At 44.0% G+C, this 57,671-nt stretch carries 42 protein-coding genes and 2 tRNA genes (2 of these 44 cut by a window edge); 24 read left to right on the plus strand and 20 right to left on the minus strand.

Going from position 1 to position 57,671, the window contains the following annotated elements:
- The 4 genes from HN980_05950 to HN980_05965 all read right to left on the minus strand — a co-directional run.
- Window positions 1–753: the 5' portion of a PAS domain-containing sensor histidine kinase gene (locus HN980_05950; protein ID MBT6929015.1), read on the minus strand. 417 nt of this gene lie to the left of the window's left edge; only the first 753 of its 1,170 coding nucleotides appear in the window; its start codon is at window positions 751–753; its stop codon lies beyond the left edge, outside the window.
- A 52-nt stretch (window positions 754–805) separates the two neighbouring features.
- Window positions 806–1,183: a response regulator gene (locus tag HN980_05955; GenBank protein MBT6929016.1), complete on the minus strand. Its 378-nt coding sequence runs from the start codon at window positions 1,181–1,183 to the stop codon at window positions 806–808.
- A gap of 63 nt (window positions 1,184–1,246) precedes the next feature.
- Complete coding sequence (locus HN980_05960) at window positions 1,247–2,650, minus strand: HAMP domain-containing protein (GenBank protein MBT6929017.1); 1,404 nt, start codon at window positions 2,648–2,650, stop codon at window positions 1,247–1,249.
- Window positions 2,651–2,652: 2 nt separating this feature from the next.
- Window positions 2,653–3,642 (minus strand): ABC transporter substrate-binding protein, encoded by a 990-nt coding sequence (locus HN980_05965; GenBank protein ID MBT6929018.1) that lies wholly within the window; start codon window positions 3,640–3,642, stop codon window positions 2,653–2,655.
- A 112-nt stretch (window positions 3,643–3,754) separates the two neighbouring features.
- Between HN980_05965 and HN980_05970 the strand changes: the two genes are divergently transcribed.
- Together HN980_05970 and HN980_05975 are read left to right on the plus strand one after the other, a co-directional pair.
- Window positions 3,755–4,126: a response regulator gene (locus tag HN980_05970; protein ID MBT6929019.1), complete on the plus strand. Its 372-nt coding sequence runs from the start codon at window positions 3,755–3,757 to the stop codon at window positions 4,124–4,126.
- Between the two features lie 364 nt (window positions 4,127–4,490).
- The gene (locus HN980_05975; GenBank protein ID MBT6929020.1) at window positions 4,491–4,862 is read left to right on the plus strand and encodes a response regulator; all 372 of its coding nucleotides are present in this window, start codon (window positions 4,491–4,493) and stop codon (window positions 4,860–4,862) included.
- Between the two features lie 370 nt (window positions 4,863–5,232).
- Here HN980_05975 and HN980_05980 read toward each other — a convergent pair whose 3' ends face one another.
- Window positions 5,233–6,507, minus strand: a complete 1,275-nt coding sequence (locus HN980_05980; protein ID MBT6929021.1) for a GAF domain-containing sensor histidine kinase — start codon at window positions 6,505–6,507, stop codon at window positions 5,233–5,235.
- 147 nt (window positions 6,508–6,654) lie between these two features.
- Here HN980_05980 and HN980_05985 point away from each other — a divergent pair, with 147 nt between their 5' ends.
- The 9 genes from HN980_05985 to pelG all read left to right on the plus strand — a co-directional run bounded on the left by HN980_05985 (window position 6,655) and on the right by pelG (window position 20,626).
- Window positions 6,655–7,446, plus strand: a complete 792-nt coding sequence (locus HN980_05985) for a hypothetical protein (GenBank protein ID MBT6929022.1) — start codon at window positions 6,655–6,657, stop codon at window positions 7,444–7,446.
- 381 nt (window positions 7,447–7,827) lie between these two features.
- Window positions 7,828–9,999, plus strand: a complete 2,172-nt coding sequence (locus HN980_05990; protein MBT6929023.1) for a hypothetical protein — start codon at window positions 7,828–7,830, stop codon at window positions 9,997–9,999.
- Between the two features lie 194 nt (window positions 10,000–10,193).
- The gene (locus HN980_05995) at window positions 10,194–12,845 is read left to right on the plus strand and encodes a tetratricopeptide repeat protein (GenBank protein ID MBT6929024.1); all 2,652 of its coding nucleotides are present in this window, start codon (window positions 10,194–10,196) and stop codon (window positions 12,843–12,845) included.
- A gap of 1 nt (window position 12,846) precedes the next feature.
- Window positions 12,847–13,236, plus strand: coding sequence for a response regulator (locus HN980_06000; protein MBT6929025.1), 390 nt, complete (start codon window positions 12,847–12,849; stop codon window positions 13,234–13,236).
- A complete protein-coding gene (locus HN980_06005) occupies window positions 13,236–14,657 on the plus strand; it encodes a hypothetical protein (protein ID MBT6929026.1) in 1,422 nt (473 codons plus the stop codon). Before HN980_06000 ends, HN980_06005 begins: the two co-directional genes overlap by 1 nt.
- 3 nt (window positions 14,658–14,660) lie before the next feature.
- Complete coding sequence (locus HN980_06010; GenBank protein MBT6929027.1) at window positions 14,661–15,773, plus strand: hypothetical protein; 1,113 nt, start codon at window positions 14,661–14,663, stop codon at window positions 15,771–15,773.
- Window positions 15,755–17,782, plus strand: coding sequence for a hypothetical protein (locus HN980_06015; protein ID MBT6929028.1), 2,028 nt, complete (start codon window positions 15,755–15,757; stop codon window positions 17,780–17,782). Before HN980_06010 ends, HN980_06015 begins: the two co-directional genes overlap by 19 nt.
- Window positions 17,772–19,268, plus strand: coding sequence for a GT4 family glycosyltransferase PelF (gene pelF / locus HN980_06020; protein ID MBT6929029.1), 1,497 nt, complete (start codon window positions 17,772–17,774; stop codon window positions 19,266–19,268). The genes HN980_06015 and pelF overlap by 11 nt, the downstream gene beginning before the upstream one ends.
- The gene (gene pelG / locus HN980_06025) at window positions 19,256–20,626 is read left to right on the plus strand and encodes an exopolysaccharide Pel transporter PelG (protein MBT6929030.1); all 1,371 of its coding nucleotides are present in this window, start codon (window positions 19,256–19,258) and stop codon (window positions 20,624–20,626) included. The genes pelF and pelG overlap by 13 nt, the downstream gene beginning before the upstream one ends.
- 329 nt (window positions 20,627–20,955) lie before the next feature.
- Here pelG and HN980_06030 read toward each other — a convergent pair whose 3' ends face one another.
- Both HN980_06030 and HN980_06035 read right to left on the minus strand, forming a co-directional pair.
- Entirely contained in the window at window positions 20,956–21,993 is a 1,038-nt protein-coding gene (locus HN980_06030) for a 23S rRNA (adenine(2503)-C(2))-methyltransferase RlmN (protein MBT6929031.1), read from the minus strand.
- Window positions 21,994–21,995: 2 nt separating this feature from the next.
- A tRNA-Arg gene (locus HN980_06035) sits at window positions 21,996–22,069 on the minus strand.
- Window positions 22,070–22,141: 72 nt separating this feature from the next.
- On the opposite strand from HN980_06035, the gene recO reads away from it, so the two are divergent.
- Both recO and HN980_06045 read left to right on the plus strand, forming a co-directional pair.
- Window positions 22,142–22,786, plus strand: coding sequence for a DNA repair protein RecO (gene recO, locus HN980_06040; protein MBT6929032.1), 645 nt, complete (start codon window positions 22,142–22,144; stop codon window positions 22,784–22,786).
- Window positions 22,787–23,192: 406 nt separating this feature from the next.
- Window positions 23,193–24,233 (plus strand): class I mannose-6-phosphate isomerase, encoded by a 1,041-nt coding sequence (locus HN980_06045; GenBank protein ID MBT6929033.1) that lies wholly within the window; start codon window positions 23,193–23,195, stop codon window positions 24,231–24,233.
- Window positions 24,234–24,517: 284 nt separating this feature from the next.
- Here the strand turns inward: HN980_06045 and HN980_06050 are convergent, their stop codons facing one another.
- Genes HN980_06050 through HN980_06060 form a run of 3 tightly spaced genes read right to left on the minus strand, consistent with a single transcriptional unit; the run spans window position 24,518 to window position 28,785 of the window.
- A complete protein-coding gene (locus tag HN980_06050; protein MBT6929034.1) occupies window positions 24,518–25,435 on the minus strand; it encodes a glycosidase in 918 nt (305 codons plus the stop codon).
- A complete protein-coding gene (locus tag HN980_06055; protein MBT6929035.1) occupies window positions 25,404–26,465 on the minus strand; it encodes a glycosyltransferase family 4 protein in 1,062 nt (353 codons plus the stop codon). The genes HN980_06050 and HN980_06055 overlap by 32 nt, the downstream gene beginning before the upstream one ends.
- Window position 26,466: 1 nt before the next feature.
- The gene (locus HN980_06060) at window positions 26,467–28,785 is read right to left on the minus strand and encodes a glycosyltransferase (GenBank protein MBT6929036.1); all 2,319 of its coding nucleotides are present in this window, start codon (window positions 28,783–28,785) and stop codon (window positions 26,467–26,469) included.
- A gap of 196 nt (window positions 28,786–28,981) precedes the next feature.
- Between HN980_06060 and HN980_06065 the strand changes: the two genes are divergently transcribed.
- Window positions 28,982–29,065 (plus strand) — tRNA-Leu (locus HN980_06065).
- A gap of 69 nt (window positions 29,066–29,134) precedes the next feature.
- Here HN980_06065 and HN980_06070 read toward each other — a convergent pair.
- A complete protein-coding gene (locus tag HN980_06070) occupies window positions 29,135–29,602 on the minus strand; it encodes a helix-turn-helix domain-containing protein (protein MBT6929037.1) in 468 nt (155 codons plus the stop codon).
- Between the two features lie 244 nt (window positions 29,603–29,846).
- Between HN980_06070 and HN980_06075 the strand changes: the two genes are divergently transcribed.
- Window positions 29,847–31,736, plus strand: coding sequence for a PDZ domain-containing protein (locus HN980_06075; GenBank protein MBT6929038.1), 1,890 nt, complete (start codon window positions 29,847–29,849; stop codon window positions 31,734–31,736).
- On the opposite strand, the gene HN980_06080 is transcribed toward HN980_06075, so the two are convergent.
- Together HN980_06080 and HN980_06085 are read right to left on the minus strand one after the other, a co-directional pair.
- A complete protein-coding gene (locus tag HN980_06080; protein ID MBT6929039.1) occupies window positions 31,733–32,161 on the minus strand; it encodes a hypothetical protein in 429 nt (142 codons plus the stop codon). The two genes, HN980_06075 and HN980_06080, sit on opposite strands and share 4 nt — an antisense overlap.
- Window positions 32,128–32,934, minus strand: coding sequence for a hypothetical protein (locus HN980_06085; GenBank protein ID MBT6929040.1), 807 nt, complete (start codon window positions 32,932–32,934; stop codon window positions 32,128–32,130). The genes HN980_06080 and HN980_06085 overlap by 34 nt, the downstream gene beginning before the upstream one ends.
- 237 nt (window positions 32,935–33,171) lie before the next feature.
- On the opposite strand from HN980_06085, the gene HN980_06090 reads away from it, so the two are divergent.
- Entirely contained in the window at window positions 33,172–34,674 is a 1,503-nt protein-coding gene (locus HN980_06090) for a glutamate--tRNA ligase (GenBank protein ID MBT6929041.1), read from the plus strand.
- On the opposite strand, the gene HN980_06095 is transcribed toward HN980_06090, so the two are convergent.
- Both HN980_06095 and HN980_06100 read right to left on the minus strand, forming a co-directional pair.
- Window positions 34,668–36,875: a heavy metal translocating P-type ATPase gene (locus HN980_06095; GenBank protein MBT6929042.1), complete on the minus strand. Its 2,208-nt coding sequence runs from the start codon at window positions 36,873–36,875 to the stop codon at window positions 34,668–34,670. The genes HN980_06090 and HN980_06095 overlap by 7 nt on opposite strands.
- Before the next feature lie 248 nt (window positions 36,876–37,123).
- Window positions 37,124–39,883: a pyruvate, phosphate dikinase gene (locus HN980_06100; protein ID MBT6929043.1), complete on the minus strand. Its 2,760-nt coding sequence runs from the start codon at window positions 39,881–39,883 to the stop codon at window positions 37,124–37,126.
- Between the two features lie 147 nt (window positions 39,884–40,030).
- Between HN980_06100 and HN980_06105 the strand changes: the two genes are divergently transcribed.
- Window positions 40,031–41,176 carry a sulfite reductase gene (locus tag HN980_06105; GenBank protein ID MBT6929044.1) on the plus strand — a complete coding sequence of 382 codons (1,146 nt, stop codon included), beginning with the start codon at window positions 40,031–40,033 and terminating at the stop codon, window positions 41,174–41,176.
- Between the two features lie 58 nt (window positions 41,177–41,234).
- Here HN980_06105 and HN980_06110 read toward each other — a convergent pair whose 3' ends face one another.
- The 3 genes from HN980_06110 to HN980_06120 all read right to left on the minus strand — a co-directional run bounded on the left by HN980_06110 (window position 41,235) and on the right by HN980_06120 (window position 48,118).
- Window positions 41,235–43,349, minus strand: a complete 2,115-nt coding sequence (locus HN980_06110; GenBank protein ID MBT6929045.1) for an ankyrin repeat domain-containing protein — start codon at window positions 43,347–43,349, stop codon at window positions 41,235–41,237.
- Window positions 43,350–43,487: 138 nt separating this feature from the next.
- Window positions 43,488–47,321 carry a hypothetical protein gene (locus HN980_06115; GenBank protein ID MBT6929046.1) on the minus strand — a complete coding sequence of 1,278 codons (3,834 nt, stop codon included), beginning with the start codon at window positions 47,319–47,321 and terminating at the stop codon, window positions 43,488–43,490.
- 317 nt (window positions 47,322–47,638) lie between these two features.
- Complete coding sequence (locus HN980_06120; protein MBT6929047.1) at window positions 47,639–48,118, minus strand: 2-C-methyl-D-erythritol 2,4-cyclodiphosphate synthase; 480 nt, start codon at window positions 48,116–48,118, stop codon at window positions 47,639–47,641.
- Between the two features lie 88 nt (window positions 48,119–48,206).
- Here HN980_06120 and murA point away from each other — a divergent pair, with 88 nt between their 5' ends.
- Entirely contained in the window at window positions 48,207–49,589 is a 1,383-nt protein-coding gene (gene murA, locus HN980_06125; protein MBT6929048.1) for a UDP-N-acetylglucosamine 1-carboxyvinyltransferase, read from the plus strand.
- A gap of 7 nt (window positions 49,590–49,596) precedes the next feature.
- Window positions 49,597–50,532, plus strand: coding sequence for a KamA family radical SAM protein (locus HN980_06130; protein ID MBT6929049.1), 936 nt, complete (start codon window positions 49,597–49,599; stop codon window positions 50,530–50,532).
- Here HN980_06130 and HN980_06135 read toward each other — a convergent pair.
- Window positions 50,521–51,852, minus strand: a complete 1,332-nt coding sequence (locus HN980_06135; protein MBT6929050.1) for a hypothetical protein — start codon at window positions 51,850–51,852, stop codon at window positions 50,521–50,523. The two genes, HN980_06130 and HN980_06135, sit on opposite strands and share 12 nt — an antisense overlap.
- Window positions 51,853–52,197: 345 nt before the next feature.
- A complete protein-coding gene (argS, locus tag HN980_06140; GenBank protein MBT6929051.1) occupies window positions 52,198–53,943 on the minus strand; it encodes an arginine--tRNA ligase in 1,746 nt (581 codons plus the stop codon).
- Between the two features lie 97 nt (window positions 53,944–54,040).
- Between argS and HN980_06145 the strand changes: the two genes are divergently transcribed.
- The 5 genes from HN980_06145 to HN980_06165 all read left to right on the plus strand — a co-directional run.
- Window positions 54,041–54,781, plus strand: a complete 741-nt coding sequence (locus HN980_06145) for a DUF2709 domain-containing protein (GenBank protein ID MBT6929052.1) — start codon at window positions 54,041–54,043, stop codon at window positions 54,779–54,781.
- 15 nt (window positions 54,782–54,796) lie between these two features.
- Complete coding sequence (tsaE, locus tag HN980_06150) at window positions 54,797–55,222, plus strand: tRNA (adenosine(37)-N6)-threonylcarbamoyltransferase complex ATPase subunit type 1 TsaE (protein MBT6929053.1); 426 nt, start codon at window positions 54,797–54,799, stop codon at window positions 55,220–55,222.
- A gap of 1 nt (window position 55,223) precedes the next feature.
- On the plus strand, window positions 55,224–55,862 hold the full coding sequence (locus HN980_06155) for a YihA family ribosome biogenesis GTP-binding protein (GenBank protein MBT6929054.1): 639 nt from the start codon (window positions 55,224–55,226) through the stop codon (window positions 55,860–55,862).
- A gap of 14 nt (window positions 55,863–55,876) precedes the next feature.
- Window positions 55,877–56,626, plus strand: coding sequence for a DNA polymerase III subunit epsilon (locus tag HN980_06160; GenBank protein MBT6929055.1), 750 nt, complete (start codon window positions 55,877–55,879; stop codon window positions 56,624–56,626).
- A 78-nt stretch (window positions 56,627–56,704) separates the two neighbouring features.
- A protein-coding gene (locus tag HN980_06165; GenBank protein MBT6929056.1) for a phosphoglycerate kinase crosses the window boundary here: on the plus strand, window positions 56,705–57,671 show its 5' portion. 242 nt of this gene lie beyond the right edge of the window; the window shows 967 of its 1,209 coding nt (coding positions 1–967); its start codon is at window positions 56,705–56,707; its stop codon lies off the right edge, out of view.

Consider the following 57,671-nt stretch of genomic DNA (forward strand, 5'->3'; position numbering starts at 1 on the left):
TACTATGCTCTCTACCATCGCAGCCATATCGATTTCTTCTTTTTTAAGCTCCATCGTCCCAGCTTCTATCTTGGAGACATCTAATATATCAGTAACCGTCCTTAAAAGATGATCTATCGCCTCTACCGCCGACGTCAGAATTTTTTTCTGTTCAAGATTTATCTTCCCTGCGACCCCTTCGAGGATGATATCCATAGACTCTTTAACTACGGCAAGAGGCTTTCTAAGCTCGTGAGAAACGTTTGTAACGAACTGTGACTTCAGCTGGTCAACTTTTTCTAGTTCTTTATTCTTCGCATCAAGCTCGTTGTAAAGAACCTTTATACATTCATTAGTCTTCTTAGCGCCCCATATCTGGCTTTCCAGCTCTTCGCTTACTTTTGCAAGATCCTGTTCATTTTTTTTGCCATTGCTTATATCTTTATGTGTAGCTACTACAATATCATTGTCATCATCATCTTTTAAAAGGGAAAAACCAACGAGTTCTATTAGTGTTGTCCCGTCTTTACCTCTAAGGCGATACTCCTGGCTATCGACCTCTTCACCAGAAGACAATCTTTGCATCGCTTCACGATATTTTGGAACATCTTCTTCTATAAGGAATGTATCTTCCATCGTATTGCCGACGACTTCTTCCTTGCTATATCCGTGTTTTTTTAATGCCCTTTTATTGACAAAGACTATCTTCCCTTCCATGTCAAAGACAGTAACGCATACCGGCATATTTTCTATGATATCTTCGATATTTTTCATATTATTCCTTCTTACTGTTGTTACGTGCTAATCTTGCTTTAGTGGCGTAACATCAGTTATTATTTTCGTCACCTAGCACTTTGTTGATAACCTCTAAGATGTAGGAAAACTCATATGTCTTCACACAATAATCATCGGCGCCCATTTCTTTTGCTTTTGCTGCATCTACAGCGTCTACGAAGCCCGTATAGATAATAACTTTCACTGGCATATTCTCTACTTTTTTAATCTGCCTACACACCTCGAAGCCATCAATTCCTGGGAGCATTGTGTCCACAAGAGCTAAATCAACCTTTTCTTTGCGAAGCTTCTCCAAAGCATTCTCTCCGCTGTCGGCTTCTATTGTTTCATATCCTTCTTTTCCTAGTTTAAAAGCTAATAACTTACGTATCTCTTCGTTATCATCCAAAATTAAAATTTTTCTACCCATATAATCTTCCTCTTTATTTATCACTGACATTACACACTTATCTCACTTTATTGGCGCGTAATATCAGTTATCCTTTTCCATGCCCTTAATTTTATCTTCTAGCTCTTTCATTTCCTGTTTCAATTCTCTCATCCTAACTTCTCTTCCTACTGCCATCTTATTAAACTTCTCAAAGGCTTCAGATTTTTTTTCTGCCAGCTCTTTTGCCTCTACAGCTTCTTTTTCTGCTGCTGCCGTCTTTTCTGCGGCTTCTTTTATGTCTTTGTTGGCGTAGTACATTTTCTCGTTTATTTCTGTTAGTTCTTTATTAGAGGAATTCAGCTCTTCTGTGCGCTGTGTGACTTTTTCTTCAAGCTCTTTGCTGTGTCCTAATATTTCATTGTTTGCCTGTTTCAAATTCACAGACATTGTGTTAAAGGAGTCTGCCAGCTCTCCGATCTCATCCTTTGATTTAATCTCGACTTTCACATCGAGGTTTCCTTTGCTGATTTCTACTGCTGCATCCTTTAGTTTAACTATAGGTTTTAACATTACCCTCAGAAAAAACAGTGATATTAAAATCAATACGACAATTATCGGTATCAAGATAACGACTATTTTGTTTCTCAGATCTACGGCTGGAGCAAAAGCCGTTTTCGTTGGAACATTCACTACTAACGTCCAATCGTTGCCTTCGAAATCCAGATATCCTTGTTCATGTACAAACACATAAATAGTCTCTTCTTTCCCCAACCTAGTATATTTTGCGCTACCGCTTTTTTCTCCTGCCAACGACCTTTCCACGCTTTGTAGCTCATCAGCCAAATTATCTTTTAACACCCCTTTTCTATTATAGTTCGAATACAATAGCATGCCGTCTTTATCGACGAGATCGACTTCCACTTTTCCCTCTCCGCCGCGGGTTCTCTCGATTTCTTTTGTTATTTCGTAAATTCTTATAACAGGAACTCTTGCCACAATGACGCCAAAATTTTCTCCTTTTACATCTTTAACATGAGAGGCGAAATAAAGTATTGGAGTATGTAATTCTTCTGCAATCCTTACATCGCTAGCGGCACTTATCTTTCCTTCGTAAATATCTTTCCAATATTTAGTTAACTTATGTTTTTTCCCTAAGTGCATCCCTGCTGTATCAGCAATACGTATTCTTTCTAGGTTGAAAAAAGACAGTGAAGCATATGTTTTGTGTATATTTCTAAACTCTATCAATCTCTCTGTGATTTTTTCAGGTTCTGAATTCCTTGTTTTAATATCAGAACATCCAGGGATAACTTGTATATCAGAATATCTTTCATACAGAAACATATCGATTTTGTTCATGGTGTTATGAACATCTACTTCGAGTCGGGAGATCACCTCTTTCTCTAATGTCTTAACGTTTGAGTTATAGACGAAAAGCGTTATAATGCTACCGAATACCACCATTGACACTACTAATAAAAGCGTTACTTTCGTTGAAAATCTCATCTTTACTTCTCTTTTTTTATGGACTTAACAAATTTCGGCTCCAGGATTTCGTCAAAATCAGGATAGGAAGATAACTGCCCTCTTTCAAAATAGAATTTCGTTATAATCTTTCCTGAACCATATAGTGAATCTATCTCATCTGTCTTTGTAAAAGCCTTAATATTATCATCAATATCTAGCATTTTTATGCCATCAATGCCTTCTTCCATTTCTTCTTTGCTCATCCCCATATAATCAGTCATTATCTGCACGTCTTCGTAATGACTATTTTCAAGGTATTCCAATGTTTCTAATAGTGCTTTCACTATGGCACGGATATCATCAGGTCTTTCATTGATGATTTCTGTGCTAAACGACAAGACATCTGTTATAATTCCTGGGACATCTCCTGCGATACCTAATATTTTATAGCCTTTTTTCAATGCCGCCGATTTCGTTGGCTCCCATGTATGCCCTGCGTATATTATCCCATCTTCTAAAGCTTCTAAAACTTTATGTGCTGGGATGTCTTCAAACTGCACTTCGCTTTCTTCTATCCCTGCTTTTTTTAAAGAAGCCAAAACAAACAAATGTGAGAAGCTATTAACTCCTTCTATGCCGATTTTTTTTCCTTTCAAGTCTGCCAAAGAATTAAGTTCAGGGTTTCCAATGATAACATCTCCTGTATCAGAATAATCTAACGCACAAACGACCTTCGTTTCAATGCCTTCCAAGTTATACAATATTGTATCGCTATAAACGCCGAAAATTCCATCGGTTTCGCCATTAATATAATTTTCTTGTGATTCCGAATATTCTTTAATAAATATCAACTCAACATCGACATTATTTTTTTCGAAGAACCCTTTTTCTTTTGCGATAACAGCGTGTGCATCTCCTGCCCATTCACTTATTGCTATCTTTATAGGTTTTTTCTCTACTGCGTCCTTTGATAAGCATCCTGAAATGACGAGAACGCATAATAAAGTTGCTACTCCTAATATTTTCCTCATAACGGCCTTCCTTATAAAAAAATGTCTATTATTGTTTTTATATACTCTTGTAAAAAAATCGGCAATAAGAATAACTTATTAATAACATAACAACCCATTATAGAGAGTCTCGATGCCCACAAAAAAAACAATAGTATTAGCTGACGATGAGCAGGGAGTTTTAGACGTAGTACAATTCCGTCTTACGAAAAAGGGATATAATGTCATCGTTGCTCACGATGGTGAAGAGGCGCTCGCTAGCGTTAAGAAGAGCTCTCCTGACCTTGTCATCCTCGACGTCAACATGCCACCGCCCAATGGTTTACAGGTATGTCGCCAGCTTAAAGACGACGCCAAGTACAAAAACATCCCTGTAGTATTATTGACGGCGGGAGACACCGACAGCGACAAATTCTGGGGTGCAGAGTCCGGCGCTGATGCTTATCTTACTAAGCCTTACAACGCCGAAGAGCTTTTGGCGCTCATCAAGAAGCTTACGACGTAACTGACCTTGCGCGCTACTGGATTTTTGCTAGAGATACATATATAACAGATAATTATAGCGTAAGGCGTATAGAATAGCAGAATTTCGGAATAGGATTTTCTACCACGGAGGCACGGAGGACACGGAGAAAAAAAGTTTAAAGAAAAAAATGGCTAGGGGTTTCACCCCTAGAACCCCAATGATTTTCTTATGTCTTTCGGGGGTTTGGTGGAGAATCCCCCAACCAGTTCTATTTCTCCGTGTTCTCCGTGCCTCCGTGGTAGAAATTGAGGCTCAGTATTCAGAGCTTTATTAAATAGTGAACTATAAATAATGACTGGGGTTACCGCGTAACATCAGGACGTAATTCAAAACAGGAGCTTTCATGTCTAAAAAAAAGACGATAATATTAGCCGACGATGAACAAGACCTGTTGGACATGGGCAAACTGCGCCTAACGAAAGAAGGCTACGATGTCATCGTCGCTCACGACGGTGAAGAGGCTTTTGAAAACATTAAGAAATCCACTCCCGACCTTATCATCCTAGACATCAACATGCCACCGCCTAATGGCTTTCATTTATGCCGTATGCTTAAGGACGACGCCAAGTACAAAAGAATTCCGATAATATTATTGACCTCGCGCGCTGCCGAAAGCGACGAGTTCTGGGGGATAGAGTCCGGTGCCGACGCTTATCTTACTAAGCCTTACAAAGCCGAAGATCTTATAGCTCTCGTTAAAAAGCTTTCCGAGTAATATCTATTATAGCGTATAGGAATAGCGTATAGCGTATAGCGTATAGAAAAACCTATCGGAAATGAATAGGACTTTCTACCACAGAGGCACGGAGGACACAGAGAAAGAAAACAATCTGGCTGGGTGATACTCCCCCAGACCCCCAAACCCCAAAAAGAAAATTCTCGGGGTTCTAGGGGTGAAACCCCTAGCCCGCCCCATTTCTCTCTGTGTTCTCTGTGGCTCTGTGGTGAAAAATCCTATTCCGAAATTCTTCTATCAGTTATTTATGAGCTCTATGGTAGAATCAATTGTTACCCCAAAATGGCATGTTTTGGACCACTCCGGATTTCTCTACCACGGAGCCTTTACATTGATCAATGCTCAATGATCATTGTTCAATGAAAAGCGGTATTTCGAAGGAGAATGTCGAGCCTTCGCCGACTTTACTTTCTATCGAAACTTTACCGCCGTGGGCTTCTACCATTTTTTTAACGATAGCTAATCCTAGTCCTGCTCCAGCCTCATTATTTGTCGCTTTAACTGTCGTCTTATTAAAATATCCGAAGAGTCCGCCTTGTTCATCTTCTGGTATCCCCTGTCCTTGGTCGATAACGGCTATTTGCATTTTTTCGCCGATTTTCTTTGCTTCTATTGTTATCGTTGTATTCTTCGTAGAGAATTTTATTGCGTTGGTAACTAGGTTATTTATCACTTGGCTGATGGCGTCTGTGTCGAGTTTAGCATTTTTCAGCTGGCTATCGAGTTTTAGTTCTATAGCGATATCTTTCTTCTTCGCGATAAGGTTGTTATATTCTTGAAGATTTCCTAGGTACTCTTTAATATCGACGTCTTTTTTATCGAGCGTTATCGTCCCTGCCTCTATAGCGCTGATGTCTAGGAGGTTGTTAACCATTGTAAGCATTCTTTTGCTGACTTCGAACATCTTAACGAAGATATCGCGCTGCTCTTCTGTCACATCACCGACGATGCCGTCGAGGAAACACTCGAGGTATCCTTGCACTACAGCGAGGGGATTTCTTAAATCGTGAGCTGTTATCCCCAGGAATTTATTCTTCAGGTCATTGGCTTCTAGTTCGCTCTGATACAGCATACTTTTTTCCACCACCATCGAGAACTGCTTAGCAAAGCGCATGAATATTTCAACGTGAGCATCACGATATGTTCCTGGTTTCGTACTCGAGAAGAAGAGAAAGCCCACGGGTTTGCCCAAAGCTACAAGAGGGCATGTCAAGCTCGACATTATTCCTTCTTCAATGATAAGTTGTGTCGATTCAGAGCCGGGATGTTCTTTTGTATACTCTTCAAGGTTATTAATAATTCTTGGTACTTTGCTGTCGAGGAGCTTTTCTAGCGTACTGCCTTCAAGTGGTGCTTCGTATCCTTTGTTGAGTTTGATTTCATCATAATTACTATTGGCCCACATGGCTCGTACAATTTTCATGTCGTCGACAAGAGCAAAACACATACGGTCGTATTCTATTATAGAACGCATGCTATCATAAGCATAATCAAGGACCTCTTCTACGAGCATGCCTTCGTTGATTTTATCGCTTATCTCCATAAACTTCTCAGCTTCAGAGACTTCGCTATGCTTAATATTCTTTATTGCTTTGGCATGTTGCTTAACGTCATCATTAACCATGGAATTTCTCCTGAAGTGTGCGCTATAAAATATAATTGCAGTTTTTAAAAAAAGAACTTATAAAGCAATTAAAATACATCAACGGACAACATCATGCGAAGAATTATTTTTGCCTCGGCTTTTTTATTAACACTATATGGATGTTTTATGTCTTCTTACAATCTCAATAATGTAGAGCAATGGTTTATCCTTCTAGACTACAATCCTGGGCATTATACTCTCGATGCCGAAGAAGCTTCTGTCTATGACCTTGCTATCCTCGACCCTGACGAGCATCCTCCTTTAGAGGATTTATCTAAGCTGATACTAATAGCATATGTCAGCCTTGGAGAGGCCGAGACATACCGCAGCTATTGGAAGAACGTCTATGACAAGGATTTTATCATCGAAGAGAATCCTTATTGGGAAGGGAACTATCTTGTCGACGTACGCAATACTTCGTGGCGTGCTACAATAATAGAAGGCGTTATCCCTGAGCTGCTGGAAAAAGGCTTCAAAGGTATTATGATGGACACCATCGACACTGCGTCGTTTTTAGAAAGCGAAGATCACGAAAAATTCCGTGGTTCTGCTGATGCTATGGTATCTTTCGTCAAAGAGATCCACGAGAGATATCCCGATCTATTTCTTATCAGTAATAATGGCTTCGAAGTTTTGGATGATATTGCCCCGTATATTTCTGGCATGCTTGTCGAGAGCATATATATGTCGTATAACCCTGACACCGAAGAAGACATCGCCGTCTCCGAAGAAGACCGCGAATATAAGCTATACTATCTGCAGCGTTTACAAGAAGAATATAAGCTTCCTGTCTTCGCTGTCGATTATATTTCTTCTGATGACATGCCGTTGATACGTGATACTGCCGAGCGTCTACGTCTTCTTGGCTTCAAGCCTTACATTGCTAAGAGAGGCCTCAAAGAGCTGTATAAAAATTAAGCCTTGTTTAAAATATGGGTAACAAATGATAGAATTTACGAAGGTGAATTTCCCTGAACAGTCTGGTATTCGGAGTAGGAATAGGATTTTTCACCACAGAGGCACAGAGAACACAGAGAAAGAAAACAATTTAGCTGGGGAATTCTCCCCCAGCCCCCCATTTTTGAAAGGTGGTCTGTAAATGGTAAACGGTGAACTTTTTAAAATCCTCGGGGTTCTAGGGGTGAAACCCCTAGCCCGCCTACTGTTCTCTCTGTGTCCTCTGTGTCTCTGTGGTGAAAAATCCTATTCCGAAATTCTTCTATCCGCTATTTATGGTAGAATCAACTATTACCCAAAAATGGCATGTTTTGAACCGTGCCAAAAATTAAGAGGGAAAACATGAAAACTACTGTCATCGCTTTATTATTATCTTTTTGTGCGGCCTTTACGTTATATGCCGAGAAGGTCGAGATCCCCAGGACGATCCTTGTTTTGATAAATTCTTCCAATGACCCTTTTATTACCGAAGACTATAACGTCGTACACTTCAGTGCAGAGAGCGTCTTGAACCATCTTGGCATGAATGTCCGCTACCACGACGTCTCTAAAGGTCTACCTTCTGATGATAGTCTTGACGAGATATACGGTATTCTTTCATATTTCACCGACGCCACCATGCCACGAGCAAAAGAATATTGTCTATGGGCGACAGAGCAGATCGACAATGGCAAGAAGTTCGTGGTATGGCGTAATTTCGGTGCTTTCCGCGATGCCGACAGCGACGAGGAAACTTCCAAGGACTTGGTTGCTCTATTTTTCAGGAAGCTCGGCCTTGAATACCTTGAGAATTGGAGCGACTCCCCTTTTCTCATCGACATCGTCGAGAAAGACGATACTATGATGGACTTCGAGAATTCCATCGAAGGCACCGTCGAATTATATGAGCAGTTTCTTTCTGCAGATGCCGAAAACAAAGTATATCTCAGGCTGAACCGTTCTGACCTCGACTTTGGTGACAGTGACGCTATCGTGACGACGCCATCTGGTGGTTTTATCATGGACGGGTGTGGGCTTTTCATCAACTACATCGACAAGCGCATGCGTTGGTATATCGACCCTTTTAAATTTTTCAGCGAAGCTTTTGTCATAGAGGAGATCCCTTCTTACGATACAACTACTCTCTTTGGCAAAAGGATATTATATTCTCATATCGACGGCGACGGCATGAGGAATATCTCTTTAGAAGACAAAAAGACGCCCTCTGGAAACATTATCTTCGAAGAGATCCTCAAGAAATATTCTCTGCCGATATCGGTATCGTTTATAACGGCAGAAACCAACGCCCGTTATCTCGGCAGTGCCAAAACAGAGTCACTCGCTAGGGAGATTCTTAAGTTCGACAACATCGAAGGCGGCATCCATGGATTCGCACACCCTCTCGACTGGTACAAAAAAATAGTATATTTCCCTATCAACAACTACTCGAAAAAAATCTACAACATACAAGAACTCGAGCTCGAAAACTCCGAGTCGTCTTATCTTTCGGGAGCTCGCGCTACTGTCGGGTGGAAGGAATACTTGGAAGCTGAGACCTTAGAAGCAGCGGAATACGTAAACGAAAACCTTATGCCTCCAGGAAAGCGCGTCGCTATAAACATGTGGACAGGAAACTGTAGGGCCCCTGCCGATGCTATCGCTATCGTTGATTCTATGGGCATAGCAAACATAAATGGCGGAGACACACGTTTCGACAGAGCAAACCCTTCGTATACCGGCGTTGCCGCTCTGACACGGCAAGATAAAGGTATGGTACAGTTCCAGACGAGCAACTCCAATGAGAACATATATACCAACGACTGGACGGGACCTTTTGATGGTTTCTCCTATGTCATCGAGAGCTTCATCCAGAGCGAATACCCTACTCTCGTCGCCTCCAAGCCTCGCAGAGTTCTGCCAATGAATATATACTATCATTTCTATAGCGGTGAGAGGGAAGACTCCGTACGTGCAACGAAAGAAGCATACGATTATGCTCTTTCTCAAGACGTCATACCAATTTTCGCCTCGGAATATGTTAAAGCGGCGCGCGGTTTCGTCGAAGGCAAGACTTTCATCCGCGATGACGACTCCTGGGAATTCCGCGACTATGGTCATTGCAGGACGATACGCCTTAATAGTAATACTATCTTCCCTGACATGGCACGTTCTGAGAACGTCTTAGGCTTTGTCGTATGGGAAAGCTACTGCTACATCCATCTGTCTGAGGGTGATAGTGCCGTTCTATATCTTTCTAATAGCGCTCCAAAAGTTCCATTGTTAGAAAGCTCTTCGGCGATAGTCTATAATTGTAAGATATCGAAGGGAGATATATCTTTCGAGTCCCGAACCTTCCGCGAAGAAGAGTATACTTTCGTTAATATGGGGCGTTATTCGAAATATGACGTTACCATGAAGCTTCTTGGCAGCGATGATATTTTCTATAGCAAGAAGATAAAATCTGACAAGAAAGGAAAGCTTATTGTTCGCGCTCCGAAGTCGGAGGCTTTTTCTATAAAAGTCCTCTTGAAATAAGACCACGGAACCTTTTCAATGATCAATGTAAAAAAACTCACTTTTATTGATAATTGATAACTGATAACTGATAATTGAAAAGGTTCCGTGGTAGTATATTCTTAAGGTGCTGCTTTATTTCCTCTTTCAAATATTAAAAAAATAACATACATTACGAGTAATGTATGTTATAAGCAAATGACCTAAAGGAAAACATGGGAATACCGTGGTGGAAATCAGCACTGTTTTTTATGGCGATCTTATTATTAAGTATCGCGATATTCCCTACTGGCCGTCAGCTTGGCAAGTTTTATCACTACAGCAAGAACTTCGACGATGCTGATTTATATCTTTCTAGCCGCTATGATCGTGATCCTTCCGACGAAGGAAATTCTCAGCGATATCTTTCTTCTCTTTTATTTTTCAAAGATTTCGATAAGTTTGAGGAAATCAGCGACGAGCTTTTAACCGTCATCCCCGAAAGCTTCTTGCTACACGAAGTTGTTGCTCGCTATCATGAAGAGCGCATGCGCTACCAGGAGGCCAGCTTTCATTGGGATAAGATGCTGGAGCTTATGCCTATAGACGCCAACGTCCGCGACAAACTAGTATCATATTACAGTATAAACCAGCAATATGACAAACTTATAAAGGTCTATGAGCGTGACATTAGCGTCGCAGCAAACAACCTCGACAGCTACTATTCTTTGGCGCTTTTATATTCGTTACGTCACGACATTACTAATGCTAAGCGTATATATTCTAAGATAATAGAAGACTTCCCTTATGAAAGAAAATCCAAGATACGCCTTGCTCAGCTTCATGAATATTCTGGTGACGTTGCTCTTGCTATATCGTTATATCGTAGAGTTTCTGAAGAAAACCCCGAAGACAGAAGTGCGATGGTCGCTCTTGGCAACAAGCTATTGTCGTATTCTGAAGTCGACGGTTTTATGTCTTTCTTAGAACGCTTCCAGGGAAAATATCCCGGCGATACTCTTTACTATGACGAGCAAGCGTCGCTATATCTTGGTATAAAGGACCGTATTAACGCTATTGCTTTGATAGAAAAAGAATACCTTCGTTCTCCCGATAATCTTGCGTTATTATTTTCTATGGGTGAGCTTTACTTCGAGATAAAAGACTACAGCAAAGCTCTCGACATCCTAGAAAAATACAATTCGAAGACAACAAAGGACGACTATCGTTCTTACCATCTTCTTGGCGATGTTTTTGCTGCTGTTGGTGACAAAGCATCTAGCGTCAATGCCTATGAGCATGCTTTTGAGCTTGTGGAATATAATGTTCCACAAGATTCTTTCTCCGATGATATCGTCAATGAAAAGTCCTACACAAAAAAGCTTTCTCTTTACGAAGAATACCGCAGTCGTTTCCCGGAAAAGGCTGCCCCTGAAGCAGAGGTCTCTTATGCTGTAGCCGTCCAGGAGGCTTTTCCTTTAGAAGATGTAGTATCACGCACTGTTGATATGGAGATCGCAGAAGTATGGATTCTGTGGAAGCTTGGTCGCCATGATGAAGCCATCGCCAAAAGCGATGAACTTTCAAAGCAGCACCCCAATAATACTGAGCTGACATATTTCTTGATAAACTCATATTTCGAGCGAAATATGACGGCGAAAGCCCGCAAGCTTTATGATGTCCTAGAGATGAAAGGCCCCTACGACGCCAATCTTAAAGAGTTGAAGTTCTCTCTTCTTATTCAAGAAGGTCGTTGGTCCGAGGCTTATGCTCTCTCTGAAGAGTTTCTAGTAGAAAGCCCTTTCAATGACTACAGCGAAGATCGCGTTTATATTCTTACGAAGATGAAGCGCTGGCGCGAAGCCAAAAATATCTACGAGGAAAAGATCGCCGCTCGGGATGCCGCTGGGGCTCCTCACAACGACCGCTACATTTGGGATGCTCGTTCTGCCATAGAAGAGGGCTCTGACCTTTTATGGAGCGACGTTATATACGAACACGATAGCAACACAGAACGGCACTATACCATAGAAGCAGGATGTCGTAGTTGGCTTTCAGAGTCTTTACGATTATCGGCTGTTGCCGCTAGAGAATACCACAAACGTGATGAAGAAGAAAACCCTGTTGCTTCTGCCGTCAGCGATAATGTTTCTTCTATTACATTGCGTGCGGAGAAATTTTTAAACTACAGCTTCACTGCAGAAGGTCACGTTTCCTTGCCATCTTATGGTGATGAGACCTTCCCTGAGTTTGGCGTTAAGGCTCTATATAATAGGACTCGTTTTTATGACTTGGAGTCATATATTTCCTATACCCACGACCGTCTAAGCCGCGACCTCGACAAGCTCCCTATAGAGATGCAATACAACACTCTAGAGGCCTTCGGCAAGGTGTATCCCAATAACATCCTTTCACTAGACTATCTTTTCCGCAGTGAGTGGTATCATTTACCTGGGAAATATAATACCGTCAATGGCAACTCTTCTTTAGGCTACAAAATATGGAACGAAGTAGAGCTTGGTATATTGCTTATGAATCGTCCTTCGTGGAATTTGTCTTTGATAAACCATGTATATCAATCGCATTGGGTAAAGCCTTTCGACGAGGCCGGCCAGGTCGTTGATTTGGGCGAGAAGGAAAAGGCGTGGTATGGCGGGTTGTATGGCGAGTTTTTTGTTAAGACGCTATCGCGAACGTCGTGGAGTTTATATAGAAAACACAATTCCTCCAAGGGTTTCTACTCCACGCTTTTTGCTATGTCTTCGGAGTTCTGGGTCCGCGACGATGCTGTCTTAACGATATCTTTAGACCACAAATACAAAGACGACACTGCTGACATCCGCACCGTCTCTAACGATATAACGGCGAATTTTAAGGTGTTACTATAAAATGAAAAAGAAGAAACACAAAATCCTTATCCTCGACGGCGACAAGGCCACGCTCAAGATCATAGCGAAGTATTTATCGTGGAATGGTTTTTCTGTAGATACTATGAATGATGCAGAAGAAGTATTGTCGCGTATTGAGAAGAAAAAATACTCTCTTGTCATCTGTGACGAGCTCCTTGCTCCCGACAATGGGTATGCTTTGTGTGAAAAGATAAGAGGCCATAGCAAAGAGGTCGTGTCTGCGGTAAATATCATCATCATTGCCGCCGAAGACCCCGACATTGAAAAGTATGCCACTTTAAAACGTTGCAATGCTTTCTTCTTAAACAAATATGCAAGCCCAGGAAGGTGGCTTAGCAAGATAAAACTTATCATTGGAGACGACCAATAATGCTAAAGAAAAAACCTTACATCATAGAGACTATCGTCGCCTTTATCCTATACGACATCGTCAACTACCTGCTATTCCGTGGAGACCTCGGCTTCAGGGAAGTATACTGGCATCCTTATTGGGTCGTCGTCCTTCTTATGCCTTCGCGTTATGGCTTCTCTGCAGGCGTCTTCGCCAGTATCGTCGCGATATTTCATGTGTTCTTCATAAACATCGGATATGTATCTTCTATGACGGAATTTCAGGAGCTCGTAGAAAAAGTTGGCGCTGTGCTACCTCTTGCTTTCATCACCGTCGGGATGACCTTGGGAGCGCTGAGACAGAAATACAAGAACCAGGAAGAGAAGAGAGCGGAGATTATAGAGAAACAAAAAAACGATATGCTTCGTGTGCAGGACGACCTCGACAGGGCGGTAAAGGTCCGCGACGCTTTAGAGAAAAAGATCGTAGGAGAGACTTCTACTATAATGACGATGTACGAGATCTCAAAAAAATTCGGGTCTTTGAAAGTCGAAGACATATATTCCGGATGTCTTGATATCCTCGAGAATCTTTTTCAAGTTGATGTCTCTTCTTTATATATCATAGAAGGCGGCTATTATGTCCTCAAAGCCTCACGCAACTGGGCAGAAAGCTCTGAAGTCGAAGGGAAGATAAAGCTCGACGGCAGCATCATGGATCTTGCCAGGAAAAAGAACGGCATCGTCACGGCGAAAGACATCGTCTCCGACAAAGACTCCCAGAAATACTTCTCGGAATACAGCAAGCTTTTAGCGATGTTCCCGATACGCAATGTCGAAGGAGAATTTATCGGAGCAGTAAACATCGAGAAGATGAGCTTTATACTGTTCAACGCCACGAACATAAACCTCATGGAAGTCATCGTCAACTGGATGAGTTCTTCCTTACAAGCTTTGATGACAAACGAAGCTTTACAGGGACAACTTCCTTGGGACAAGGAATACAAGGTGTGTCACCACTCGTATTTCGACAATATCCTCGAACATGAATTCCTTCGCGCCAAAGAGCACGGCTTCAAGCTTACCGTCTCTTTAATAAAGATCGAAAAATTCGGGTTTCTAAACAAAGAATCCCAGCGTCTAACATTAAACTCCCTGATAGCGCTGTTAAAGCGTCATATGGGAAACCTCGACATTATCTTCCACTATAAATTCGATGGCACCATAGCAATAATATCTCCGATGAAAGACGGCAAGACAACAACTTCCGATATCGGAAAGGTGGTAAAAGGGTGGAAAAAAGTCAGCGCTACCGGAGAAAAAGATTCTGTACATACAGAGCTAGTATTTTCTACATCAGCGCTTACAAAGAAGATGAAAGATCATTCTGCGTTGTTAAAGCCTGCTCTAGCGGGATGTAAGCTTAGTAAGCCTTCATTTGCCTCAAAAAAAAAGAAGTAAAAAATGGAAAACAACAAACGTAACATCTTACTACTTTCAATGATGATTGCAGGCCTTTCATCGGAAGCCTCCCTGCTTCCGATGTTCTGGTATGATATAAGCATCGTGGCTCTCTGCGTCGTACATATATTTGCGTGTACACTTTTATCTATAACGCTATATTTTTGGAACCTTGAAGAGCGCAGCTTCGAGCATCCTTTGGCTTTCTATGGGCTACTTTTGATGATAACATTCCCCGTCTTCGGGTTGCTGGCTTTGTCGTTGTTATTCGTCACAGCGGGATGGTTTCGCGAGAAGATGGTGATGGGCTCCTACAACGACTACAAAGAGCACATCACAAAAAAAGGCATAAACATCGACGTCTCCAAAGGGCATATCGAAGGTCTTCGCGATATAAGAAGCGAGATAAGCTTCGACTCATTCATCGACGTCATCAAAGGTGAAGATTCCAAGAAAAAATCACAGGTAGTCAACAAACTCTCCGAAGACGTCTCCAAGGAAAACATCTCTCTCCTTAAAGAGGCTTTAAACGACGCATCGCAGGACGTACGCTTCTATGCCGCTGATGCCCTGATGAAAGTCGAAGGGAATATCAACAACGAGATCGCCGTCGCAGAACATATGGCTCAGCATCGCGGTGGCTCTTATGCTGCTGGTGCTATGATAAAACTCGAAGACAAGATCGGCAACGAGATCGCCATCGCCAAGATGATGACACAGCGTCGTGGTATGATGAAAGACTTCCTACGTCTTGGCGACATATACCAAGACTATGCTTTCAGTGGTCTTCTGGAGAAAAACTCCCAGAAGCATTATTTCTCTCTAAGCTGCGAAGAGTACCAGAAGGCTTTGGATATCGAGACGGGACAGCCGAAAGTTATGTTACGATATATCCACAGCCTTCTACAGCTAGGAGAGCATAAGCATTCGCAGAAAATGCTGAAACAGCTTTCGAAGATATGGAAGACGAACAATGACATACACTTCCTCAGTGCTTCGATGGCATTCTATCTTAATAAGTTCGGCGACATAAAAAAACATCTAGAAAAGATCGTCCTCGAAGATCTCGACGACGAAAAAATAGAGACGGTGAAATTTTGGCTACAAAAGACATAGACAAAAAAGCGATAAGGGATATCTTCGACAAGATATTGCTATACCACGAAAAAGACAAACAGGAAGGTCTTTTTCTTTCGCTGTGCCTACGTCGCAATAATGAAGACATCGACAACGTATATGAAGAGCTGATATCACGAGCTACTAGCGCCAGCATACATTGGCTGATACGCTACATGTTACATATCAACACCTCATACAGCCTTGGGAAGATCTACGACCTTCTAGCAGTAACAAATTCTCTTATCCACAGGGCTGCTCTTCTGACGATAAAGGGCGTAAAAACCTCTGTACGTATAGATATACTATTGAAGATGCTAGAGTCTGACAACGGAGAAGATTTATGCTTCGCCGCAGAAAACCTTGGAGACCTTGCTGTTGTTAAGTCTGTCTCTGCTCTGCTCTTTGCTTTACGGCAAAACAGCGACGACAAGAAAGCGTGTATTGCCATAATACATGCCCTTGGTGAGATAAAAGACTCAAGCTCCTTCCGTGCCATCCAAAAGTTCAGCGTCTCTGATGACGAAGACATAAAAAAAGCGGCGTCGAAAGCCCTTATAAAATTCTCACATGTTTCAAAGAAGCATTACATCATAGAAAACATTATAAGTGCCGACGCCAAAATCCGCGAGAGCGCCTTCCTTGCTATCATCGACAGTAAAAATAAACGCTGGGAGAAATATCTCCTTAAGGCCCTTCTTAAAGAGACCAACGACAGCCTTCGTTTTAACATTTTATCGTCGATACATAATATCGAGACCTATAAACTTTTAGTCACCATCGTCGACATCGCCATCCACGATACATCATTACAGGTGCGCATGTCTGCAACTTCTGCGATAAAAAAATCATCCTCTCCACAGATACTACAGTGGCTAATAAAAATTGCTTCTAGCATTTCTTCTGAAGACATTACCGCTTTCTTTCCTATGCTGACACAATACCCTACAAGCGACAGAGTTTTCTCCGTCATAAAAAAACGGTATGGGCATTCTGACGAAGGCAGCGTGAAACTTATGGCGATAGAGCATCTCGGCCATCTAAAGAATCCCGCTGCGGAGAAATTCCTGCTTGAAATCATCCGTGATAATTCAATCTTCTCATACGCCGCTACCATAGCGCTATGTTCCATGATATCGCCTTCGGAATTTCATGTTATAAAAGATCTTTTCCTCTTAAGTCCTAGAAAGAACTCCCCTATCATCCAGGTGCTTTTATATTTCGTCCTCAACACCCCAGAAAGGATATCTCTCCCTGAGGACATCGAAGAAAGCGTAGTAGGGATGCTGTCTTCGAAACACAAAAGAATCAGGTTTTTAGCGGTACGCTGTTGTGCACGTTTCGGCAAAGAAAAATTCGCATCTCTTCTTATTGATATCGCCAAAGACGATAAAGACAAAGACATCCGTCTTTCTGCGACGCGAAGCCTTATAGCGATATTACAGAAGTCCCCCGACCAACTTTTCGGCATCCTTTCTTTATGTTTAAAAAATAAAAACAAATGCACTCTCGTCGACGACATCTTAAAAAGCGTAGAGCTTTCTTCTCAGCATTTCGCCTCTGCTATCAAGACGATATTATCCCGTGCGCGCAACGACAAGGGTCATTTCCATAAAAACACCTCTACTGCCGCTCTGCAGACGATGGCATTATTACATCGTTGTGCTTTACAGTCGAAAGCGTTATTCATCAAGACCCTTGAGAAAGAAGAGCTCAACGACAACGAGCGCTGGGCGATGATGAATGTCATCAACGACATCAATAGTGACAAATTCCTCAACTACCCGATATCTTTCCTTAACGAATATTATCGCGATGCTTCTAATCATACGAAACAAGAATATCTTTCGTTCTTCGAGAAGATCTCCGTATTAAATGCATCGACATTAGCGATGCTCTTCGACCTTCTCGAAAAGGAAAAAAATACAGCGCTTTATAATAAGATAGCATCGGTGATAACTTCCTGGCTAACATTGTCATACAAAGAGGAGCTTCGCTATGATCAGTGACATATGTCTAGTCCTTGAAGGTACCTTCCCATACGTCTCTGGCGGCGTTTCTTCGTGGGTATACGACATCATAAGGCAGATGAAAGACCTGTCTTTCTCGATATTATATATCGGCCCGCAACGTCCTGACGTCAAGAAGATGCACTATGACATGCCTGCTAATGTCGTAGAGTTCCAGGAGATATATCTCTTCGACTACAAAAGCAGGGTCATCCCGAAAAAAAAGCATATAAGCCATAAGAAGGCCAAGATAATCCGTGACTTCTTTGCTTCTGTTAAAAGCAACGACACCAGTCTTTTCGATGAATTCATCAAAGAGATCATTGAAGACAGTGATATAACGATATATGACCTAGCGCATTCTATCGAGTCGTGGGACATCATCACGGACCTATACCGCGAAGAGGCGCGAGGGCTTTCTTTCCTCGACTATTTCTGGACGTGGCGTTTTATATATCTTCCTTTTTTCTCGTTGTTGCAGCAGAACATCCCTCGTGCTCGTTTATATCATTCTGTCTCTACAGGATATGCTGGCATTATGACGGCGCTGGGGAAGCTACAGAACAAGCGTCCTTTCCTTCTCACTGAGCATGGCATCTACACTAAAGAGCGTGACATCGAGATATCTCGCGCCGACTGGATACATTCTGAGCTAACGAATTCCATAACCGTAAAAGACGAATCCGAAGAGTTCTTCAAAACGTGGTGGACGCAGTTCTTCTCTTTCTTCAGCACTCTATCATATGATAGGGCCGACAAAATTATAACGCTATACGAAGGAAACCGGCAGATACAGCTCTCTGAAGGTGCCGACATCGCCAAGACGATGATAGTCCCCAACGGCATCGACATCAATAGGTTCCAAAATGTCGTCAGGAAGAAAACTTTACAGAGCCCTTTAAAGGTAGGTCTTATCGGTCGTGTTGTCCCTATAAAAGACATCAAGACTTTCATCAGGTCTTGTAAGATCATCCATGATAATTTCGATAAAGAGGTGGAGTTCTACGTCATAGGCCCTGAAGACGAAGAACCATATTACTATAAAGAATGTATTGAGCTAGCACAGATCCAGAGGCTGGAAGACGTCTTACACTTCACGGGGAAGGTCGACGTCGAAGAATATTACGCTTCCCTTGACGTCGTGGTCCTTACCAGCATCAGCGAAGCACAGCCTTTAGTAATCTTAGAAGCTCATGCTTGTGGAATACCTTTCGTGGCTTCTAACGTCGGTGCTTGTATGGAGATGCTCTACGGAAGTTCTCCTGACGACAAGCTTTTGGGGAAAAGTGGGATTATCACAAACCTATGCGACCCTCATGATACTGCTAGCGCTATAATAAAGATCCTTTCCGACGAGAACCTTTACAACGAGATGTCTCGCGTCGCCAAAAAACGCGTCACCAACAAATATCTTATGGACGACATGGTCACCAAATACTATAAGCTATATTCACAATATTTGGAGGAAGTCACATGGCAGGCATAGGCTTTCGCTTAGAGAAGATCCTTAAAAGCGACTCTTTTTCCAGCTCGATAAAAGCACATTTTTACTCGTTACTCATCGCCGCAGGGCCATGGTTTCTTAGTATTGTCACTGTGTTATGTTTATACTATTTCCGTCCTGCCAACATCGACACTTTTGAGCACCTATATTTCAGGGTATCGCTCAACTACATCTTCGCGGCGTCTCTTATCACCACAGGGATGTTATCACTTTCGCTGAGCCGCTATATCTCCGACAAGCTCTACAAAGAAGATACCGACGCCCTAATCCCTGCCTTCAACTCTGCGGCGGTAGCGCTTTTAACGCTACAGAGTATCATTGGTGCTTCTTTTATATATTTCACCGAAGGGCCTTTAACATTAAAGTTCCTTACTGTGCTGTTATATTTTTCGATAAGCCTGATATGGCTCATCTTCATCTTCTTAACGGCGCTTCACGACTACCTTTCTATAGCGGTATGCTATCTCGTCGGTACTGTTATATCTATATTCGCCGGCATAAAGCTTGGCCTGCACTACGACTTGGCGGGATATTTCGCTGGAGTTTTAATCGGGCAGCTAACGGTCTTCGTCCTGCTGTCGGCGCGGCTTTTCATAGAATTCCCGTCGAAGCGCATCTTCGACAAAGATCTTTTCGGGTTCTTAAAAAATAATAAGATTCTCGTCTTCACCGGCATGTTCTATAACATTGCCATATGGATCGACAAGATAATATTCTGGGCGTCGCCGAAAGCTACGGCAGTGACGGGTTTCTTGCGGTCGTTCCACGAATACGAGATACCGATATTCTTCGCATATGTCACGATAATACCGCTGCTTTCACTATTCCTAGTATATGTCGAGACGAACTTTTATCTGCGATACCGGACGTTCTACGACAAAGTCCTAAACAGAGGGTCATACGCTGAGATCGGACGCGCCAAGAAAGAGGTCGGCAAGAGCGTCTACGATGGCACGAAGATGCTAGTAATAATACAGGGCGGACTTTCGATGCTTGCGATACTATATGCTTCTGATATCGCCGTGATGTTGAAGCTTCCGATAATCGTCGTTCCAATATTACGCATCTCGATAATAGGGGCTTTCCTCCATGGGATGCTTCTTACTAATATGATAATAATGTTATATTTCGACTTCAAAGTCCTAGCCTTTACAACGACGGCGCTGTTTATGGTGACGAACGGACTTTTCTCATACCTCTCGCTTTCAATCCCACTGCCATATCTAGGATACAACTACACTGCTGCGGCATTCATCACCCTGATAGTCTCGTTCTGTATGGTGTCGTATAAATTCAAGAAACTAGAATATATAACCTTCGCCCTTCAGACACTAGAATAGCTATATAATAACAGCGCAAGACCTGCCCAAAACAAGAGAAGAATATACTACCACTGAACCTTGGATAGCGTAGAATTTCGAAACTCCGAACCCCGAACCGGAATTTTTACCACGGAGCCACGGAGGGCACGGAGCAGAAGGAAAAGAAGGCGTGGAATTGGCTATGGGCATATTCAATGTTCAATGTTCAATGTTCAATGAAAACGGGGGTTCGGGGGTGTCCCCCGACAATATGGTTTTCTCTCTTTGAGGCTTTTTTTTTCTCCGTGAACTCCGTGGCTCCGTGGTAAAAATTCCTATTCCTATCCTACGAACGGCTCTGTAAACACTCAAAGAGCTGTCCTTTTATTTCCAAGCTGTCCGCATGCTGCCATGATAGCATCGCCTTTTCTCTGGCGTACTATTGTGATATATCCGTTTTTGTGGAGTCGTGAGGCGAAAGCCTCTACGGCTTTATTTTCGGGGGCTTCGAAGCTTTTTATCGTATGGTCGTTATAAGGGATGACATTGATTTTCACGTCGAGGCCCCTAAGGTATTCTGCTAGGGCATCGGCATCTTCTTTGGTATCGTTAACGCCTTTGATGAGAACGTATCCTATAAGGACTTTACGCTTGGGCGCGCTGTTGCAATATTCTTCTAATGCTCGGTATATCTCCGCCATGGAATATTTCGCTGCTACAGGCATAAGGTTCGCCCGTAAAGCGTCGTTAGCAGCGTTAAGTGAGACGGCAAGGTTCAGCGACGGTGGCGCATCTTCGATAAAACGGTATATCCCTTCGACATCTCCGCATGTTGATACGGATACATTTTTCGCTCCGAAGGCAAGGCCTCCCTGGTCGATGAGAACTTCTACTGCCTGCATGACAGCATCGTAGTTGTCGAAGGGCTCACCCATCCCCATGAAGACGATATTTTTTATGTCGTAGCCATAGACGACTTTGGCGAGGAACGCCTGTGATACTATCTCTTCCGTCGTGAGGTTTCTGATAAGACCCATACGCCCTGTCTGGCAGAAGGCGCAGTGCATCCTGCATCCCACCTGTGATGAGATACATAAAGTTTTACCAGAAGTCATAGGAACTACTACGCTCTCGATTTTTTTGTCGTCGTGGGTTTTGAAGACAATCTTTACGGTATCGCCTTCTTCGTGTTTCTCGTCGAGGGATAATGTTGTAGTGTCGGTATTTTCGACGATCTCTTTGAGAAGGTCGCCTGTCGCAGAGGTAAATGCCGGGTTTTTACCGTCGAGGGTCCCTTCGCGGAGAAATTCGCGGTATAGCAGTGAGGCGTGGCGATGTCCGCGTCCTAATAGCGACGACATCTTCTGTGCGTATTGATATTGTGTAAGGTTTAGCGGGGAGAACATATTGCACCGAAGAGGACTCGAACCTCTAACCACCTGGTTCGAAGCCAGGTACTCTATCCAATTGAGCTATCGGTGCTTAATACTTAGATAGGCATCTTACCATCATCGTCCTTTTTCAAAAAGGATAAAATCGTGTACCATATTAACCATGAACGCAGAAAAACACCGCGTCGAGGGGATAACGATACATTCCTTCGACTTCAAAGAATATGACAGGATTATCACCGTCTTCTCGTCGGAGATGGGTGTGATATCACTTATCGTCAAGGGCGCCAACAGGCGTAAAAAGGGTACTGCTTCGGCATTGGCAACGCCGCTATCGTGTGGGGAATTTATCTTTTCTGCCGGGAAAGGCGATCTCTTCACATATCATGATGGGACGATATACGACCAATTCCTTTCCCTACGCAATGATTTCGATACTCTTGATGCCGCCGGCGAGATGCTTAAGATAGTAAAAAGTTCTCTACTTCCAATGAAACCTTCGCCACTGTTATATCTTCTACTTAAGACCTTTCTCTCGGGGTTCGGCGGCTCAGAAAATCCCCGCGCTGTCCTTGTAAGCTTTATATTGAAAGTATTATGCCATGAAGGCCTTCTTTCTATAGACCCCGAAATTCCTTATATCCAATGGCTTCGCGATAACGGCAACAGTGAAATCCCTTTCTCTGAAGACGAATACGACACCATCCTATGCCTTGCTTTGTCAAGGTCGCTGCAGCAGATATCTTCTCTTCATGTGCCCAAAAACTTCGAAGATAAAGTTAAGGCGTTATTAGCTTATAATTATTAGCGTTTAGCGCTTAAGAAGTTCGGAATTCGGAATAGGATTTTACCACGGAGAGCACGGAGAACCACAGAGTTTTCACAGAGAGCGCTTTACATTGAACAATTATCAATGATCATTGAACATTGCTCCGAACTCCGAACCCTGAACTTTTATAGTTCACCATTTACCGTTCACAGTTTACCGTTTAAAAAGGCACTGCCGTGTCCTGGTAAAAGGGATAGCGTTTAGCGGATAGGAGGACGAAACGGAGGCTTTCCTTGTGTGCAGGGAAAGGAATGGACTTTTCTTTCCTTGCGCACAAGGACAGGAATGGGCATTTGTTTCCTTACGCGCAAGGAAAGAAAAAGATTGTCTTCTTACGGTATAAGATTATATAAGGAAATCCGTTATATTATAATATGGTGTGTATATGGAAAATATCTCTGAAAACTCTCCTGACCATCCTGAGTTTATTGCTATGGTCGACCATATCCTTGCTCCTCGTTGTGATAATTTCACTCCTCCTGAAAGGACGCCGTGGGGCGGCACTGAGATCGTTGAAAGCTACAAGAAGCACCTAGGCATCAAAACCGAAGATATTGTCGGTGAATCTTGGGAGCTTTCGGGGCATCCTAGCTTTCCAAATACATTCCTCTGTGACGATTTGCAGGTTTCTCTGACTGAGCTGGAAAATCTTTTCTCCGACAAGCTTTATGGCGAAGGCATAACTTCTATGCCTTTCTTGGTGAAGCTCCTAAATTCCAGAAAGAATCTTTCTGTACAGGTACACCCTAAAGACGGAGACTTTGTCGACAAGCCTTCCAAAACGGAGGCTTGGTACATCCTTGCTGCAGAAGAGGGCGCAGGGATATATTTAGGTCTTAAAGAAGGCGTCACTAAGGAAGAGTTCGAAGAATGTATGCGCAGCGGCGAAGATGTTAGCGTATTTCTTAACTTCGTCGAGGTGCATCCCGGCGACGTATATTTCATTCCTGCAGGGACACTACACGCTATAGGGTCAGGGATAACGTTGCTAGAAGTACAAGAGACTTCGGAGTCGACATTCCGCGCATACGACTGGGGGCGCCTCCAAGATGACGGCACGCCGCGGCAGTTACATTACGACGAGACTATCGTTTCAACGACATGGGACGGTCTCCGTGGTGATGATCTCGTGTCATCGCTGAAGAAAACCCCTGTCGCTATCGATGATATCGTTGAAAAGCTTATCGACGCTGAGGAGTTCAAAGTCAACAGGCTTACGATATCTTCAGGACACGAATATCTCGGCGACACATTAGCGGGAATACAAGGATTAACAGTTGTAGAGGGCACCGTAGAAGTCTTTGCGAGTAAAACATCTGAAGGCTTTTTTACCAAAGGTCAATCATTTTTGATTCCTGCTACCATAAAGACGTATTCTGTTAAAGCGGCCGTCAGCGAAGCCGTCGTCATACTGACGACAGCGTAGCAATACCAATCGCGAATAGAAACTGCACAAATTCATCCACCAAAGGAGAAGAAGCTTCTACCACGAAACCTTGGATAGCGCATAGTTACAACATAGAGCATAGAGTTTCGAAACTCCGAACTACGAACCGGAATTTTTACCACGGAGCCTTTTCATTGAACAATGATCAATGATCAATGAACAAGGTAAAAAAACTTACTTTTATTGATAATTGATAACTGATAACTGATAATTGAAAAGGTTCCGTGGTAGAAAATTCCTATTCCGAACTCCGAACTAATAGACTACAGAGCCTCTCTTGGCGACGCAAAGGCATGGTCGACGAGGTCGTCGATCTTTGCTGTGCCTGCGCACATGACGGTATCGGCACCTCCCCAGTAGAGTTTTATTGTGCCATCGTCTTCGGGGACAGCTCCGCAGGTGAATACGACGTTAGGGACATATCCGGTACGTTCCCAAGGGTCTTCGGGTTCGAGGATCCAGTTGTCGCCTATGGCGAGGACTTTTGCTGGATCGTTGAGGTCATGGACAGCGACGCCTAGGCGGTATACGCTTCCTGCCATCGTCGGGAATACGCCGTGGTATATACTTAGCCATCCTTTTTCTGTCTTTATCGGTGGTGCTCCTGGGCCTATCTTCATCTCGTCCCAATGGTATTGTTTTGGAAGCATAGCGATTTCAGAGTCGCCCCAATATATAAGGTCGTTGGAGTATGACGCCCATATTGCCCACGGGCATATATCGGTATGGTGTCTGTCGAGGCGGGCGTATCTGCCATTAATTTTCTCTGGGAAGAGAACGAAATTCCTGGCGTCGGGATGTGATATATATGATATGCGCTCGAGAGTCTTGAAGTCATCGGTTTTGGCAAGACCAATACGTACGCCATAACGCGAGTATGCGCTATATGTTATATAAAAAGATCCTTCGAGGAATGTTATCCTAGGGTCTTCGACGCCATGTTCTTCGTAGGTGCCTTCTCCTGTCATGAAAGGCTCTGGTGCTGCTGTGAAGTTGAAGCCATCGTCGCTGGTGGCGAGACCTATTATGCTTCTGCCATTGTGCAGGTGCGACCTGAAGAGCATATAGTATATGCCTTCGTGTTTTGTTACGCCGGCATTATGTACCGTCGACACCTGATAAGGTATATCATCTTTTGTTAGGATAGGGTTATTTTGGTATCTCGTTATAAGATCTGGCATGTCGGCCTCCTTGGCGTCTGAAAATTTCATGGTAGACTTTTTCATAATTTTCTACCATAACATCCAAGGAAAAATTTTGTTCTACGCGGTCGCGGCATGCTTTTCGGGAGATTGTATCGATCTTATGTATCGCTGCGACGGCGTCATCGACATCTTCGACGACGAATCCTGTGGTGCCATCGGCGACGACTTCTCGGCAAGACCCTCTGTCGAGAGCTATTACCGGAACTCCTACCGCCATAGCTTCTGCCATGACGAGCCCGAACCTTTCTGGCAAGGTGTTGAGGTGTAGCACTGCAAGAGCTTGAGCTAAAAGCTCTTCGCGCTCGCGAGGGCCTACAGGCCCGACATACTGTATCTGTTTACCATCGATATGGGGTTTCACCATTGTCGTGAAGTATTCTTCATCTTGGATGATGCCAGCGATGAGAAGCTCCATTCCGGCTTTTTTTGCTGCCTCGGCAGCTAGGTGTACGCCTTTATCGGGGTGTATGCGTCCTAGGAATACGAGCTTATCACCGGACTTTTCGTTGTATGTAAAGTCTTTTAGGTCGATGCCGTTGTATACCGTATCGACATATTCGAGGCCGGGGTCTCTGTCGGAGTCGCTGATGGAGACGAAATATGAGGTGTCACGGTATTTGTGATACGCCGGCAGAATCTTCGGCGACGAGAAGCCATGGATGGTGGTGAGCATCGGCGTATCGATAAGACGCGAATATGTCAGTGGCAGAAAATCATAATTATTATGGATGAGGTCATATTCGCTGGCGCGTTCCATAACTTCGGAGATATGAAGACATTCCGATACTTTTGGGTCTTGCTGTCGGTCTTCTTCGTAGCTTTTATCGACGGCGGATACGAGGTTCGCCTTGGTGATGGAATCCCCTGTAGCGAAAAGCGTGACGTCCCACCCGCGACGTACGAGACCTTCGGTGATATTGCTAGCGACGGTCTCCCATGCGCCATACTGTCGCGGCGGCGTGCGCCATGCACATGGCGACAAGACGGCGATACGTTTCGATGCCATACTACACCTCCACAATGTTTTCCATGGTGTTTTTATTTTTTTCTGGGATCTCTTCTGGGAAGAAGACATCGCTTGGCAAGGTATGAAGTTTCAACAACGCGAGGAACCATGCCAACGTCGATTCTGCACCTTGGTTTCTGTTGGGCCCTGTAACCTGAAGTCCATCGCAGCACCCTCCTGTTATAGGGTCGTACAGTGGAACCTGCAGGTCGTTATATCCCAAGAACCATCTGAAGCATCGTGATGCTTCCGTCACCCACTTTCTATCTTTAGTAACGCGATATGCTTCGACACATGCTTCGACGAGAGCTCCTGCATCGATAGGCTGCTGATCAAAGCGTGCGCTTTTCTTTTTGTTTCTCTCTTTCCATCCAGCATTTCCTACTATCGTTATATGTCCTTTTTCGCTGGTCTGTATATCGAGAAGCCACTGCAAAGATTTAAGCCCTGCTTTTATCATAGCGTCGTTTTCTAGTCCTTTCCCTGCTACAAGCAAAGCCTGTGGGAAGCGTGCGTTGGCATATGTTAAAATGTCTTCAAACCACGGCCAATCTTCTGAAGCATTACCTTCATAAAGGCCATACAATTTTTTCGCCAAAGTTTTTCTCATACCTTTTACGAAAGCGTCGCCACCAAAACGGCGCAGATAAACTTCTATGCCGATAAGTGCGAACATCCAGCTTCGTGGCGAAGAAAATTTCTCTACGGCAGGAAGTCCATCGACGAAGAAACATGCCGCAGGTCTTGTGATATCGTCGCTTAATGACGACGATGCCACGACACCAAGGCTCCATAATGCTCTACCGTGGGAGTCTTCACTGCCGGCCTTTTCAAGCCACTTTCTGTCGTACGAAAGGAAGTTCCTGAAACGTCCTACTTTGTCGTCGAAAGCTGCGTGGATGAAAGAGATGTAATTTCTTACTAGTGGCAGGACGTTATCATCTTTATAAATGCCATAATGGTTCGATACCGCTATCAATGCCCTTGCGTTATCATCGACACAATACCCATGGAATCTGTTAGGTATGGAATATGTGGCGTGCTGGAATATCCCTGTGTCGTCTGTCATAGCATATATATATCGAAGGTCTATCTTAGGAAGGGTCATCATGCCGTCAGTTACCTGTCCTTCAGTGTTCATTGTTCGCGGGTGCTGCCCCCTTTCCTCGAAAGCTTCCTGAAATATCTTAGCATAAGATTTCCCCACTGCAGACCATACCATGTCACGGCCTTGGTGGTATGCTTTTTTCCTTATAGAATGACGATGAACGGCATCATCGAGAAGATGGACGATATTCTCTGCGAGAGCTTTGCTGTCACCGAAAGGGAACAATATACCGCGCCCTTCAGCGAGAAGCTCTTCGGCGTGGCGGTATGGTGTCGAAACTACTGGCTTTCCGGCGCCGGCGGCATACGCCAGCGTCCCTGATGTTATCTGCTCGGCATTATGGTATGGCGTTACGTAGACATCAGCGCTTCCTATGTATTCGCATAGTTTCTCTAGGGAGACGAACTCATCGACGAAGATGACATTGTCTTCGAGGCCTAGCTCTTTTGTGAGAGCAACGAGGCTTTCGCGATATTCTTCGCCGTGGTCGCGCTTAACATGTGGATGTGTCTTCCCGAGACATATATATACGGCGCGCGGATGTTTTTTCACGACATCAGCCATTGCCTTTATGGCAACTTCGATACCTTTTCCTGAAGATAACAATCCAAAGGTAAGGATAACATCGCGTCCTTCGACGCCGAAGTTGTCTTTGTAGTAGTTGGGGTCAATAAACGAGACGTCTGGTATGCCGTGTGGTATCATAGCGAGCTTCGTATCAGGGATGTCGTATACTTCTTTGAGGATCTTCTTAGCATATTCCGTCATAACAACGACCTTACTAGACAGCTGTATTATCTCTTCTGTAACTCTACGCTGATCGTCGTTAGGATGTGACAGAACGGTATGCATATTTGTTATTATAGGCATATGGAGGTCGCGCATCATCTCGAGGAGATGTTCTCCAGCAGCGCCACCATAGATACCATATTCATGCTGGATAAGGACGACTTCGGTGTTGTTGTAGTTCATATAGTCGGCGACGCTAGCGTAGTCTTTGGCGACATCATCACGAAGCTGTAGCCTAACCATCTCGGGGTACGGATACCCTTCGACGACGTCGTCCATAGCAACGGCGTATACACGATCAGCGCCCATCTCTGCGGCCATACATTTACATGTGTCTTCAGTAAACGTCGCAATACCACACATCCGCGGCGTGTAATTTCCGATGACAGCGATCTTCCCGAGGGCAAGACTTCGATACTGCATCCTGTGCATCGCCATGCTTTTGCTTCTTGCATTTTTAGGCATCGTCATCTATCTCCTTTATTTAACCAATGTTTGTGATATATCCTCTTACCACAGCAAACAATACCACGGAGTCATCGTTATTGGCAATACATACAATCCGGCAGAATTATAACTTGTTAATATTTGTGTTTTTTTGGTAAGATATGTGTTCTTCGCGGAAGTGGCGAAATTGGTAGACGCGCTATCTTGAGGGGGTAGTGACTTAATTGTCGTGGGGGTTCGAGTCCCCCCTTTCGCAATCTATAGATAAAAAAAAAGCCGAGGTTATTAAGACCTCGGCTTTTTTATTTTCATGTATTATAAAAAATTAGCTTACTTTGCTTTTCTCTTCTACAGAACCTTTTTCAAGATAACTTTTGCGGTACTCTTCGATAGCGTCAGTATGGACAACCCATGCTGCACCACAACGATGAGCTTTCATGATGCCAGCGCGCGTAGCATAATATATCTTCTGCGCAGGGACTTCGAGCATTCTTGCAACTTGATTTATAGAATAATACCCTTTTCCGTTGTCGAAAAGAAGTTCTCCATTATAGACAGACTTCGTTCTAGAATATTTATTCTTACGATACTCTTCAAGATCAGCGAGGTCAATAGTCCAACGCGTAGTCTTCTTAGTAGCCTTAAGCTTCTTAAGCTTAATAGCAACATAGATAGCTTGGCGCGTAACATTGTTGAGCTTCGCAGCTTCGGTGATTGACAATATCTTATTTTCAACCTTTTGAGTACACCCTTCATCGGCACACATCTTTTCTACCTCATTATATTCAGGCATACTGTTCTCCTTGTTATTATATTATATAATTTTTAAAATATATTTTATGTTGTTTATTACGTTTTAGTTTATATTATATGTAAAAACAAAAAGATTATTGCATATAAACATAATTAAAACAAGTATTTTCTATATATTACTAAAAATTTTCTTCTTACTGAAAAATGTGGTTTTTCAAAAAAAATGATGAAATTAAGGGATCTGGTGAGCTATTGTTTCATTCTTCGCAATCACGGGCTATAATATGTTTCGTCGCGTTCTTTATTTTTTGTTATTTTGCTGTTCTTTAGAGGGTGGCTTCCCTGCTATTGACGGTGATATTGTATGTTCTAAGGTCTCTGATATTGCTTCTGCGCACATGAAATATGACTGTATTAACGAGGAGCTTATTTCTCGTGCTTTTTTAAATTTCATTGACGACCTTGATCCTTTGAAGTGTTATTTCATCCGTTCTGACATTGAGCGCTGGCTTTTGCCGTCGTCGGAACTGCTTCGTTCTGCTGTACTCGACTACAATAGTGGTGATTTCTCTTCTTTTGAGGAGATTTTCTCTATTATGTCCAAGGCCATAGAGCGTCGTTCGAGCTTTGCTATTGATGATATCGAGGGTATTATTCCAGAATCGCTAGGTTCTGATTTTTTTCATCGTCTTGACTGGGCTGATGATGAGGGTGCTCTTTGTGAACGCATTGCTTTTGTCCGTGATTTGGAGCTTCGTGCTGCAGAAGGTTTTGGTGACGAAGGGGGGCGGCGTGCTCTTGCACGCATTGCCAAGAGGCGACGATTTCATGAAGATGATATCCTTAACGATAATATCGTTGAGCGTATCAGGTATTTTTTCACTACTGTTTTGAAGGCTTTAGCGTCTTCTTTCGACGCTCATACGATGTATTTCACCCCTGCCGAGGCGCAGCAGCTTCTCATCGACATCCAGCAGCGCATTTTTGGAATAGGCGTACAGATTCGCGATGACCTTGATGGTTTTACTGTTACCGACATCCTCGACGAGGCGTCAGCGGCATTCCAAGACCTTGTTGTTGGCGACAGGATCGTCGCTGTAGACGGTATTTCTGTTGTCAAGATATCTATCGAAGAGCTTGCTGATCTCATCCGCGGCGAGAAGGGTTCCGAGATTATTCTTACCGTCGTCCGCGATGGTGTTGATGGAGACTTCGACGTCGCCATAACAAGAGAAGAGTTTATTATCCCTGATGCCCGCATTGAGACTTCTTTCGAGCCTTTCGGTGATGGAGGCATTGCCGTAATAAAGCTTCATAGTTTCTACCAAGACCCTTGTTTTTCTTCTGCCGGTGATATTTCTGCTGCTATAAAAGAGTTGAACCTTTCTTATAAACTATCAGGTGTTGTCCTTGATCTTCGTGGTAATGGCGGCGGACTTCTTTCACAGGCGATAGCGGTGTCAGGACTTTTCATAACGCAGGGTGTCGTTGTCTCTGTAAAAGACAGCGAAGGCATGATATCGCGTTTTCGAGACTTCTCAGGAAAGGTTTCATGGGACGGCCCTCTTATCATCGTCACTGACAGGCTTAGCGCTTCGGCGTCGGAGATAGTGGCGCAGACGCTCCAGGATTATGGTCGCGCTATAGTTATTGGCGACGACCACACCCTCGGAAAAGGAACCTTTCAAACTTTTACCGCCGACGACTCCCAAGAGGGCGTCATCTCCGCCGAAGGAGAATATAAGGTAACGCGAGGGATGTATTATACTGCCTCGGGGAGGAGCCCTCAGCTTACCGGCGTCATCCCCGACATCGTCGTCCCCGGTATTTTCGCTATGCGTCCCATCGGCGAGAAATATGCGAAGTACCCCATTAGCAACGATATTATTGTTCCTTCTTTTGATGACGACATGGAAGACCTTCCTTTTCTTCAGCGCAAACGCATATCGAAGATTTACTCGTACAACATCCAGAAAAAGCTTACCACCTACACCTATCATCTTGCTACATTGCATAATAATACCATGAAGCGCTTAGAGAACAACAACCGATATAAGATGTTCCTAAAAGACCTTTCCTCTGGCGACAGCATCTCTTCAGGCTCTGAAGATTTCCAGCTTGCCGAAGCGCTAAACATCACCAAAGATCTTGTTGTTTTATGCAATGCCGACTAGAGAAAAGCAGCAAAACTCGGAACTTTCATAAAAGCCGGCTTAGGAAATAATGAAGCAGAGCCTTTTTTTGGCTCTATTGTTATAGGACTTTTCAAACGTTTATAGTGTTGTAATTTTTCTTTGCACTTATCAAAAACGCTCTGCGCCACAACAGGACAATAACCTTTAGGTGGGTTTTCAAGAAAAGTACTGAACTGCTTGATCGCTGACTCTCTGTCATATAACGTCCATGCTTTATATATCTTGCGAGCTTCTTTAAGAGCATCTTTTTCTTTACCTTTCTCCAAATTTTCTATAGAAAACATCGCACAAAAAATCAATGCAAAAAACGTCGTCTTTGTGCTAGCCCAGGAACAATTTCCAACGCTCTGACCTTTTAATCTATGAGTTGTTATTTTCGCAAAAAGATTCTTATCAATACCCATATTACAAATATGCTCTGTAACTTCTTGTGTCTTTTTTTCCGAAGCCTCTTCGAAAGCAAATAGTTAATAATCTCTTCGAGATTACTTCTATCTATCATCGTATATACTTGTAAACCCGGATCTAGATGTAGCTTCTGATCATGATTGCTGACGACAATCTTACCACCCCGATTACATATTATAAGATAGTCTTTAAAAATCGCCGCCATAATAAGGTGATTTTTTAGATAAACAGGCAATATCACCGGTTTCGTTTTAGACAGCTCTAATATTTTTGAAGTGTCGCGTTGAATATCACGAAAAGCCTCGAAAAGCTCTAAAGTCTTTTTTACATCTTCATCTGTAAAGGAAAAGGCCTTTTTCGTCTCTTCTTCTTGGAAAAAATTTGCTGCCGAGCTGTGCAAGGAATCAAATATAATATTTCTAAACTTACTGCTAAATCCTTCCATAGATATCGTTCTATCACCGGATTTCTCTCCTCCTTCTAAAGAAAAACGATGTGACATCAGCTTAACAGAAAGTGCAAACGATGAAGAAAACGGCAGTAATCGCAAAGGGTCATACAAACCTATTATTGCGTCAGTAAAAATTTTCTTTATAATAGGTATTATTCCCAAAGCGCGCTCTTTGATAGCAGAAAATTTACGTTGGCAAAGAAGCACCGGAAAAGAAGCTGCTAGAATGACGCCCTGAATCATAACATCTATAGCCGCAAAAAACGGCGTGGCGACAGCGATAACTCTCGTCACAACGTCTTTTTTAATAAATTTCATGAAACCCTTGCTATCTGTTGCCGCTAGCGCTTCTATAGGAGATCGAACATACACTTCAATACAAAGCATATCTGCGGGTTTTATGATAAAAGGCATCTTTTTTCCTTAAATGGTTTAATATCAAGATATTATTATACCATACAATTAAATTTTTGTCAATAACTGGTTGTATATATTAGCTTTCGGCGTTATAATCTCGAGTCATAACAAAAAACACTACCATCGCAGGTTTATACTATGACAGTACGAGTACGTATCGCACCTTCGCCTACTGGCGACCCACATGTTGGAACGGCATATATGGCGTTATTCAACCTTATCTTCGCCCGTCACAATAAGGGTGACTTTATTTTGCGTATCGAAGATACCGACCAGAGCAGAAGCAGGGCAGAATATGAGGAAAACATCTATAAAGCCCTAGAATGGTGTGGTATTGAGTGGGACGAAGGTCCTGACAAGGGCGGCGACTACGGCCCGTATCGGCAGTCAGAGCGTCTGGACATATACCAAAAGCATTGCCAAAAGCTCATAGACGATGGCAAGGCCTACAAATGTTTCTGTACAGCGCAAGACCTTGCGGAGATGCGCGAAGTCGCACGAGGGCGTGGTGGCAGACAAGGATACGACCGTCGTTGCAGGAACCTCAGCGCCGAGGAGATCGCCGACAAAGAAGCTTCCGGCACACCTTATGTCGTACGTCTAAAAGTCCCTCTTACTGGCGAATGTGTCTATGAAGATGCCATAAAAGGAAGAAGCACATGCCCATGGGCTGACGTCGATGACCAAGTTCTTCTCAAATCTGACGGCTTCCCAACATACCACCTTGCCAACATCGTCGACGACCATCTTATGAAGATAACACACGTCATCAGAGGCGACGAATGGATGAGTTCTACACCGAAACACGTCCTCCTTTACGAAGTCTTTGGGTGGGAGCCTCCTGTCTTCATGCATATGCCTCTACTTCTCGGCACCGATGGCAAGAAGCTGTCGAAGCGTAAAAACCCTACCTCGATATTCTACTACCGCGATACCGGGTATCTCCCTGAAGCTTTCATGAACTTCCTCACCCTTATGGGCTATAGCATGCCCGACGACAAAGAGATATATTCTTTAGAAGATATCTTCAAAGCCTTCGACACCAAAAGAGTCGGCGTCTCTGGTGCCGTCTTCGACGTCAAGAAGCTCGACTGGCTCAACCAGCAATATATCATCAACGACATCCCCGAAGGCAGTCTATGGGACCGTATCAAAGGCTGGGGATTTTCCGACGAAGCCATGGCGAAACTTATGCCATTATGTCATACGCGGATGAAGACCTTCAGCGAGTTCATCGAGCTTTGCGGATTCTTCTTCACAACACATATCCCATATTCCGAGGAGCTGCTATGTCCCAAAAGCCTCTCTCCAGAACAATCGTGTTCCATGATGTATGAAATGATATGGCATATGGAAAAAAACGAAGACTGGGGATCTTCAGGGATAGAAGCCGCCTCGAAAGCTGCCGCAGAGCATTTCGAAGTCAACCATAAAAAGGTCATCATGCCTATCCTCTTCGCCGCCATCATGGGGAAAAAACAGGGACTCCCAATGTTCGGCTCCGTAGAAGTCCTCGGTAAAGACAGGGCTCGCGCACGACTTCTCCTCGCCATAGAATTCCTCGGTGGACTCTCTAAGAAAAAGATCGACAAACTCAAAAAGTCTTGGGACCGCGGGGAGACAATGATCAATGATCAATGATCAATGTTCAATGTTTTTAGGCTGTTGGCGTTGAAGACTACGCTGATGGAGCTTCCTGCCATAGCGATCTCGGCGATGACGGGATGCATAAGTCCTAGTATTGCCAGTGGTATCGCGGCGATATTATATCCATAGGCCCAGAAAAGGTTCTGTCGTATTTTTTTGAACGTCGCCTTAGAAAGTTTTATCGCTTGTACTACTGCCATAAGGTTTCCGCTGACAAGGGTGACGTCGGAGGACTCCATAGCGATATCAGTTCCTGTCCCTAGCGCTATCCCGACGTTAGCCTGTTTCAGTGCGGGAGCATCGTTGATGCCGTCGCCTACCATAGCGACGAGGCCGAACTCTTTTTGGAGCGTTTTGATTTCTGCGACCTTGCCATCGGGAAGAACTTCTGCAAGGACGCGTGTTATTCCGACTTTTTTTGCTATCGCTTCAGCGGTACTTTTGTTATCGCCAGTTATCATAACGGTAGCAATTCCCATCTTTGTAAGCTCTGCTATAGCATTGACGGACTCTTCTTTTGCGGTATCTGCGACGGCGATGACGCCGGCGATTTCATTATTGACTGTTATCAGCATCGCTGTCTTCGCATCTTTTTCAAGAAGGGACATCGTTTCATCGGCTTTGGTGTTTTTTATAAGTTTCCGCGAGCCTACGCTGATCTTAGTATCTTCGATAACGCCTGATACACCTTTCCCTGGGATGGCTTCGAACTGTGAAGGGTATGATAGTTTAATGCCTTTGTTTTTGGCGTCGGCGACGATAGCTGCAGCGAGAGGATGTTCCGACCCGGACTCCACACTAGCGGCAAGTCGCAGGAGTTCATGTTGATCTATTTCCGACATGGTGATGATGTCTGTGACTTCTGGAGAGCCTTTTGTAATCGTCCCTGTTTTGTCGAAGACGATGGTATGTACATCTTTCAGCGTCTGTATCGCAGCGCCAGCCCTGATAAGTATGCCGTGCTCTGCGCCCACACCAGTCCCTACCATTAGCGCTGTAGGCGTTGCAAGTCCAAGGGCGCAAGGACATGCTATCACCAAAACCGATATCGTCGAAAGCAGTGCTAGCGTTACTATGCCATGATCTATGTTTATCCATGGTATTACATTCTGCGCTCTGCTAGCTATGATATTTAATGTCGCAGGGAAAAGAACCCAGCTAAGGAATGTCAGTACTGCTATAACAAGGACTGTAGGGACGAAAATCCCGGTAACTTTATCGGCGAACTCTTGGATTGGGACTTTAGACCCTTGGCATTCCTCTACCATCTTTATTATCTGTGAAAGGAAGGTGTCTTTACCGATTTTTGTAGCTCTGACCTTCAGAAGCCCTTGCTGGTTTATTGTAGCGCCGATAACATCATCACCAATTTTCTTGCTTACTGGGATGGATTCTCCTGTCGCCATGGATTCGTCGATAGCGCTAGCGCCTTCAATGATTACGCCGTCGGTGGGGATTTTCTCTCCAGGTTTCACTATCATTATATCGTCGACCACGACGTCTTCTATTGGAATCTCTCTTTCTTCGCCTTCTACTAATACCCTTGCTGTCTTCGCTCCTAGCTCTAGGAGTTTTTTTATCGCCTCAGAAGCGCGTCCTTTTGCTTTGGCTTCGATATATCTCCCTGTTAGGTGGAAAGCCATTATCATCGCGGCGACGCCGGCATAGTTAGATATTTCTAAGAACAGAGTAGCGATTCCTGTGGCGTACGAAGCTCCTGTGCCAAGAGCGATGAGAACGTCCATATTGGTTTTGCCATGGACTATCGACTTCGCCGCAGATTTAAAGGTGTCAAGTCCTACTCCGAAAAGCACTGTCGACGACAATACCAGCACAATAATATCGTAGCCAGGAATTGTTTTTCCTAAAAACATCTCTATAAGCATCAATAGTATTACTGGCGCTGTTATGCACCACGCCCAAAACATTTTTTTGTTGGCCTGTAGCATAAGCCGTTCTTCTTCGTGATCTTCGTTTGAACCTTCGTAAAGCTTTGCTTTGTAGCCAACATCGTTGACGGCTTTAATAATGGCGTCTTCAGTAGTACGCGAAGGGTCGAAAGTTACTGTCGCTTTTTTTGTGGCGAAGTTTACAGAGGCCTCGACGACGCCATCGCAAGCTTTCAGCGCCTTTTCAATAGTCTGCGCACACGATGCACATGACATCCCTTCTAAAGTGAATATCTTCTTTTCCATAGTCTGTCCTTTTATAACTCATCTTACGCACCACTCTTGCTTTATTGGCGTGCTGCAAGGGCGATCTGCTGCGTATTTCTCCTCGCCCAGCTCTATATGAGCTTGGCTCGTCGGAATACTTGCATCTCATCCCTTTCGCTACACCACTAAAGCAAGATTAGCGCGTAAGGTGAGTTTGTAAAAAAATGCCCTATTCATCGGTATAATGAATAGGGCATAAAAATACCAAGCTCAAAATTGATCATTGATCATTGATCTTTGAGCAATACTGCGTGTGCTGCTGCGAGGCGTGCTACGGGAATACGGTATGGCGAGCATGACACGTAGTCAAGGCCAAGGGCATCGCAGAATATCACAGAAGAAGGCTCTCCGCCGTGTTCTCCGCAGATACCGCATTTGAGTCCGTCTACGGCATTGCGTCCGCGTTCTACTGCTATCTTCATAAGTTCTCCTACGCCGTCCTGGTCGATAGCCTGGAACGGATCTTCTTGGAACATACGTATTAGTGCATCTTTATTACGTGGATCTTCAACGCCACTGACATATGTCGGTATGAATTTCCCTGCATCGTCGCGGCTGATTCCTAGCGTTGTCTGTGTCAGGTCATTGGTTCCGAAGCTGAAGAACTCTGCGCCGCCTTCGGCGATACGCCCTGCTACTATTGCAGCACGCGGAAGTTCTATCATCGTACCCACGAGATATTCTATCGTCTCGCCTTTCTCTTCGAAGACTTCTTTTGCTGTCTCATCGATTAGAGCTTTCTGATGGACGAACTCGTTCTTCATACAAACTAGTGGCACCATAATTTCTGGTATGACGGTCTTACCTTCGCTTTTCACCTCGATGGCGGCTTCTATTATAGCACGAGCCTGCATCTTAGTAAGGCTTGGGTACATAACGCCGAGACGGCACCCTCTGTGTCCGAGCATAGGGTTCGTCTCTTGTAGTGCTTTCGTCATATCTTTTAGCTCTTCGAAACTCATCCCTATAACATCAGCGACGGTCTTTATCTCTTCGTCGTTATGAGGCATGAACTCGTGGAGTGGAGGATCTAGGAGGCGTATCGTCACTGGAAGTCCGTCCATAGCTCTGAAGATACCGATGAAATCGCCCTTCTGATATTCCAGAAGATTGTCGATAGCTTCTTTACGTTTCTCATCGCTTGTGCTGAAGAACATGCGTCGCACGTCGTTGAGGCGCTCTTTTTCCATGAACATATGCTCTGTACGGCATAGCCCTATACCTTGAGCGCCGAAGGCTCTGGCGACGTCACAGTCGTGTGGAGTGTCGGCGTTGGTACGTACTAGGAGTCTGCGGTATTTGTCAGCGCTCTCCATGATGGTGGTGAATTCTTTATATACGGCACCTTTTTTTGCTTCTTCATTGCCGTCGACAAGGGCTTGTATAACCGAAGAAGGGTGTGTTTCTAGTTTGCAGAAGAATACCTCTCCTGTTGACCCGTCGATGGAGATCTGGTCTCCTTCTTTTAATACGCGTTTTCCAGCGACAACGGTTCCTGCTTCTTCGTTTATTGTTAGCGCTCCACATCCCGCTACGCAAGGTTTTCCCATGCCGCGAGCTACAACGGCGGCGTGGCTTGTGCTTCCGCCACGTGCTGTAAGGATCCCTACTGCTGCTACCATTCCTGGGAAATCGTCGGGGCATGTCTCGTCTCTTACGAGGATACATATCCTTCCGGCTTTTTCTACTTCTATAGCTTTTTCCCACGAAAGCACTATCTCTCCTGATGCTGCGCCAGGGCCAGCGTTGAGGCCTTTTGCTACCATGTCATCATGAGCTTGGATCTTCTCTTTGTCGTCGAAGATAGGAGCAAGAAGCTGTACTAGCTGGTTGGGATCGACACGAAGCAGTGCTGTCTTTTCATCGATAAGCCCTTCTTCGAGCATCTCTACCGCCATACGTATCGCTGCGAAACCCGTACGTTTCCCTATACGTGTCTGTAGCATAAACAATCTGCCATCGTCGATGGTAAACTCGATGTCTTGCATGTCTTTGTAGTGCTCTTCGAGCTTCTCGACAATCTCGTCGAGTTCTTTATACATCTCGGGCATCTCATCTTCGAGGCACGAAAGGTCTGACCCCATAATTTTCTTCTGGTTTAGATTTATAGGGTGTGGCGTCCTTGTCCCTGCGACGACCTCTTCACCTTGAGCGTTGATGAGGTATTCTCCGTAGAAATGTTTGTCGCCGGTAGCAGGGTCGCGGGTGAATCCTACGCCAGTAGCGGAGTTTGGACCTTTGTTTCCGAAGACCATCGTCTGAATGTTTACCGCTGTGCCCATATTATCAGGGATGTTATTAACCTGACGGTATACTATAGCACGATGTCCGTTCCAGCTGCGGAACACTGCTTCTACTGCGGTGAACAGCTGCTCCCAAGGATCTTGAGGGAAATCTTCGCCGATGTGTTCTTTATAGACTTCTTTGAAGGCAGCTACTGCTTTCTTGAAACCTTCGACGCTGACGTCGGAGTCGGTATCAACGCCTTCTTCTTTCTTTATCTCTTCGAATTTCTCTTCGAAGTTGTTTTTATGAACTTTTCTTACGACGTCGCCGTACATCATAATAAAACGGCGGTAGTTGTCGTATGCAAGCTTCTCGTTGTCAGTGACTTTTGCGAAGCCAACGACGGAGATATCGTTAAGACCTAGGTTAAGGACGGTATCCATCATCCCCGGCATTGATATCGGAGCTCCAGAACGTACTGATACAAGAAGAGGATTGTCTTCACTGCCGAACGTTGCGCCCATCTTTTTTTCTACGAGGGCAAGAGCTTCTTTTGTCTGCTCCTCCATGCCTTCTGGTGATTCCCCTTTATTTTTCATATAGCTGCGGCATGTTTCGGTGGTAATGACAAGTCCTGGAGGGACCGGCAATCCTAAAGACGTCATCTCTACGAGGTTTTTACCTTTTCCGCCGAGAAGGTCTTTATCCAAAGGTGCGATTTCTTCTCCTACACCAAAAGAATATACATATTTTTCTGTCATTACATTGTCCCCTGCATTTTTTGATTTTTAAAAATTTTCCTGGCCTGGTTCTTTTTTGTTCTAGGGTCAGGCTTGCGTCTTTTATTGACTTTACTCAGTTTTTCCCATACGATACGATAACTAATATTAACAAAGCAACATAAGACTATGACGAAACAACAACACACAAGAACATCACCATTCATTGCGCTTCTCAAAGAGCGTTATAGCCTTACCAAAGAAGGTTCGAAGAAAAACGCTAGCCACCTTGTCATAGACATCAGCGGCTCCGAGATGGAATACTCCCCCGGCGATAGCGCCGCCGTCATCGCCAGCAACGACCCTGCCATCATAGACAAAACCCTCGCGGCTTTACACGCTTCCGGCGAAGAAAACATCACCGCCAAGAAGTCCGGCGAAACCCTTACCATCGGCGAATACCTTACAAAACACGTCACGATAACACGCCTTACACGCTCTTTCGTCACTCTCGCCGCAGAAAACACCACAGACGACACCGCCAAAAAAAAGCTCTCAACCCTACTTCTTCCCGACAACAAAGAAGCCTTCCAAAATCTTATCGACACCTACCATTTCTGGGATTTCCTCGAAGAACACCCTATAACCCTCTCCCTCCAAGATTTCTGCAACACGCTACTGCCTCTATCACCACGCCTATATTCTATAGCCTCATCGAAAGACGCCGTCGGCGAAGAGATACACCTCGCCGTCGCCCTCGTAAAATACAACACCAACGACCACCATCGCTATGGCGTATGCTCGCACTACCTCTGTGAACTAGCGCAGCTCAATGACAGAATTTCTCTCTATATTCAGAAAGCCCATAACTTCACCGTCCCAGAAAACCCCAATACCGACATAATAATGGTAGGCCCCGGCACAGGAGTAGCTCCTTTCCGCGCTTTCATACAAGAACGCATCCACACCAACGCCCCCGGAAAAAACTGGCTCTTCTACGGCGATTGGACAGAAGAAAACGATTTCTGCTACGGAGAATATTGGAAAGAACTCGAAGCCTCAAAAAAACTACGCCTCGACACCGCATTCTCCCGAGACCAAGACTACAAGATATACGTACAACATAAGATCCTAGAAAATGGCGCAGACATCTGGAAATGGCTTCAAGGCGGCGCGCACTTCTACGTATGTGGCGACGCAAAGTATATGGCCAAAGATGTCAGCGCCGCCCTCCACAACATCGCCATGGAACATGGCAACCTCTCCGACGAAGAAGCCAGCCAATACTTCATCGACATGAAAAAATCAGGTCGCTACCAACAAGACATTTATTAAAAAGTTCAGAGTTCGGAGTTCGGGGTTCGGAGCTTTTTCATTGCGCATTGATAACTGGTCACTGATCACTGGTCACTGATTTCGCTCCTGCTGCGCGTAAGAGATCGGCGATTTCTGTGTGACCTTTTGACAAAGCCAATGCAAGAATCGTCCTGCCAAAAACAGTTCTATTAACATCGGCACCTTTTGCTAATAAATCCGATACTATTTTCATATGACCATTTGCAACAGCAAAAAAGAGAGGAGTAGTAGCCTCCGTTTCAGGAGGGTCTGCTTTCGCCCCGGCGTCCAACAAAGCTTTCACCATTATCTCGTCGCCTTTCCTCACAGCAGTGTCAAGAGGTGTTTCGCCCATAAATTTTTCGTTAACATCAAAACCTTTTTGTATTAAATGCTCAACCATGCCTAGATGCCCTGTTTCCACTGCCCAAGTAAGAGGCTTCGAAAGAAAAGGGTCGCTGAAAACATCTTCTCTGTTGTCTTGTAAACTAAGCAAAGCATCAAAAAGTTCTATGTCACCATTTTTCATAGCAGTATCAAAAACATATTGTCTATCTTCATCTTGTATCTTAGCCCCTGCGACCACCAACTTCCTTACAACGTCTAGCCTATTGTTTTGTTTAGCAATACTAATTGGAGAGGTGTGATCAGAGCTATCATTAAGTTCAATATCAGCTTCATGATACAATTTTGCGGCCTCGGCTTTTATTATAGGCATATCTTCTTGAGCGATGACTTCCATTCCCAACGTTATGCGATCCTGCTCTGGAAAGGTCTCTGCAGCAAGCCGTTTAACAAGGGCTCTAACACCGCTCTCCCTATTGGATTCTGATATATTAATGGGCCGCTGACGATAGCAACTATTAGGATCATAGAAAAAGCATTTTCCCTCTCTGCAAAAAATGCCTACAGCATGTTCGCCTGTAGAAATCTCCAAAAATTTCGGTTTTTCAACATCGACAGATAAAATTGTATCCAATGTCTTTACAAGGCCCTCGTATTCTTTCGTCTTGGCATTTTTAGGAAATGTCGCCGCAAAATACAGCTGCGACGAAAGGGAACGGATTTCTTGCCTATCCGAAAGAAAAGATAGCGTTTCTATCGGACGTGTCTGCCTTTCTTCTGTTAACGGAAGTTGAAGATAAAACACATCATTACATAAACGCTCCAATTCTTTTTCCCTTTTAGTTAACATATCATGGCGCATTCCTGCCAAAGGTCGTGAGCTTTCAGGATCTGTTGAAATCGCCCCCGAAATACGTTTCCAAAAAGCATCTTCTTCGTCTAAAAACTGATAATAGCCGTACAACAAAGTAAGGCCGTAACATACTCCTTTTACTTCAATTTCCTTTTCCGGCGCTACATCTCTGCGCAAACGAATATAATGAAGCAGAACAGGGATTAAAAGATTTTGAGAGATAAGCTCACGACCGAAAAAATTTTCAAAAAGGTCGAAAGGTAAAATATTTTTCAATATCTTTAATTCATCTTCTGATACTGCTAGCTCAGTTCCTTCAAAAAGCAACAATTTGATTATATCGACTCGTTTATTTCTTATCGCGACAGTAAGCGGCATCTCGTCATCTTTGTTAGGAATGTCAACTTTTGCACCATACGTAAGCAAATTTTCTACGACATTTTTATTGCCTTCGCTAACAAAAACATACAACGGTGTATTTCCTTCTTCATCAACACTATTAACTTCCTTGTAATCCATAGGTATAACGTCAAGAATGTCCTTCAACGATTCTTCATCAATAGTTCCAGCATCTCTTTCTTTTGCAAAGAACTCACACGCCATCTTTATGCGCAAAACAACATCGCTGATATGTTTCAGCTCAGTTTTTATTTCATCATCATATATAAGAAACTCTATCTCTTCCTCTTCAGCTTTTCGTTTTTCTGCCAGAGCAAGAAATTTTCGGCAATGGAGCATATCTTCGACTTTTCTTAAGGCTTTTATTCCTTCACAGTCTTCATCATCGAGTTTTATGTTAAATACTCTTTCTAGAAGATTGTCACATGATATTTCTTCGACGCTGTCAGAAAGAGCTTGAGCTTTCAGCGTTGCTATAGTAGCGTCAATAGGTGCAAGGTCTGCTTTTGACGCTGCCCCTTGTTGTAGACTCCTAGCTTCCAGTGAAGATATAATATTACCGATTGCATCATCCATAAGATATTTTCCTTCTATCGTCATATGATATTTTATATATAAGAGTTTTAGCTATATGAAATCAAAGGTTGTTTTTGGAGATAGGAATCCGAAGCTTTTTCAATGAGCATTGATTTTGCTATACGCTATTCCTATACGCTATTCTTTCGCTCCCGCTGCGCGCAAGAGATCGGCTACTTCTGTATGACCATTTTTTAAAGCAACAGCAAGGGGTGTGTAACCATCGACGCTGGCTTTATTAACATCAGCTTTCGCTATGATTAGGGCTCTTACGACGGCTATATGATTGTTTAGAACAGCAACAAGAAGTGGTGTAAGGCCATCTTCATTTGCCTGATCAACCATGGCGTCTGCATCTAATAAGGCCTCCACAGTGGCTGTATGACCATTGTTTGAAGCAATAGCAAGGGGCGTAATACCATTTTTGTTGGGCGTATTAATATCGATGCCCTTTTCAATAGACTTTTTTATCAAAGCTCTTACAACATCTATATGACCATTCTGTGCAGCAATATAAAGCGGGGTAGTGCCATCTTCCATAGCCATATCAACAGTGGCGCCTGCTTCGAGTAAAACTTCTACATTGGCTATACTACCTCTCGCTGCAAAAGCCCAAAGAAATGTAGAGCCATCCTTTAATTTCCCATTAACATTGGCTCCTTTTTCTAACAAGACTTTTACAACATCTATATGATTGTTTATCACAGCAATAAAAAATGGCGTAAAGCCTTCTTCATTTGCCTGATCAACCGTGGCACCTGCTTCGAGTAAAGCTTTTACCACCTTTTCATGTTTTCCATATGCTGCAGCATAAAGTGGTGGAAACCCCTTCTTATTGAGCTGGTCTATCTTAGCACCTGCAGTAACAAGAGCTTCTACTGTTGCTATATGACCACTTTGTGCGGCAATATAAAGCGGTGTGGCACCATCATCAGTAGCCTGTTCAATATCTGCCCCTTTAGCAAGCAAGGCTCTTACTGCTTTTGCACGACCGTTTTGTGCGGCAATAGCAAGCAATGTAAAACCACCTCTCTGTGGGTCATTAATATTAGGTTTACCATGAGCAAACAACACTTCTATAACTTCTACGTGGCCATTCACTGCGGCAATAGCAAGCGGAGTGACGCTATTATCAGCAGCCCTATCAAATTCTGCCCCATTATCAAGCAAGGCTCTTACTGCTTTTGCACGACCGTTTTGTGCGGCAATATAAAGCGGAGTAACGCCATTATCATCAGCCTGATCAGGTTTAGCGCCTGCCTCTAGTAAGGCCTCCACAACGTCTACATGACCATTCTTTGCAGCAGCATAAAGTGGCGTAATTCCATTTTTTATTGGCTTATTAATATCGATGGCCTTTTCAATAGAAGCTTTTATCAAAGCTCTTACGACGTCTATATGATCATTCTGTGCAGCAATAAAAAGAGGGGTAGTACCGTCTTCCCTAGCCATATCAACCGTGGCGCCGGCTTCGAGCAAAACTTTTACACTAGCTATATTGCCTATTGCTGCAGAAGCCCAAAGAAATGTAGAGCCATCCTTTAATTTTCCATTAACATTGGCTCCTTTTCCTAACAAGACTTTTACAACATCTATATGATTGTTTAGCACAGCAATAAAAAATGGTGTAACGCCTTCTTCATTTGCTTGATCAATCGTAGCTCCTTTTTTTAGCAAGGCCTCTATAACGTCTACATGACCATTTTGTGCAGCAGCGTAAAATGGCGTGCGGCCATTATCTGCTACCTGATCAACAATAGCATCTGCATCTAGCAAGGCCTCCACAACCTCTATATGACCATTCTGTGCAGCAATATAAAGAGGTGTAGCTCCACTTTTCTCAGGCTTGTCAATCGTAGATCCTGCATCTAGCAAGGTCTTCACAACGTCTATATTACCCTCTTGTGCAGCAATATAAAGAGGCGTTTTACCCTTTTTGTCGGACTTATTAATATCGTTACCTTTTTCAACAAAATTTTCTATCAAGGCTTTTACAACGGCTATATGACCATTCTGTGCAGCAATATACAGAGGCGTTACACCCTTTTTGTTGGGCTTATTAATATCGATACCTTTTTCAACAGAATTTTTTATCAAAGCTTTTACAACAGCTATATGACCATTTTCTGCAGCAATATAAAGAGGTGTAGCTCCACTTTTCCCAGGCTTGTCAATCGTAGCTCCTGCATCTAGCAAGGACTTCACAACGTCTATATTGCCCTTTTGTGCAGCAATGTAAAGTGGCGTGCAACCATCGTCGCTTACCTCATCAACTGTAGCACCAGCATCTAGTAAAGCGTTTACCACTTTTATATGACCATTCTGTGCAGCAATCCAAAGTGGCGTAGCGCCACCTTTCGCGCGTTTATTGACTGCCGCTGGGTATTCATCTAAAAAGAATTTTACAGAATCTATATCGCCCTTGTTAGCGGCAATCCAAAGTGGGGTAAATCCATTATCGTCCTCTTTAAAGTCTATATTAGTCACGCTATATAATTCTTTAGCTTTAGCTTTTATTTCAGACAAATCTTCTTGGGCAATGATATTGATTCCTAATGTTATGCGGTCCTGTTGATCAAAGGTGGTAAATGCAAGATTTTTAACAAGCCATCGAATTCCCTGTTCCTGGTATGGAGGAGTTATATCAAAAGCCGGTGAAAAATATGTAGTATTTGAATCATAAAAGAAACATTCATTATTTTTATAAAAAATTCCTACAGCATGATCCCCTGTACTAAGAAATAGGAATTTCTGTTTCTTGGCATCGGCGAGCAAAATTGTAATTAATATTGTTACAAGGCCTTCAAATTCTCCTGTTTCGGTGTCACCAGGGAAGGTTGCTGCGAAATGGAGTTGAGAGGAAAGAGTTTTGATTTCGGTTTTATCTGAAAGAAAAGAAAGCTCTTTTGCTGGGGTTGATTGTCCTCCCTTTGTTAGGGGGGCCTGAAGATAAAGGATATCGTTACATAGCTGTTCTAGTTCTTTTTCATCTTCGCTTAAATCATCATAGCGTGTTTCCGCTAAAGACCGTGACATATCAGAATCTGTCGAAAGCGCGATCCTAATGCGCTCAAAAAAAACGTTTTCTTCGTCTAGAAACTGATAATAGCAATACAGTGTTGTAAGACCGTGGCACAGCCCTGTTATTTTATTTTTTTCTGATTCATCTTCCTTAGTCCATAATTCAGGATTCCGCAAACGAAGGTAATTTAATAATCGGGGAATTAAACGAGTTTGTGAAAAAAGGGAGGTGTCTTCAAGTATAAATAAAAGTTCTTTTGATATCTTAGGCTTTAAAATGTTTAGTGTTTTTTTCGTCGTTATCGCCCCATTACGAATCAGAACCTCTACTACATCCATTCTGCCCTGTTCAGCAGCGACATCAAGCGGTGTAGCATTATTTTCGCTAGCCTTATTAACGTCAGCGCCTTTTTCTAGCAAGGCTTTTACAGCTTCTATATTGCTATCTCTCGCAAAAATATAAAGGGGAGTGTTCCCCGTTTCATCACGATGGCTGATTTCTTCCTTAGTTATAGGTATTTCTTCAAGATGTCTTTGGATAGACGCTCTACCTTTTTCGGCGAATGTATATGCTGTTTCTATACGCAAACGTACATCGCTGATATGTTTCAATTCGGCAAGCTCTTCATCGGTATATGCGGTGAATTCTCTAGGCTCCTGCCCTTCGATTTCTCGTTTTTCTGCTATAGAAAGAAATTTTCGGCAATGGAGTATATCTTCGACTTTTCTTAAAGCCTGCATTCCTTCGCTGTCTTCAGCATCGAGTTCTATGTTAGATACTCTTTCTAGAAGCTTGTCACATGATATTTCTTCTGCGTCGCCAGAAAAAGCTTCATCTTTCAGCGTGGCTATAGTAGCGTCAATATGTGCAAGATCTGCTTTTGACGCTGCCCCTGGTTGTAGGCCCCTAGCTTCTAGCGAACTTATAATATTACCGATTCTATCATCCATAGAACATACGTCTCCTATCGTCATTTGATGTTTTATATATAAGAGTTTTAGCTATATGAAATCAAAGGTTGTTTTTGGAGGCCGAAATTTCGAAATAGGACGTTCTACCACGGAGGCACGGAGCGCACGGAGAAAAAAAGTTTAAAGAAGAAAAATTGTTGGTGGGTTCTCCCCAAAACCCCCAAAAAGCATAAGAAAACCTTCGGAGTTCTAGGGGTAAAACCACTAACCCGTCCTATTTCTTCTCTGTAAACTCCGTGGCTCCGTGGTGAAAAAATCCTAAGCTTTTTCATTGAACATTGATAACTGGTCACTAGTCACTGATTAGTGGTGATAATAGCGAAGACCTGTATACCTTCGCCGCGGCCGCAGGCGGTGAGGCCTTCGCCACTTGTTGCTGTGATGCCGACTGATGTGATATCGATATCCATAATCTCAGCGATTTTGGCGCGCATGTCGTCGAGTCTCTTTCCGATGATGGGTTTTTTTGCTTCTATTGTTATAGCGACGTGGTTGATCTTTTTGTCGCCGAGGGTTTCTATGGCTTTATGGAGGTATACGCTGCTGTCGGTGATGCCGTCTTTCTCAAGAAGCTCGTCGGCGATGGTTCCGAGGATACGTATTCCTGTAACAGAGCTTATGGCGTTGCAGATAGCGTGTAGGACGACATCGCCGTCGGAGTTCGCCAGCATTCCTGGGGCATTGTCGAAGATAACACCTCCTAGGATACACGTTTTCGATGATTCCTCAGAAACAAAGCGGTGGCTGTCTTGTCCTATACCAGTACGTATTGTCATATGCGACCTCTGTTATATATTTTTTAGTACAATATCATTGTAAAACATGGTATACAATAAAGAAAGAACTTATCAAAAGAAGGTATACATGGAAAAGCTTCATATCACTGGCGGCGTATCATTAAACGGACGCGTAAAAGCTGCGGGCGCAAAAAATGCTATAACAAAACTTCTTGTTGCCTCACTTATCTCTGACAAAAAGTGTGTCTTCTACAACGTCCCCAATATCAAGGAGGTAGAGATCACTGTATCTTTGTGTGAAGAGATTGGCATGGAAGTTTCCTGGGACCGCGATGCTGGCACCATGGAAGTCCAAACTGTAGAGCTAAACTCTTCATATATCCCGCAGAGATTCTCCGGTGCCAACAGGATTCCTATCCTTATGATAGGAGCTCTTCTTGGTCGCACCGACGCCGACATCATCATCCCTACCGTCGGCGGGTGTCCTATTGGCAAGAGGCCTGTAGACTTCCACCTTCAAGCTCTTCGTGACCTCGGCGCTACGATAGAATACCGTGAGATGAAAAAAGAAGGGGCATATTTCGCCCATGCTCATCATGGCCTTACGGGTTCAGTGATAACATTACCGTTCCCTTCCGTCGGAGCTACCGAGAATACCATCTTAGCGAGTATCCGCGCTAAGGGGACAACGATCATCCAGAACGCTGCTGTCGAGCCAGAGATTATGGATCTCATCTTATTTCTTCAGAAGCTCGGCGCCATCATCACCGTCGATACCAATAGAGTAATCGTCATCCAAGGAACAAAGACCTTCTATGAAGTAACACATACTGTCATCCCCGATAGAATCGAAGCCGCTTCGTTCGGTATGGCAGCGATAGCGACGAAGGGCCGTGTTTTTGTCGAGAACATCAACCATATCGATATGGTAACTTTCCTCAACAAACTCCGTGAAGTTGGTGGTGGCTTCGATGTCAAGAATGACGGCATAGAGTTTTTCTATAACGGAGCTCTTAATAGCAACATACATATAGAGACCGACGTACATCCCGGATTTATGACCGACTGGCAGCAACCGTTCGTCGTACTTCTTTCCCAGGCCGAAGGCACTGCCGTCATCCATGAGACTGTCTATGAGAACAGATTCGGATATACTAATATGCTTAAAAACATGGGCGCCGACATCGAGCTCTTCAAGCAATGCCTTGGTGGTAAGCCGTGCCGATACTCGCAGCAGAATTACTATCATAGCCTCGTCGTCAAAGGCCCTACTCCTCTGATAGGGAAAAACATCACCATCCCCGACCTTCGTGCCGGTTTCGCATATGTCTTGGCAGCGCTCATCGCCGAAGGCGACAGTACTATAGAAGGCGTGCCTTTCCTCGACAGAGGCTACGAAAATATCGTAGAGAAGCTCGGCGGCTTAGGCGCAGAGATCTCCCGCGTCGATACTGACGACAAAGGCCTTCCACAGGAACTGGTAATAGAAGAAGAGCCTGCGACGGTATAACGGTATAATGGACACGCTAGCTCTTGCAAAAAAACTATGTCTCGATGACGAGAAGAAGAAACATATTCTTTTTAATCCCGACTTCCCCTGTGTCATCCCAAAACGGCTTCTCGATGCCATGGAAAAAGGAACTCTTGACGACCCTCTCTTTAAACAATTCGTCCCGCTGAAAGAAGAGCTGCTCGAAACCTCCGGATTTTCTGAAGACCCCCTAGATGAAAAAGAATTTTACAAGACAGAAAAGCTCCTCCACAAATACCATGGAAGGGTGCTGCTTCTCACATCGCCACATTGCGCTATGAACTGTAGGTTCTGCTTCAGGCGTCACGCCCCAGAAATCCCCTCTTCTTCTTTCGCAAAAGAGCTCGCCTATATCGCCAAAGACAATACCATCACAGAAGTCATCCTCAGCGGCGGCGATCCCCTGTCTCTCAGCAACGAAAAACTCAACGCTCTTATCAATTCCCTCAACGACATACCGCATATCAAACGCATACGCTTCCATACGCGATATCCTATCGGCATCCCAGAGCGTATCGACGAAGGCTTCGTCGAAATCCTACAACACTGCTCGAAACGGCTGTGGTTCGTTCTTCACGTAAACCACGCCAACGAGCTAGGCAACGACGTATTCGCCGCCATAAAAAAAATCCAAAGACTCGGAATCCCCGTCCTCACACAAACCGTTCTGTTGAAAGGCGTCAATGACAATGTAGATATTCTGGAAGATCTTTTTTCCGCCCTCATAGACGAAGGCATCGTCCCATATTACCTACACCACCTCGACAAAGTACAAGGCGCCGAACATTTTTACGTTTCAAAAAACAGTGGATGTGTCTTCATCGAAGAATTAAAAAAACGCCTCTCAGGCTTCGCCGTCCCACGCTATGTCGAAGAAATCCCCAACGAAGCTTGCAAGATCTCCATCTCTTTAGATCGATAGCGATGAGAGACTTGGAAACGTCTTATTATTGAAACCTATTGTAGTAAGTAATTGTTCCATTATTTTGAAGAAAGCCATGTCGTCGCTGCTGAGAGGAAAAAAGTTGTCTGTTGCGCGGGTAATGTGGTCGGCTAGCCTCTGTTTTTCGGCGTCAGTAGCAGAAGGCGCGGCATGTTCTATGCGCTGAAGAAGGTGGTATAGTGTCATTGTGTCGCCATTACCATCATCTAGTAGGGAGAGCATATCATTCATTGACGATACTTTATCGCCACGAAGATAGTAGTCGTATATGTCGTTAGCGACGATGGTATCGCGGTATGCCTTTTCCGTTGCTGGGAATGGTTTTCCTTCTGTCAGCAAGGACATTGTTGAGACAAATTCGCTGTGTGGAGAATTTGGTGCGACGAATGTTCCGCCGATAGCGGTGATATATTTGTCGATAGCATTGTAGTTTACAGGGACGGAGAAACTTCCGTGGCATGATACTTTTACATCGCTGCATTGTTTCATCTGCTCATCGGTGACGATTCCCTGGTCTGCGGCGAGGAGAAGCATATGTCCTTTCGACATAGCATTAAGGCGTCGTATCGTATTACACGCTCCTACTGGCATTCCGAAGGCGATATTGTCGTAGGTAGTGCTGTATTTTTCAACGATGCTATCGAGGATGCCGTCGCTATAATATGGTTGCGTTGCTGGTACGTCGTGGTATGATATTTTTTCGGAAACGACAGGCCACAGATCACCGTCGGCGTACTGTATATTGCGTTTGTATAGTGTGCCATCGCGTATTATGAAGATATCGTTGACGATGATGTCAAAGAAATACCCTCCTATTGCTACGAGGGGGTTCTCTAGTGCTTCTTGTGAAAGATTTTCTCTTGACTCGTTGAGCAAAATCTCAGCGGCGCCATCGGCGTCGTTGCCATTGAAGAAGGCTGTGTGGGCTGTGCCGTCGTCGAAATATTTCTTTAGCAATGGGTGGCTTGCGACATGCGACATATTTTCTTCGGAGATGTCGGTCATAACATATCGTATTGAGACATTATGTTTTTTTAGGCGTGGAAGTATTTCTTTAAGAAACAAAAAAGCAAAACGTCCTGCTCCTGCTCCGAGGTCTACGATAGTAAGTGGTTTTGTGGTGTCGAAGATATCGTTATTTATACATTCTTCTACGAAGGTATCGACGATGTTGACGTAATGGCTGGCGATTAGGGTGTTGCTCGTGAGAAACCACGGCACCATATTCTTCTGCCATGCTTGCACACCATGACGTTGGTATTCGTCATGCTGCCGCTGCCATAAATCACTTTTAACCATATCATGCCCTCTTTCATATCTTTTGTGTAAAAGTATATACGAGAAGATCATTTTTCGTTTGCACAAATATCATATTGAAACTCATATTTTCTCTAAAGATGGTTTTTTTACCTGGGGTGTTTTAGCCAATCATTGAACATTTTACATAAGGAACAAAAGGCGCACTTTGGATATTTTGTTTTCTTCTCTCGGCGCTCGTCTCGAGCGTCGAGACGGCAAAGGCAAAACGAAGCACTATGATACGCACGCATCGCGCGCATCATAGTGCTTCGTTTTGCCGCGGGTTTACAAAGGGAAATTTTCCCTTTGTCGCGGGATTGTTAAGGGTACGCGGAGTACCCTTAACTACATACGTTCGACGGTAGTGACGCCTAGGATGTTTAGGCCTTGTCGCATTATTTGTGCAGTTGTTTCGCATAGGAGGAGTCGTTGATTTTGTTCTGCTGTCCCTTCTACTCTGCAATCCCTGAAGAAGGCGTTGAATTTCTCTGCTAGATTGTATAGGTAGTCGGTTAATCTGTTGGGAAGAAGGTCACGTGTTATTGATTCTAGTGCTTCGTTGAATCGGGCGATGTGGAGTCCGAGGGATATTTCCGAGGGGTGTTGCAGGTTTATTTTTTCTTTGATGGCCGTGATATCGACATTTATTTTTCTTTGTATTCCGTGTATACGCACGTACGAATACATAAGGTATGCTGCAGTATTGCCTTCGAATTTTAGCATCCTTTCGTAGCTGAAGGTGTAGTCGCCGGTGCGGTGGCATGACAGGTCGGCGTATTTCACGGAACCGATACCTAGTGCCTCGGCGATGGTTGTGATATCTTCTTCGCTCATGGCGTCGTCACGTTCGTGAAGGATCTCTTTTGCGCGTTGTACTGCGTTTGTTAGGAGATCTATTAGTCGTTCTGTCTCTCCTGACCGTGTTTTGAATTTCTTTCCGTCGGGGCCAAGGACTAGTCCGAAAGGCACGTGATCTAGGCGTATCTTTTTTGTGTCGACATATTGTGCTTTTTCTGCTGCCTGGAAAATCATTTTGAAGTGTGTTGCTTGTCCGGCGTCTGTGACATATATTATTCTGTCGGCGTGTTCTTCTTCGACGCGTTGTCGTATTGCTGCCATGTCGGTGGTATCGTAGTTATATCCGCCGTCGGATTTCTGTACCATCAGTGGCAGCGGATTACCCTCTCTGTTGACGAAGCCCTCGAGGAAGATACATTTTGCTCCGCCGGAGACTTCTACCAGTCCTTTATTTTCGAGGTCTGCAACGACATCGGCGAGCGTTGGGTTGTAGAACGACTCCCCTCTTTCGATAAGCTTCACGTCGAGGATGTCGTACACTTCCTGGTATGCGTTACGTGATATTTCGCAGATGATGCTCCATGCTTTTAGAGCGTTGCCATCACCGCTTTGCAGTGCTACGACTTCTTGTTGTGACTTCTTTTTAAAGGTTTCGTCTTCGTCGAAACGTTTTTTGCTGGCTTTATACCATGTGACGAGGTGTGTGAGGTCGGTGTCTTCGCTTCCGTCGAGGACGTGTGGCACTTCTTCTTTCATATATGCGATGAGCATGCCGAAAGCCGTGCCCCAGTCGCCGATATGGTTGAGGCGCAGGACGTCGTGTCCTAGGAACTCAAAAAGCCTTGCTAAGCAGTCTCCTATTATCGTCGAGCGGAGGTGTCCTACGTGCATTTCTTTCGCTGTATTTGGCGAGGAGAAGTCTATGACGATCTTCTGTGATTTTTCTGGTTCTTCTATGCCAAGGCGAGGATCTTCGTAGATATTTTGTACTAGCGTTGTTAGGTATGATGTTTTTATTGTGATATTGACAAACCCTGGCCCTGCGACGTCTAGTGATTCTATTATATCGCCCTTATCGACGTTTTCGCATATCGCCGCTGCTATATCGCGGGGGTTCTTCTTTAGTATTTTCGTCAGGCGCATAGCGCTGTTGCACTGGTAATGTCCACGATTTTCTTGTTTATTGGGTGTTATTTCTACGATAGTTTCATCGAAATTGTCTTTAAGCTGAGGGAATGCCGCTATTATAGCGTCATTGAAAAATATTGCGATGGTGCTTACCATGGTTTTCATAAAGATTCACCTTGAAATTAATGTCTAGAGCATGTACATTAGCATAATTAAAGTTTAAAGTTCCAATCATTTATTATTACTACGAGGTTATACTACGATGACAGAGTTTGTCATTACTAAAACGCTAAAGAAAGATTTTATCGAGCACTTAAAGTCTCAGAAAAATCCAGATCTTCTCAGCAACTATTTTTTCTTCATTGGGGATATGCTCGACATTCATCCTGTCATCTTCCCTAAGGAGAAGAAGATATATCGCAGTGTCGACGCTGTCATCAAGTCTTTGGACGACGAGAACAAACTATGCCATGAGACTGAGATCTTGATACATTATGGTCAAGAAGACGTCAATGACGAGACGACGACGATATATATATGCCCTTTTACTGGGAAGGTTTTCGGTGACAACACTAGTGTCAACCCTCAAGATGCTATATACGACTGGGTGTCTAAGTGTCCTGAGAACAAAGAGCGTATTGGCGGGTTACGTGTCAAGAGGTTCCTTTTCTCTGACGATCCTGAGCTCATCAAGAGTTATATTTCCGACAATGTAAAGACGGTAAAAAAGACGGTATATTCTTCTGTTGTCAGTGGCAAGTTATTCCATAATAAGAAAGCTGTCATTGCCGATTTCAAGAAAAACTACCTCAAAGACATTTCTTTAGAAGATGTACAGAGTCAAAAGCGCTTCGACATTGAAGAGTCTTTCCTTGAGATCCTTCAGGAGTACGTTGACGAAGACGCCATCACTGAGTTTGTCGAGGCTCTCGCCGAGCATGATGAGTTCGTTCCTTACGTCACACAGTGGGCTGAGGTCGACGAAGACGAAGAAGAGGAGTAAGATCTTCTTAATACCATGAAACGCTATACTACGACATCCCCTGAAGAAACCATCGCGTTGGGTCATTCCTTAGGGAATGCTCTCCCTGGTGGCAGTGTTGTATGTTTTTTCGGCGACCTTGCTGCTGGCAAGACGACGTTCATCAAAGGCCTTGCTTCTGGAGCTTTGGGATCTTCATACGACGACGTCAACAGTCCAACTTTCGTATATCTCAATATCTATGGCGAAGAAAGGAAGATCTACCATTTCGATTTATATCGCCTTGATAATAGTGATGATTTCCTTGCTAAAGGTTTCGACGAATATCTTCATTGCGGCGAAGACATCTGCTGTATAGAATGGTCTGAGAAGATAAAAGACCTTCTTCCTGAGGGTTATATCTCCGTTACCATGGTCCATAGCGGCGATGGTGCGCGTACCATCACCATCGAGGGAACATAATATGGCGAAATATGCTTTCAAAAACATTTCTTTTGTGACATCGGCTACGAAGCCCAGCGGGTATCCTACCTTCCGCGACTCTTCGGGCTACGAGCTTCCGGAGATTGCTATCGCTGGAAGGTCTAATGTCGGGAAGTCTACGTTATTAAACCATCTTTTCAGGAACAAGTATCTTGTGAAGACCTCTGCTACGCCTGGGAAGACACAGCTTCTGAATTTCTTCAATATCGACAGTACCTTTATTTGTTGTGACCTTCCTGGTTACGGCTATGCTCGTGTTCCTCATCGTGTCCGCAGCCACTGGGGCACTATGATCAAAGAATACCTCGAAGAACGCAAGTCTTTGAAGCTCATACTTTTTCTCATCGACATCCGCCGCATTCCCAATGACGACGACATCATGTTCCTCGAATGGGCTGCTCGTGCTGAGAAGTCTGTAATCATCGTCATCACCAAGGTCGACAAAGTCAAGAGCAACGAGAAATCCCGCAATACCCAGAAAATTCTTGGGGCTTTCGATGCTGAGAACTTGCATTATGTCCATTATTCTGCTACTAAGAACATAGGATACAACCAACTTGTCGCCATGATCAACGAAGCGCTAAATGAAGAAATAGAGTCAGTGAACAGTGATCAATAAAAAAAGGTAAAATAATGGGATTGTTACAAGAAGACACTTTCGTATGTTTCGACTGCGAGTCTACGGGCCTTGACACTGAAAACGACCATATCGTTGAGTTTGCTGCCATACGTTTCACCTTCGAGGGCATTATCGACAGTGTCGAATATCTTATCGATCCTCGTGTTCCTATCCCAGAAGAAGTCATTGCCATCCACAACATCACCGATGCTATGGTTGCTGGAAAGCCTACCATCGACAAGGTCCTTACTGAGATGTTATCGTTTATCGGCGACAGCATCGTCGTCGGCCATGGCATCGAATATGACATCGCAATGGTCTCCAATGCTGCGAAACGCCATGGTATATCCTGCTCTCTCAAGAAAAATAAATCTCTCGACACTTTACGTCTCGCACGTCTATATGGAAAAAGCCCTGTGAATTCTTTAGAGTTTCTTCGCAAGCATTTTTCTATTGAAGAAAGAGGCGCTCACCGTGCTATGAATGATGTGGTCGTCAACATTGAAGTTTTTAAAAAGCTCGTCGAGAGCTATAATACTACTGAAGATATCCTCGATGCTTTATCTAGGCCCATTGCGATGAAGACGATGCCTTTGGGGAAATACAAAGGCCGCGAATTTCGCGACATCCCCGAGAAATATCTATTGTGGGCCAAGCATCAAAATTTCGACGAAGACCTTCTTTATTCTATACGTCGCGAGCTTAAAAAGCGTAAAAACGTCAATTCTTTTGAGAAGTCTTCTAATCCATTTTCATCGTTATAGCAAATGTTTAGTCGTTTATCATTGATCATTTATTCATTATCCCTGATTGTTTGTTTTGGAGAATTAAGTGGTGGTGTTATGAAAAAAAATCATTCTTTACAAGATCTTATTGGTGAGCTTTCGGGGAAGAAGGTCCTTATCCGTGTAGACTTCAATGTCCCTCTCGACGACGATGGTGTCATTGTCGACGACACTAGGATCGTTGCGGCGTTGCCGACGATACGTGCCGTCCTTGATAATGGCGGTGCTGCTATCATCATGAGTCACCTCGGAAGACCTAAGGGTGTCCGCGATGAAGCTTTTTCTCTTAAGCCTTGTGTCGACAGTCTATCGACATTGCTTGGCATTCCTGTATTATTTGCTTCCGACTGTATTGGTGAAGATGTTTCTGCGATGAAGAAGTCTTTGAAGCCTGGAGAGGTGCTAGTATTGGAGAATCTTCGTTTCCATGCTGCCGAGACAAAGCCCGAAGAAGACTCTTCTTTCAGTGAATCTCTCGCCGACGGTGCTGATATTTATGTCAACGATGCTTTCGGTACGGCACACCGCAAACATTCTTCGACGTTTTATATTGCTAAGCATTTCCCCGGCAATGCCGTAAGCGGATTTCTTATGGACAAAGAGATCGCCTTCCTTGGCGACGCTCTTGCTGACCCCAAGCGTCCATTCTATGCCGTTATCGGTGGCGCCAAGGTGTCGTCAAAACTCGGAGTCTTACGTTCTCTTATAGAAAACGTCGATGGCATCATAATCGGTGGTGGCATGTCATATACTTTCTTAAAAGCGCAAGGCATCGCTATCGGAGACTCTATTTGTGAAGAAGATCTCCTCCAGGAAGCTCTCGATATCATCGCTTCGTGCCGTGAGAAAGGCGTAAAATTAATACTGCCCGATGATATTGTCGTTGCCGACAGCTTCGATGAAAATGCTATGACACAGATTATCGCCACTAAAGACGGCATCCCCGACGGATATCAGGGTATGGACATAGGTCCTAAAACAATAGAAACATTCTCTGAGATGCTTTCGTCAGCAAAGACGATAT

It is taken from the genome of Waddliaceae bacterium, from assembly GCA_018694295.1.
Taxonomy (GTDB): Bacteria; Chlamydiota; Chlamydiia; order Chlamydiales; family JABHNK01; genus JABHNK01.

Bases quoted from the DNA above. Each gene is read 5' to 3' on its own strand.
- HN980_05955 (MBT6929016.1), bottom strand. From the start codon at position 1,183: ATGGGTAGAAAAATTTTAATTTTGGATGATAACGAAGAGATACGTAAG.
- HN980_05960 (MBT6929017.1), bottom strand. From the start codon at position 2,650: ATGAGATTTTCAACGAAAGTAACGCTTTTATTAGTAGTGTCAATGGTG.
- HN980_05965 (MBT6929018.1), bottom strand. From the start codon at position 3,642: ATGAGGAAAATATTAGGAGTAGCAACTTTATTATGCGTTCTCGTCATT.
- HN980_05970 (MBT6929019.1), top strand. From the start codon at position 3,755: ATGCCCACAAAAAAAACAATAGTATTAGCTGACGATGAGCAGGGAGTT.
- HN980_05975 (MBT6929020.1), top strand. From the start codon at position 4,491: ATGTCTAAAAAAAAGACGATAATATTAGCCGACGATGAACAAGACCTG.
- HN980_05980 (MBT6929021.1), bottom strand. From the start codon at position 6,507: ATGGTTAATGATGACGTTAAGCAACATGCCAAAGCAATAAAGAATATT.
- HN980_05985 (MBT6929022.1), top strand. From the start codon at position 6,655: ATGTCTTCTTACAATCTCAATAATGTAGAGCAATGGTTTATCCTTCTA.
- HN980_05990 (MBT6929023.1), top strand. From the start codon at position 7,828: ATGAAAACTACTGTCATCGCTTTATTATTATCTTTTTGTGCGGCCTTT.
- HN980_05995 (MBT6929024.1), top strand. From the start codon at position 10,194: ATGGGAATACCGTGGTGGAAATCAGCACTGTTTTTTATGGCGATCTTA.
- HN980_06000 (MBT6929025.1), top strand. From the start codon at position 12,847: ATGAAAAAGAAGAAACACAAAATCCTTATCCTCGACGGCGACAAGGCC.
- HN980_06005 (MBT6929026.1), top strand. From the start codon at position 13,236: ATGCTAAAGAAAAAACCTTACATCATAGAGACTATCGTCGCCTTTATC.
- HN980_06010 (MBT6929027.1), top strand. From the start codon at position 14,661: ATGGAAAACAACAAACGTAACATCTTACTACTTTCAATGATGATTGCA.
- pelF (MBT6929029.1), top strand. From the start codon at position 17,772: ATGATCAGTGACATATGTCTAGTCCTTGAAGGTACCTTCCCATACGTC.
- pelG (MBT6929030.1), top strand. From the start codon at position 19,256: ATGGCAGGCATAGGCTTTCGCTTAGAGAAGATCCTTAAAAGCGACTCT.
- HN980_06030 (MBT6929031.1), bottom strand. From the start codon at position 21,993: ATGTTCTCCCCGCTAAACCTTACACAATATCAATACGCACAGAAGATG.
- recO (MBT6929032.1), top strand. From the start codon at position 22,142: ATGAACGCAGAAAAACACCGCGTCGAGGGGATAACGATACATTCCTTC.
- HN980_06045 (MBT6929033.1), top strand. From the start codon at position 23,193: ATGGAAAATATCTCTGAAAACTCTCCTGACCATCCTGAGTTTATTGCT.
- HN980_06050 (MBT6929034.1), bottom strand. From the start codon at position 25,435: ATGCCAGATCTTATAACGAGATACCAAAATAACCCTATCCTAACAAAA.
- HN980_06055 (MBT6929035.1), bottom strand. From the start codon at position 26,465: ATGGCATCGAAACGTATCGCCGTCTTGTCGCCATGTGCATGGCGCACG.
- HN980_06060 (MBT6929036.1), bottom strand. From the start codon at position 28,785: ATGCAGTATCGAAGTCTTGCCCTCGGGAAGATCGCTGTCATCGGAAAT.
- HN980_06070 (MBT6929037.1), bottom strand. From the start codon at position 29,602: ATGCCTGAATATAATGAGGTAGAAAAGATGTGTGCCGATGAAGGGTGT.
- HN980_06075 (MBT6929038.1), top strand. From the start codon at position 29,847: ATGTTTCGTCGCGTTCTTTATTTTTTGTTATTTTGCTGTTCTTTAGAG.
- HN980_06080 (MBT6929039.1), bottom strand. From the start codon at position 32,161: ATGGGTATTGATAAGAATCTTTTTGCGAAAATAACAACTCATAGATTA.
- HN980_06085 (MBT6929040.1), bottom strand. From the start codon at position 32,934: ATGAAATTTATTAAAAAAGACGTTGTGACGAGAGTTATCGCTGTCGCC.
- HN980_06090 (MBT6929041.1), top strand. From the start codon at position 33,172: ATGACAGTACGAGTACGTATCGCACCTTCGCCTACTGGCGACCCACAT.
- HN980_06095 (MBT6929042.1), bottom strand. From the start codon at position 36,875: ATGGAAAAGAAGATATTCACTTTAGAAGGGATGTCATGTGCATCGTGT.
- HN980_06100 (MBT6929043.1), bottom strand. From the start codon at position 39,883: ATGACAGAAAAATATGTATATTCTTTTGGTGTAGGAGAAGAAATCGCA.
- HN980_06105 (MBT6929044.1), top strand. From the start codon at position 40,031: ATGACGAAACAACAACACACAAGAACATCACCATTCATTGCGCTTCTC.
- HN980_06110 (MBT6929045.1), bottom strand. From the start codon at position 43,349: ATGGATGATGCAATCGGTAATATTATATCTTCACTGGAAGCTAGGAGT.
- HN980_06115 (MBT6929046.1), bottom strand. From the start codon at position 47,321: ATGGATGATAGAATCGGTAATATTATAAGTTCGCTAGAAGCTAGGGGC.
- HN980_06120 (MBT6929047.1), bottom strand. From the start codon at position 48,118: ATGACAATACGTACTGGTATAGGACAAGACAGCCACCGCTTTGTTTCT.
- murA (MBT6929048.1), top strand. From the start codon at position 48,207: ATGGAAAAGCTTCATATCACTGGCGGCGTATCATTAAACGGACGCGTA.
- HN980_06130 (MBT6929049.1), top strand. From the start codon at position 49,597: ATGGACACGCTAGCTCTTGCAAAAAAACTATGTCTCGATGACGAGAAG.
- HN980_06135 (MBT6929050.1), bottom strand. From the start codon at position 51,852: ATGGTTAAAAGTGATTTATGGCAGCGGCAGCATGACGAATACCAACGT.
- argS (MBT6929051.1), bottom strand. From the start codon at position 53,943: ATGAAAACCATGGTAAGCACCATCGCAATATTTTTCAATGACGCTATA.
- HN980_06145 (MBT6929052.1), top strand. From the start codon at position 54,041: ATGACAGAGTTTGTCATTACTAAAACGCTAAAGAAAGATTTTATCGAG.
- tsaE (MBT6929053.1), top strand. From the start codon at position 54,797: ATGAAACGCTATACTACGACATCCCCTGAAGAAACCATCGCGTTGGGT.
- HN980_06155 (MBT6929054.1), top strand. From the start codon at position 55,224: ATGGCGAAATATGCTTTCAAAAACATTTCTTTTGTGACATCGGCTACG.
- HN980_06160 (MBT6929055.1), top strand. From the start codon at position 55,877: ATGGGATTGTTACAAGAAGACACTTTCGTATGTTTCGACTGCGAGTCT.